This is a genomic window from Streptomyces sp. JLBJ103 (assembly GCF_058215575.1).
The window spans coordinates 7335529-7393199 of record NZ_CM177089.1 but is presented as its reverse complement, the minus strand read 5'-3'; the positions used below and the strand labels follow the sequence as shown (position 1 = coordinate 7393199).

Genomic DNA, 57671 nt, shown 5'->3' with positions numbered 1-57671 from the left:
GGCGGCGGGTCAGCAGCAACCCCGCACCCTCGGCCGTCTCGTGGACCGCGCCGGTGGACCCGAAGGCGGCCTGGGCGTAGTAGCGCCAGATCGCGGCGGTGCGGGTCACTTCGGCGCGTGCTTCGGTGAGCGGCTTACCCACCTCGCGTACGGCGAGGGCGGCCAGTTCGTCCGCGCCGGACTCGATGGCGGCGGCGACGGCGCTCAGCGCGGCCGAGCGGGCGGCGGCGCCGCTCAGGAGCCAGCGGGGCTGGGCGGCACGGGCCCGCTCCACGGCATCGACGGCGGCGAAGGCCCCCGGGGCGCGGGTCCGCACCAGGACATCGGCGGGGTCTGCCGGGTTGTGCGAGACAACCGGGGCGAGGACGGTGGTCACAGGAGGAAACCTCCGGGGAAGGGGTCGTCCGGGTCGAGGAAGTACTGCGCGGTGCCGGTGATCCAGGCACGTCCCGTGATGCGCGGAACGACGGAGGGCACCCCGCCGACCTCGGTCTCCGCCACCAGACGGCCGGTGAACTCGGTGCCGATGAAGGACTCGTTGACGAAGTCCTGGTGCAGCGGCAGCATCCCGCGGGCGTGCAGCTGCGCCATACGCGCGGAGGTGCCGGTGCCGCACGGGGAGCGGTCGAACCAGCCCGGGTGGATGGCCATGGCGTGGCGTGAGCGGTGCGCGTCGGAGCCGGGCGCGGCGAGGTAGACATGCTTGACCCCGGCGATCTCGGGCTGCTGCGGATGGACGGGGCGCTCCGGGGAGGCGTTGATCGCGTCCATGACGGCGAGCCCTGCCGCCAGCAGCTCGTCCTTGCGGGACCGGTCGAACGGCAGCCCCAGAGTGTCCAGTTCGACGAAGGCATAGAAGTTGCCCCCGAAGGCGAGGTCGTATCTCACCGTCCCGTATCCCGGCACGTCCACCTTCTGTTCGAGGCCGACGCAGAAGGCGGGGACGTTGGTGAGCGTGACCGATTTCGCCGCCCCGTCCTCGACGTGCACATCGACGGAGACAAGCCCGGCCGGGGTGTCGAGGCGGATGGGGGTGACCGGTTCGGTGACCGGGACCATACCGGTCTCGACGAGCACGGTGGCCACGCCGATGGTGCCGTGCCCGCACATCGGCAGCAGACCGGACACCTCGATGTACAGCACCCCGACATCGGCGTCGGGACGGGTCGGTGGCTGGAGGATCGCGCCGCTCATGGAAGCGTGGCCACGCGGCTCGTACATCAGGAGCGTGCGCAGGTGGTCCAGGTGCTCGATGAAGTGGAGCCTGCGCTCGGCCATGGTGGCGCCGGGGATCACCCCGACACCTCCGGTGATCACCCGGGTGGGCATGCCCTCGGTGTGTGAGTCGACGGCGTGGAAGACATGACGGGTACGCACGAACGTCCCTTCGTTGAGCCCGCTTGCGGTCAGTGGTGGCCGTCGGCGACGGCCTTCTCGGTCGCCGCGCGCACCATGCTCTCGATCGCGGCGGGCAGCGGCAGCCGCGGCGGGCGGGTGGGACCGCCCCGGCGTCCGACGAGATCCATGGACACCTTGATGGCCTGCACGAACTCGGTCTTGGAGTCCCAGCGCAGCAGCGAGTGCAGCGACCTGTAGAGCGGCAGTGCGGTGCCGAGGTCCCCGGCGACCGCGGCGTGGTACAGCTCGGCGCAGGTGGCGGGGAAGGCGTTCGGGTAGCCGGCGATCCAGCCGACCGCCCCGGCGAGGGCCAGCTCCAGCAGGACGTCGTCCGCGCCGATCAGGAGGTCGAGGTCCGGGGCGAGTTCGGCGATCTCGTAGGCCCTGCGCACATCGCCGCTGAACTCCTTGACGGCGACGATGCTGCCGTCGCCGTGGAGCCTGGCGAGGAGAGCGGGGGTGAGGTCGACCTTGGTGTCGATGGGGTTGTTGTAGCCCACGACGGGCAGCCCCGCCCGCGCGGCCTCCGCGAAGTGGGCGCGCACCGCGCGGTCGTCCGCGCGGTAGGAGTTCGGCGGGAGCAGCAGGACGCTGCCGCAGCCTTCCTCGGCGGCCTGTTCGGCCAGGCGACGGGAGTCCGCGCTGCCATAGGCGGAGACCCCGGGCATCACGCGCGCGCCGTCACCCGCGGCCTCGACCGCGGTGCGCACCACGCGGGCGCGCTCATCGTCGGTGAGCGTCTGGTACTCGCCCAGGGAGCCGTTGGGTACGACCCCGTCGCAGCCGTTGTCGATGAGCCAGTGGACGTGTTCGGCGTAGGCGTCGTAGTCGATGGAAAGGTCCTCGCGCAGAGGAAGCGCGGTGGCGACCATGATGCCGCGCCAGGGGCGGTCGGCGTTCCAGATGGTGGCATTCATGAAGAAGCTCCTTGTGTGGTGTGTGACATTTTATTGAGCCGTGTGCCGAGCCCACAAGAGGAGCAGGCGGCCGGGGCTCGTCAGGAGATCTGCTCATCGGCGGCCTCCGGACCGGCGGCATCGGGCCGCCCGGTCGGATCGGTGGATGCCTGGGGGACGGTGGGCCCGGCACCCGCGTCGTCCGGATCGAGCGCGCCCAGCACCCCCAGCGGCACGGGCACCGCGAGTGGCCGGCGCTCGGCGGACGGCCGCACGGACGAGCCGCCCGGCCCCGCCGCGAGGCAGGCCACGGCCGCCCCGCACACCCGGCCCTGGCACCAGCCCATACCCGCTCGGGTGAGGAGTTTGACGGTGCGCGCGTCATGGGCGCCGTAGTCGGCGACCGCCTCGCGGATGGCACCGGCGGTCACCTCCTCGCAGCGGCACACCTCCGTCGTGTCGTCGGGCCACCGCACCCAGCCCGGCCCCGGGGCGTGCGCCGCGGCCATGACGTCGGCGAAGGCCCGCATCCGGTCACGGCGGCGCTGGAGCTTGCGCACGCGGCCGTCGCGGGTGAGCGCGGGCTGCCCGGACACCCGGGCGGCGACCGCGATACCCGCGATATCACCTTCCGCGCGGGCGAGTTGCGCGCCGCCGACGCCGCCGGTCTCGCCCGCCGCCCAGAGGCCGGGTACCGAAGTTTCCTGCAATCCGTCCAGCACCAGGGCATACGCTCCGTCCGGGGTGCGCCGAGTCGCGCACCCCAGCGCCGTGGCCAGCTCGGTCTGCGGGACAAGACCGTGTCCGACCGCCAGCGCGTCGCAGGCGATCCGGCGGCCCGCCCCCGGTACGGGCCGCCAGTCGCGGTCGACGCGGGAGACGGTGACCGCCTCCACCCGGTCGCTGCCGTGCACCGCGGTCACCGCGCTGCGCGTGCGCAGCCGCACGCCGTGTCGCAGCAGCGCCGCGCCGTGGACCAGGGCCTCGACCAGCTTCTGCGGATTGGCGGCGAGGACGCCCGGACGGCGGGCGTAGCCGAGATAGCCGGACGCCTCCACCACCGCGGGGACCTGCGCTCCGGCGGTGGCGAGCGACGAGGCGACGGCGAGGAGCAGCGGGCCGCTGCCCGCCACGACGACGCGTCTGCCGGGCAGGACCAGGCCGGACTTCATCATCGCCTGCGCTCCCCCGGCGCCCACGACGCCCGGCAGCGTCCAGCCGGGGAAGGGGAGATGGCGTTCGTACGCGCCGGTCGCGAGCAGAACCGCGCGGGCGCGCACGCGGACCGGACGGTCCCCGTCGCCGTCCGCGCCGGTGACCGCGTGCACCGCCCACCCGGTGTCCCCCTCGCTCCCCCGCGTCACCGCCCACACATGGTGCCCGGCGAGATGGACGACGTCGCTGGCCTCCAGGCGTCCGCGCAGGTCGGCGAAGGCGGACCAGTCGTGGTGCAGGGCCTCGGGGCGCTTCGCGCCGAGCGCCGGGGCGGGGCGGCGGTAGAACTGTCCGCCGGTCTGGCCGGCGGTGTCCAACAGGGCGACGGACAGCCCCAGTTCGGACGCGGTGACGGCGCCCGCCAGGCCCGCGCAGCCCGCGCCGATCACCGCGAGGTCGTACGGCGCCTCGTACGCGCCGTCGGTCACCTCGTCAGACGGCGAGTCCGGCATGACCGTCTCCTTCCTGGGTGGTGATGGTGTCGCCGGGGCGGGCGGGCACCAGGCAGGCTCGTCTGTTGGGCTGATCGTTGATCACGACGAGGCAGTCGTAGCACTGGCCGATGCCGCAGAAGGCGCCGCGCGCCCGACCGCCGCGGCGGGTGGTGCGCCAGGCGACGATGCCGGCCGACCAGAGAGCGGCGGCCACGGACTGTCCGGGCAGCGCGGGCAGCGCGCGCCCGTCGAAGGTGATCTCGAACGCGGCCTCGGTCGCCGCGCCCGCGAGTTCGGCGGGGGTGCGGTCACGCGCCATGGCGCGGCTCCTTCCAGAGGGAGAACGTTCGGGGGCCGGTTTCGTCATGCGCCATCGAACCGCTCCGGCCGGAACGGCCCGATGTCCAGCGGGAGTTCTTCCCCGGACAGAATCCGGGCGACGATCAGGCCCGTGGCCGGGGCGAGCCCGATGCCCGCACCCTCGTGACCGCAGGCGTGCAGCAGTCCTGGAACGCGCGGGTCCGGGCCGATCGCGGGCAGATGGTCGGGCAGATACGGGCGGAATCCCGCGTAGGTCCGCATCGCCCGGATCCGCGCGAGCACCGGAAACAGGCGGGTGGCCTGGGCCGCGAGGCGGCGCAGCACCTCCACCGAGAGTGTGCGGTCGAAGCCGACCCGTTCCCGGCTCGCGCCGATCAGGACCGGGCCCGCCGGGGTGCCCTCGACCACGGCGGAGGTCTGCAACGCCGCCGAGCCGCTGGCGACATCGGCGACATAGTCGGCCGCGTACACCTTGCGCCGCACCACCCGCGGCAGTGGTTCGGTGACGAGGACGAAGCCGCGCCGGGGCAGTACCGGCAGGTCCACGCCCGCGAGCCGGGCCACCTCGCCGCCCCAGACCCCGGCCGCGTTCACCACATACGGGGCGTGCAGCTCACCGCCCGCCGTCCGCACACCCCGCACCTCGCGGTTGGCGCCCGCCAGGACTCCGGTGACCGCCTCGCCGAGCCGCAGCCGCACCCGGCCGGGGCCCTGCTCGTCCGCGGCCCGCAGCAGATGCGCCGCCGCGAGGGCGGGCTGCACCTGGGCGTCCTGCGGATAGTGAAAGCCGCCCGCCAGGTCCGGGGCCAGGTGGGGCTCCAGATCGCGGAGTCGGTCGCCCGTGACCTCCTCGGTCGTCACCCCCGCCCGCTCCTGGCGGGTGGCGAAGTCCCGCAGGGCCGCCATGCCCGCCTCGTCGGAGGCGACGACCAGGCCGCCCTTCGTCTCGTACTCGATGTGGGGCGGCAGCGCGCCGGACAACGCTTCCCACAACCGCGTGGACAGCAGGGCGAGCTCGAGCTCGGGTCCCGGCTCCTTGTCGGACACCAGCAGATTGCCTTCACCGGCTCCCGTGGTCCCGCCGGCGACGGGGCCACGGTCGAGCACGGTGACGGAGAGGCCGGACCGGGCCGCGTAGTAGGCGCACGCGGCGCCGACCACACCCGCTCCGACGACGATGAGATCCGGAGAGCTTCTCGTGGGCACGGCAGTAATATTTCACATTGCACTGCCATTTGCCAAGAGGCTCAGCCCTCCATCAGCCCACCCATCCACGACTCGATCGCGTCCGGGGTACGCGGCAGGGCCCCCGACATCAGCCGCGCCCCCTCGGCGGTGATGACGAGGTCGTCCTCGATACGCACGCCGATGCCGCGCAGCTCGGCCGGGAGCGTCTCGTCGTCCGGCTGAAGGTAGAGGCCGGGCTCGACCGTCAGCACCTGACCCTCCTCCAGCACCCCGTCCAGATAGGTCTCCACCCGCGCCTGCGCACAGTCATGGACGTCGAGCCCGAGCATGTGCCCGCTGCTGCACAGGGTGTAGCGGCGGTGGAGATCACCCTCCGGGCTCTTGAGCACACCCCACTCCGTGAGCCCCTCGGCGATCACCTTCATCGCGGCCCGGTGGAAGTCGCGGAAACACACCCCCGGCCTGAGCGCCGCAATCCCCGCCTCCTGGGCGGCGAGCACGAGGTCGTACACCTGCCGCTGCACCGGCGAGAAGCGGCCGGAGAGGGGGAGGGTGCGCGTGATGTCGGCGGTGTAGAGGCTGTCCGTCTCCACACCCGCGTCCAGGAGCAGCAACTGCCGCGCGTCCAGCGGGCCGTCGTTGCGGATCCAGTGCAGGACGCAGGCGTGGGCGCCGGACGCCACGATGGTCTCGTAGCCGGTGCCGTTGCCCTCGGCGCGGGCACGCAGGCCGAACACGCCCTCGATCCAGCGCTCGCCGCGCGGGTGGGCGAGGGCACGCGGCAGAGCGCGTACGACATCTTCGAAACCGGCGGCGGTGTGGTCCACGGCGTGTTGCAGCTGCCCCACCTCCCAGGTGTCCTTGATGAGCCTCAATTCGCTGAGTGCGGAAGTGAGTTCCGCGTCGGCCGTGGCGTCGCGGCCGGGCGGCAGCTCCCCGCAGGTGTCGAGGTGGGCGCAGCGGATGCCGGTCATCCGCTCGGCCTCGGCCAGGTCGGGACGCCGGCCGACCCAGAACTCGCCGTAGCGCCGGTCCCGGTAGAAGCCGCCCTCGGTGCGCGGCGAGCGGGGCCGTACGTACAGCACGGCCTCATGCCGGTGGGGTCCGTCGGGCTCCAGGACCAGGACGTGCCCGGCCTGCTCCTCGCCGGTCAGACCGGTGAGCCAGACATACGCGCTGTGCGGCCGGAAGCGGTGGTCGCAGTCGTTGGAGCGGACCCTCAGCTCGCCCGCGGGGACGATCAGCCGCTCACCGGGGAAGCGGGCGGACAGCCGGGCCCGGCGGGCGGGGGTGACGTCGGCGGCGGACAGCCGGATGTCCGCGGGCAGCGGGGTCGCCGCCCAGTCGCGCGCCATGAACTCCTCGAACTCCGCCGAGACGGGCAGATCATGACTGACCGTGCGGGGTGCGGCGGACACGGATTCCTTCACGCTTTCCTCCTCGATCTCCTGGTGCCCCCGCCCGGCCCATGAATGCCCCTCCCGGACACAGCTGGGTAAAGGAGCGGGCGACACCTTGCGCAGTACAATTTCACATTACTATGTTACGGGTCACATTCCAGCCCTCCCCGCTGTCCGACTGTTCCCGGAGTGACCACGATGAACAAGCACACCTGTACCGCCATCGCCACCGCACTGATGGCGACCCTCGCGCTGAGTACGGCCGGCTGCTCCGGCGGCGGGCGTTCGACGGAGGGCAAGCACGGCAAGAATCCCGCCCTCACCAACCAGGGCGCCGTCGTCGGTGGCACTCCGAAGAAGGGCGGCACCCTGACCGTGCTGTCCAACCAGGACTTCACCCACCTCGACCCCGCCCGCAACTGGGTGATGAACGATATGGAGTTCGGCACCCGGCTGCTCTACCGCACCCTGGTGACCTACAAGGCGGCCCCCGGCACCAAGGGCAGTGATCTGGTTCCCGACCTGGCCACCGACCTCGGCACCTCCTCCAACGGCGCCAAGACCTGGACCTTCCATCTGAAGAAGGGCATCCGATACGAGGACGGCACACCCGTCACCGCTAGGGACGTGAAGTACAACGTGGAGCGGTCCTTCTCACCCGACCTGCCGGGCGGCGCCGACTACGCGGCCCGCTATCTCGCCGGCGCCAAGGGCTACCAGGGACCGGCCCAGGGCAAGCACCTCGACTCCATCAAGACGCCAGACGACCACACGATCGTCTTCGAACTGCGCAAGCCCTTCGCCGAGTTCCCCAACGCGACCGTGATGCCGACCTTCGCGCCCGTACCGAAGGCGCGGGACAAGGGGCCGCGCTACGACAGCCGACCGTTCTCCTCGGGGCCGTACAAGATCGAGTCGTATGGGCGCGGCAAGAAGCTCGTCCTGATCCGCAATCCGCACTGGGACCCGAAGACCGACACGGTCCGCAAGGCGTATCCGGACAAGCTGGTCGTGGTGATGGGCCTGAAGGCCAACCAGGTCGACGACCGGCTCATCGCGAGCCGGGGCCCGGACGCCTCCTCCGTCTCCTGGCAGGCGCTGCGGCCGGAGAGCGCGGCCAAGGTGCTGCCGGACTCCGCAGTCAGAAAGCGCCTTCTCGCGGAGTCCACCAACTGCACCGACATGGTGCAGATGCACACCGGGCGCGCCCCGTTCAACGACGTCAGAATACGCCGGGCGGTGCAGTACGCCCTCGACAAGGACACCGTCCTGACCGCGTCCGGCGGGCCCGCCTTCAACGACCTGTCCACCGCGTACATGCCCGCCACTCTCTTCGACGGCAAGCAGCCCGACACCCTGAAGATCCCCGCCGAGGGCGATGTGGCCAAGGCCAAGAAGCTGCTCAAGGAGGCGGGCAAGCCGAACGGCTTCTCCACCGAGATCACCGTCTCGTCGGGCGACAAGGGGCGCGCCGAGGCGATTCAGCAGTCCCTCGCCAAGGCCGGGATCAAGGTCACCATCGACACCGTCGACCCGTCCGCGTTCTACGCCACCATCGGTGACACCACGCACCGCACCGACATCGTCTACACGGGCTGGTGCCCGGACTACCCCTCCGGTTCGACCTTCCTGCCCTTCGTCTTCGACGGCCGCTCCATCAAGGAGAAGGGCAACTCGGGCAACCACTCCCTCTTCCGCGACAAGGCGACGATGAAGCGGATCGACGAGATCGCGGCGATGACCAATGCCAAGGCGGCGAACAGGGCCTGGCAGGAGCTGGACGGGGAGATCCTCAAGAAGGCGCCGACCGTACCGGTTCTGGTGCGCCGCTGGCCGCTGGTGCTCGGCACCAACATCGCGGGCGCGTACGGACAGACCTCCTTCGGCGGCCAGCTCGACTACGCCTCCGTCGGCCTCAAAGACCCGTCGGCAAACCAGAACTGACGGGACGTCACAGCCATCATGTCCTCCACCGCGTCCACCTCCGCCACCACGGCCACCGCCCCCAGGACACCCACGGGCAGCGGCCCCTGGCAGCTCGCCCGCCGGGAACTGCGCCGCCGGGCATCCGTGAAGGTCTCCCTGGTCATCGTCGCCGCCTTTCTGCTCATGGCGGCGGGCGCACCGCTGCTGAGCACACTCGGCGGCTGGTCACCCGACGAGTTCGACAAGTCCGCCGTCGACCCCTACCTGGGCGGCAAGCCCATCGGACCGCTCGGCGGTATCTCCGCCGACCACTGGCTCGGCGTCGAACCGGTCACCGGGCGGGATCTGTTCGCCCGGGTGGTGCACGGCGCCCAGGTCTCCCTGCTGATCGCCCTGACGGCCACCGCGATCGTCGTGATCGCCGGAACGGCGGCCGGGATCGCGGCCGGCTACTTCGGGGGCCGCACCGACACCGTGCTCTCCCGCCTGATGGACCTCACCATGTCCTTCCCGTCCCTCATCTTCATGATCGCGATGATGTCGGTGGCCAAGGACGTCAACCGGATCGTGCTGATGATCGCGGTCATCGGCCTGTTCGGCTGGCCCGGTGTCGCCCGCGTGGTGCGCGGACAGACCCTCTCGCTCAAACACCGCGAGTATGTCGACGCGGCCCGCGTCGGCGGCGCCGGCTCCTGGCGGATCCTCACCCGCGACATCCTGCCCGGGGTGGCGGGCCCCGTGATCGCGTACACCACCCTGATCATCCCCGGCATGATCTCCACCGAGGCCGCTCTCAGCTATCTGGGCGTCGGCGTCCGTCCGCCCACTCCGTCCTGGGGCCAGATGATCGCCGAGAGCGTCTCCTTCTACGACACGGACCCCATGTATTTCGTCATCCCGAGCGCCTGCCTCTTCCTGACCGTGCTCGCGTTCACACTGCTCGGTGACGCCCTGCGGGACATCCTCGACCCGAGGGGAAGCCGCATATGATCCTCTACACCCTGCGGCGGCTGGCCGGTGTCATCGGTGTGCTGATCGCCGTCGCCGCCGTCACCTTCACCATTTTCTACGTCCTTCCCTCCGACCCCGCCGCCGCGGCCTGCGGCAAGTCGTGCAGCACCGAGCGCCTGGAGGCGATCCGCGCCCATATGGGTCTCGACCGGCCGCTGGCGCGGCAGTTCTGGGACTTCGCGAGCGGCATCTTCACCGGCCGCACCATGGGCACCGGTCAGTACGCGCTGCGCTGCGACTTCCCCTGCCTGGGCTACTCGTACGAGAACAGCGAGGCCGTCTGGGACCTCCTGATGGACCGGCTCCCCGTCTCCGCCTCGCTCGCCCTGGGCGCGGCCGTGCTGTGGCTGGCACTCGGCCTGACCGCGGGCGTGGTCGCGGCCCTGCGCAAGGACACCCTCACCGACCGCGTCCTGATGGTCGGCGCCGTCGGCGCCGCCTCGCTGCCGGTCTACTTCACCTCGATGATGCTGATCTACGGCCTCATCCGGGTGGCGGATCTGCTCCCGTACCCCAGTTACGTCTCCTTCGCCGACGACCCCGGGGGCTGGGCGTCCAACCTGCTGCTGCCCTGGCTGGCCCTCGCCATCCTCTACGCGGCCATGTACGCGCGGCAGAGCCGCAGTTCGATGATCGAGACGATGGCGGAGCCGTACATCCGCACCGCCCGCGCAAAGGGCCTGCCGCGCCGCACCGTTGTGGTCAAGCACGGTCTGCGCTCCGGCATGACGCCAATCCTCACCCTCTTCGGCATGGACCTGGGCGGTCTGCTCGCCGGTGCGGTGATCACCGAGTCCATCTTCGGACTGCCGGGCATCGGGCGGCTCTTCTACGGGGCCCTGTCCTCCGGCGACCAGCCGGTGATCCTCGGTGTGACCCTGCTCGCCGCCGCCTTCATCGTCGTCGCCAACCTGGGTGTCGACCTGCTGTACGCCGTCGTCGATCCGCGAGTGAGGCTGTGATGACCGCCGAAGCCGCACCCCTGCTGTCCGTGAGGGACTTGACGGTCACCTTCGCGACCAAGGACGGCCCGGTACGCGCCGTCGACTCCCTCAGCTTCGCTGTCCACCGCGGACAGACACTCGGTATCGTCGGTGAGTCCGGCTCCGGCAAGTCCGTCACCTCGATGGCGGTGATGGGCCTGCACATCGGCGCCGAGGTCACCGGCTCCATCACCCTGGACGGCCGGGAGCTGGTCGGACTCGCCGAGCGCGAGCTGAACCGGCTGCGCGGCCGGAAGATGGCCATGATCTTCCAGGACCCGCTGTCCAGCCTGCACCCCTACTACACGGTCGGCGAGCAGATAGCGGAGCACCACCGGGTCCACTTCGGCTCCCGCCGCGCCACCGCCCGGCAGCGCGCCGTGGAGATGCTGGCCGAGGTCGGCATTCCGGAACCGAAACGCCGGGCGGGCGAGTACCCGCACCAGTTCTCCGGGGGCATGCGCCAGCGGGTGATGATCGCCATGGCGCTCGCCTGCGAGCCGGAACTGCTGATCGCGGATGAGCCGACCACCGCCCTGGACGTCACCGTCCAGGCCCAGATCCTGGAGCTCATCGCCCGGATCCAGCAGGAGCGCTCCCTCGCCGTCGTCATGATCACCCATGACCTCGGGGTGATCGCCCGCGTGGCACACGAGGTCCTGGTGATGTACGGCGGCCGGGTGGCCGAACAGGCCCCGGTGGAGACCGTGTTCGCCGCCCCGGCCCACCCCTACACACAGGGCCTCCTCGACTCCCTGCCCCGCCTGGACGACGCCGAGGACGCCCCGCTGCGGACGATCCCCGGCAGCCCGCCGTCGCTGCTCGCCCCCGCGCCGGGGTGCGCGTTCGCACCGCGCTGCCCGCGGGCTGCCGCGGCCGACACCGAGGCGAGGGAACGCTGCGAGCGGGTCAGGCCCCGTCCGGTCGCGCCCGACGGGCACGCCGTGGCCTGCCATCTGCCGCTGCGCCCGGCCACCGCCCCCATGGACCACATCCGGAAGGTCACCCCATGACGCCCGCCGACACTCCGCACGCTCCACCCACCGCACCCCTGTCTCCCCCTGCCGGTCCGCTGCTCTCGGTGCGCAACCTGACCAAGACCTTCCCCGGCAGACGAGGCCGTTCGGCCCCGGTACGGGCCGTCGACCGCGTCAGCTTCGATGTGGCGGCGGGCGAGACCCTCGGCCTGGTCGGGGAGTCCGGCTGCGGCAAGTCCACCACCGGCCGGATGATCGTGCGGCTCCTGGAACCGACCGGAGGCTCGGTCACCTATGACGGCCGCGACATCAGCCACCTCGCCCAGCGCGAGCTGAGGCCGCTGCGACGGGAGATCCAGATGGTCTTCCAGGATCCGCACTCCTCCCTCAACCCGCGCCAGACCGTGGCCCGGATCATCTCCGATCCGCTGCTGGTACAGGGAAGTTCGGCCGTTGACGCACGCCGCAGGGCCGCCGAGCTGATGGAACTCGTCGGGCTCATCCCCGAACACATCGACCGCTATCCGCACGAATTCTCCGGCGGGCAGGCCCAGCGCATCGGCATCGCCCGCTCTCTGGCCACGAGCCCCCGCCTGGTCGTCGCCGACGAACCGGTCTCCGCGCTCGACGTCTCCGTACAGGCACAGATCGTCAACCTGATGGAGCGGCTGCAACGCGAACTCGATCTCTCCTACCTCTTCATCGCGCACGACCTCTCGGTGGTCAAGCGGGTCTGCGACCGGGTCGCCGTGATGTATCTGGGCCGCATCGTCGAAATCGGCCCCAGGGAGCGGGTGTACGCGGCCCCCGCCCACCCCTACACCCGGGCCCTGCTGTCCGCCGTACCCCTGCCCGATCCGGTCGCCGAGCGGAGCCGCGAGCGGATCACCCTGCTCGGCGACCCGCCGAGCCCGGCGGCTCCCCCGCCCGGCTGCACCTTCCACCCCCGCTGCGCCAAGGCCCAGGAGATCTGCCGGTCCGAGGCGCCGGCGCTGAGCATCGCGACACCCGGCGAGCCACGTCAGGTGGCGTGCCACTTTCCCGAGGCCGCCTGAGAGGACACGGCTGTGCCCTGGGCCAATGGCACAAGACACAGGACACAGCCGGTCCTCGGCGCCAGGAGGAATGGCCCATGGATCTGGAAATACGGCATTTGCGAGTGGTGTGCGCCGTCGCGGAGGCCGGCAGCCTCACCCGCGCCGCGGCGTCGCTGGGGATGACCCAGCCGGGCCTGAGCGCCCAGGTGCGGCGTATCGAAAGGCACCTCGGAGGCGCGCTGTTCGAGCGTGGCCGCGACGGAGCCGTGCTCACCTCACTCGGCGACCTCGTACTCTCCCGGGCGCACGCCATCCTCCCGGGCATCGACCAGCTCCTCGCGGACACCGACCGCGCCGCCCTCCGCGCAGCCTCCCCGGCCCGCGTCCGCGTCGGCTCGGTCGGCGCCCCGCTCCTGGGCCACCTCCTGCTGGCCGTACGCGACGTCGTGCCGTGGGCCGAGGTGACCGCCCGCTGTCAGTACGCGTCCGCGCCGCTCCTCGACGACCTCGCCGCCGGACGGCTGGAGGCCGCGGTCCTCGGCGACCACCCGGGCCAGGAGCTCGCACCGCGCGACGGCGTGATCCTGCACCCGCTCGTCACGGAACCCGTCTTCGCACTGCTCCCCGCGGACCACCCGCTGGCCGAGCGGGAGGAAGTGAGCCTGACCCGGCTCACCGAGGAGGAGTGGGCCGTACCCCGCCCGGACAGCGACCGCACCCGCGAGTACTGGACCTCCGTCTTCGCCCTCACCGACCGCCGTCCGCACACCCCCTACGAGGCCGAGGGGCGGCAGCTGATCGAGATCATCCGGGCGGGGCTGGCCGTCAGCCTCTGCCAGGCCACGTTCATCGAGATCCCCGGCGTCGCCGTCCGCCCCCTGGCGGGCAATCCGCTCTGGTACCGCCATGTGCTGGCCTGGCGCCGGGACAGCCTCCTCGCCGCACACGGCGAGGCGATCCTGCGCCGGGTCCACGACGGCTATCTGAGCGGCTGCGCGACCGGCACCACGTACACGCGCTGGCGGGAACGGCACCCGCACGCGGTACGCGACGCCCGCGGGTGACACCGCGCCGCGCCGCCATCACGTGCCCGAGAATCTGTCGAAAGATTCCTCTCGGCGAGCGATGAGTTCCGCGGGGCGGCGCGGTCCACCCCTATGCAAGGCAACGGAAGAAGGAGACGGCCCGTGTACCAGCAGATGATCTTCGTCAACCTCGCGACGAACGACCTGGAGACCGCGAAGAAGTTCTTCACCGAGCTCGGCTACTCGATCAATCCGCAGTTCACCACGGATGACTGCGCATGTGTGGTCATCAGCGAGACGATCATCGCCATGCTGCTCACCAAACAGCGCTACCAGGACTTCACCAACAAGAAGATCGCCGACTCCACCACGACCTCCGAGGTGCTTCTCTGCCTGAGCGCCGAGAGCCGCGCCAAGGTCGACGAGCTGGTGGACAAGGCACTGGCCGTGGGCGGCTCGCCCGCGGGAGAAACCCAGGACCACGGTTTTATGTACGGCCGCTCCTTCCAGGACCCCGACGGCCACACCTGGGAAGTGGTGTGGATGGACCCGGCAGCCGTCGAGGGCTGAGCTGCCCCCGGACACGCGGACGAAGACGCTCCGGCCACCCCGACGCGGCGGGGTAGGCCGGAGCGCCTGTCACGGCGTCGTGCGTCCGGTGCCTCCGACGGATCGGGACACCCCGGCGGCGGCATCGGCCAGGGCGCGCAGAAAGGTCGCGCCGACGAGCACCAGCGCGGAGATCGGCAGACTCACCCACCGTGTCAGATCGCGCCGGGGGTCCGGGGCCACCTCGACGGTCACCCGGAAGTATCTGCCGTGCAGGGTGGTGACCTCGGCGGACTGGGGTTCAGCAGAGTCCTGCTCGCGCTGCAACACCGCGCGGTACCTGTCCTTGCGCTGATTCATTCCGCGTCCTGACGCTTGATGAGTTCTTCGGCGAGTTCCATGTACGCCGAGCCCTTGACCTTCACCGGGCTCCCGAACGACTGGGAGTAGAGGTCGAGCCGCGCGATCTGCGTTCCGAGCACTTCGAAGCCTCGCTCGCTGAGCGCCTCCCGAGCGTCGGCGTCGGGACCGGTGCGTGTGGCGTCGGGGCGGTTGGTCCGATTCAGCAGGACCGCGGTACGGGCCGGTGTCGTGCGCAAGGACTGTACGTCGCCCAGCTCGGACCGGATGGGTGCCATCCGGTCCAGCTCGATAGGAGCGGGGGTCACCGGTACGATCCACTCCCCCGCGTACCTCATGATGCTGCGGGCAATGCGTGGATGGTCCTCCAGCTGCGGCGCGTCGAGCACCACGGCCTGCCGATTGCCGAGGAAATCGTTCACACGACGGTGCACATCGCCCACCGGCAGAGCGACGACGGGAAACGGAAAGCCATCGGCCAATTCGCTCCAGCGCAGCGCGGAGCCGGCCGGGTCACCGTCAACGAGCAGCGGTGAGAGACCCGACTCATGGAGCGCATGGGCCAGCCACACGGCACTCGTCGTCTTTCCGACTCCGGGCTTGAGGTTGACAAAAGCAAAGCTCAGCGACACGAGAGTCAACGATAACGAGTGTGATCAAATAATTATGAACGACGCCAGGGCGGAGTCCTGGCGTTCACTCGTACGCAGTCAGCGAGGACCGTGAACGGTCCGCTGGAACAACCGGCGGACCGTTCACGGGAAGAGCGAGGTCAGGCGTTGGGGTCGAACGGGATATCAGAGGGCTTGGCCGCGGCGAGGTTGGAGGTGAACTGACCGTCCTTGATGCCGAATGTGGCATTGCCGAAGTCGGCCTGGCTCAGCTTGTCGCGGATTCCGGCCGGGTAGCCGTCCCAGCCGACCAATGCGGGGAACTGCCACGCCCCCTTGTGGTTCTCCACCTGGTCATCCGCCGCGTTGGCGGGGCGGAAGCAGTGCGTCGAGATGCCGTCCTTGTGGTAGACGACCTTGGGATGCGTACCGTCAAAGTTGATCTGGGAGCGATCGTAGGTATTGAATTTGCCGTGCGCTGACGTCGAAACGTACTGGGCCTGATCGTCCTTCACCCATACCACGACATGCTCCCAGTCATGCCGGTGCCCGGCACTTCCACCGCCGAGCGAAGCCTGGTCCTTCTCGAAGTAGAGGGTGTACATGATCGCGCACCACCCGTTGTTGCATTTCTGGCGCGAGTAGGAGTTGGTGTTGTCGAGATCCGACGCGTCGCGGCAGTTCCCGTTCATGTCCCCGCCGAGCTTCAAGCCCGGGGCCACCGTGCCGTCGGGTCCGATGGCGGGCGTGGGGTAGCAGCCGTCCGTGTCGTAGTCGAAGGCGGGCTGGAATGTCCGCTCCGCGTCGCCCGCATTGCCGGGGAGCGCCGAGGGCGGGTCAGCCAGCGCGGTGGCCGGGAACGCGGCGACCAGCGCGACGGCGCCGAGAAGGCCGTACCCCGCGCGTGATGCCGTGCGGAAGCGCCCATTTCCGCTCGTGGCCGGAGGTGCGCCGGCCTCGGCCGTGCCCTTCGCGGAGTCTCTACGAGATAACACCGTCTTCTTCTCCTCAATGACGGGATCTGTCTGTCCCTGGTGGCATGTCCGGCACGCTGCCGCGCCGTGGCGGACAGAAGTTGACCACCGCCCATCATGAGTACGCGACGACGCAGCCCCAAGTCGGCGTCGCCGCTGCCCCCTTGCCAGGGACGCTCCTCCCGCTCGTTACCTCCGGCGTAATCGACGCTGTGACTCCGCTGGACGAGAGTTGTCACAGCGCAACGGAACCTCATCGACAGGGAAGGACTCGCCCACCATGCCGTACTTCGAAGGATTTGACGGGACACGCCTGTTCTACACCGACTGGGGTCGGGGCAAGCCGGTGGTGTTCGTGTCAGGGGCCTGGCTCAGCAGCAGCTCATGGGAGTTCCAGATGCTCCCGTTGTCCGAAGCGGGACTGCGCTGCGTCGCCTTCGACAGGCGGGGGCACGGCCGCTCGGACTGGGTCGGCCACGGCTTCGACTACAACACCCTCGCCGATGATCTCGCGGCGCTGCTCGATCACCTCGACCTCCGCGAAGTGACCCTGGTGGCACACTCGATGGGCGGCGGCGAGGTGATCCGCTACCTGTCCCGCCATGGCTATGACCGGGTGAGCCGGGTGGCGCTGATCTCGGTCACCGCGCCGTTGATGATCTGGACGCCGGACAACCCGGAGGGGATCGAGCGACGCGTCTTCGACGCCGTGCTGGCGGAGCGGACCAGAGACCGTCCGAGGTGGATGGCCCAGAACGCACAGGCGTTCTTCGCGACGCATCTGGGCAACACGATCTCCACCGAGCTCATCGAGTGGACGGTGCAGCGGTGCCTGGACTGCTCAGCCAAGGCGGCCGTTGAGGTGATCAGGACAGCGTGCTGTACCGATCTGCGCGAGGAGGCCGGTGCGCTCCGGGTGCCGACGCTGATCATCCACGGCGACGCCGATGCCTCCGCTCCCATCGATCTCTGCGGGCGGCGGCTGGCCAAGCTGGTGCCGGACCACATCTACCAGGAGTACGCCGGAGCGGGGCACGGGATCTTCATCACCCACGCCGATGAACTCAACCGAGATCTGCTCGACTTCGTCGGAGACACCTCATCCTGAGGACATGGGCCCATAGGGCCCGTCAGGCATAGAAGCGGGACACGCTTTGCAGTACCGCCGCCGGCTTGGGTTCCCCCTCGATCTCGACCGTCCCGTCGACCGTGATGTGCAGGCCGCCCGGGATCTCCTCGACCTCGGCCAGCCGCCCCGCCAGACGGATGCGCGCACCGACCTTTACGGGAGCGGGGAAGCGGACCTTGTTCAGACCGTAGTTGACCTTGGTCGCGACGCCCTCGACCACGAGCAGTTCGGTGAAGAACGGGATGAACAGCGAGAGCGTCAGATAGCCATGGGCGATCGGGGCGCCGAACGGACCGGCGGCGGCGCGTTCGGGGTCGGTGTGGATCCACTGGTGGTCGCCGGTGGCATCGGCGAACAGGTTGACGCGGTCCTGGGTGATGTCGAACCAGGAGCTGGTGCCGAGGTCGGTGCCCGCGAGGGCTTTGAGCTCGTCGAGGCCGTTGACGGTGAGTGCCATGAGTGCTGGTTCGCCTTTCGGTGGGTCAGTTTCCGTACTGCGCACGGATCTCGTGCTTGGCGAGCTTTCCGGAGGCCGTGCGGGGCAGCCGGTCCACCAGAAGCAGGGTTTTGGGGAGCTTGTACTTGGCGAGCACACCGGCCAGTTGTGCCAGCAGCCGCTGGGGGTCCGGCTCGGTGCCGGGTTCGGGGACGACGAGGGCATGGCCGACCTCGCCCCACTTCTCGTCGGGCACGCCGATGACGGCACACGCGGCGACGCCGGGAAGGGCGAGGAGGGCGTCCTCCACCTCGGCGGGATAGACGTTCTCGCCCCCGGATATGTACATGTCCTTGAGACGGTCGGCGATGGTGACATAGCCGTCGGCGTCGACCCGCGCGGCGTCGCCACTGCGGAGCCAGCCGTCGGTGAAGGTGGCCGCGGTGGCCTCCGGACGTCGCCAGTAGCCGGGGCTGACATGCGGTCCGCGGACCACGATCTCGCCGAGCTCCCCCGGCGCGGCCTCCGACCCGTCCGGGGCCAGCACCCGCGCGTCGCTGAAGAAGTGCGGCACACCGGCCGAGCCCGCCTTGCTGATGGCGTGCTCGGCGTCCAGGAACAGCACACCGGGGCCCGCCTCGGTCATCCCGAACCCCTGGAGCAGGGACAGGCCGCGCCGCTGGTAGACGGCGAGGAGAGAGGTGGGCACCGGGGCGCCGCCGCAGAGGAGTCGGCGCAGACTGGTCAGGTCGGTGGTGGCCCAGCTCGGCTGGCGGGCCATCAGGTCGTACATGGTCGGTACGCCGAACATGCTGGTGATCCGGTGGCGCTCGACCAGCTCCAGGGTTTCGGCCGGATCGAAGGATGCGACGAGGTGGCAGGTGCCGCCCTTGAGCAGGACCGGGAGCGCGAGCATATTGAGCCCGGCTGTGTGGAAGAGCGGCGCGGAGACGAGGGCACGGTCGTCGGCGGTGAGCTCGTGGTCGACAAGTACGTTGACGGCGTTCCAGGTCAGGTTGGCGTGTGTGAGTACGGCGCCCTTGGGGTGGCCGGTGGTGCCCGAGGTGTACATGATGAGGCACATGTCCTCGGGCGCCACCGCCTCGTCGATCGGGGTGGCGTCGGCAGCCGTCAGAAGGGACTCGTAGGAGGGCCCCACCTCGATCGTCCGGAGCCCTCGGGTGTGGGCTCCGGCCTCGGCCTGGTCGGCGTGGCCCGGAGCGTGGATCAGCATCACGGCGCCGCAGTCGTCGAGCTGGTAGGTGATCTCGGGTGTGGCGAGGCGGGTGTTGAGCGGGACGAAGAGGGCCCCCAGCATCCCGGCCGCGAAGAGGGTCTCGAGGAAGGTGGGGTGGTTGGGGCCGAGGTAGGCGACGCGGTCGCCGCGGTGGACACCGGCGGCACGCAGCACATGGGCCAGGCGGGTGGCGCGCTCGTGCAGCTCGGCGTAGCTGATGGTGTGTCCGTCGTGCACAAGTGCGGTGCGGTGGGGGGTGTTACGGGCACGGCGGGCGGGCCAGGAGCCTATTCCCTCGTTGCGCATCGGCGGTTGCCCTCTCAGCCGAGCCCGAGCAGCCGGGCGGCGTTGTCCTTGAGGATCTTGGGTTTGACGGCGTCCTTGATGTTCAGCTTGTCGAAGTCCGCGAGCCAGCGGTCAGGGGTCAGCAGCGGGTAGTCGGAGCCGAAGAGGACCTTGTCCTGGAGCAGCGAGTTGGCGTACTGCACCAGCTGGGGCGGGAAGTACTTGGGTGACCATCCGGAGAGGTCGATATGGACGCCGGGCTTATGGGTGGCGACGGCCAGCGCCTCGTCCTGCCAGGGGAACGACGGATGCGCGAGGATGATCTTCAAGTGCGGGAAGTCGGCGGCCACGTCATCGACGTACATCGGGTTGGAGTACTTCAGCCGGATGCCGCCGCCTCCGGGGGTACCCGCGCCGATACCGGTCTGGCCGGTGTGGAACAGGGCCACCGTGCCGGTCTCCTCGATGACCTCGTAGAGCGGGTAGGCGAATCGGTCGTTGGGGAAGAAGCCCTGGATGCTGGGGTGGAACTTGAAGCCCTTGACCCCGAACTCCTCGACCAGCCGCCGAGCTTGCCGTGCCCCGGCCTTGCCCCGGAACGGGTCGATGGAGGCGAAGGGGATGAGGACGTCCGGGTTGGCGGCGGCCGCCTCGGCGACCTCCTCGTTCGGCACGGGGGGCGTACCGGTGGCGTGCTCGGCGTCGACGGTGAAGACGACGGCGGCCATGCGGCGCTCGCGGTAGTAGGCGGCGATCTCGGGGAGGGTGGGCTTGCGCGCGCCCTCGACCTTGAAGTAGCCGCTGGACGCCTCGTGCAGTTCGTCCGTGAGCGAGGATCCGCCCTCGCTCGACACCTCGGCGTGTGTGTGCACGTCGATGGCGGTCAACCGCTCCACGTTCACGCCGCGCCACCTCCGGGGATGACCGGAGCCGGGATGCCGGTGGTCTGCGGCTCACGGCCGACGGAGGTGGCCCAGCTCGCGGCGATGGCCTCGGGGCTCCAGCCGCCGTCGGCGTAGGCGACCGCGGTCTCTTGCGGATGGGACCACAGGGCCAGCTTGTCGCCGCCGATGCCGATGCACTGGCCGGTGACGGAGCGGGCGGCTTCGGAGGCGAGGAAGGGGACCAGGGCGGCGCAGTCCGCGGCGGTGCCGAAGCCCTCGCCCTTGCGCAGAAAGCCGGGCAGCGGTGCGCCCTGCTTCATGGCCTCGATATACGGGGCGAAGGCGGGGATGGTCTCGGTCATCGCGGTGGCGGCGACCGGAACGATGGCGTTGACGGTGATGCCGGCGCGGGCCAGCTCCATGGACCAGGTGCGGACCATGGCGGCGATACCGGCCTTGGCGGCGGCGTAGTTGGTCTGCCCGAAGTTGCCGCGTTGTCCGGCCGGGGAGCCGACCATGATCAGGCTGCCGCCGTCGCCCTGCTCGCGCATCCGGATCGCCGCGGCGCGGGCACAGGTGAAGGTGCCGCGCAGATGGGTGGTGACCACGGCGTCGAAGTCCTCGTCGGTCATCTTCCACAGCACCTTGTCGCGCAGGATGCCGGCGTTGGTGACCATGACGTCGAGGCGGCCGAACGCGGCGACGGCCCGGTCGACCAGCGCCTGTGCCGCCTAGCTCGTACCGACGGCGACGGCCTCGGCGACGGCGCGGCCCCCGGCCTCGGTGATGCTTGTCGCGGCCTGCTCGGCGGTCCCGGCGTCCAGGTCGTTGACGACCACGGCCGCACCGGCGCGGGCCAGCGCGGTGGCATAGGCGAGCCCGAGCCCACGGCCGCTGCCGGTGACGACGGCGACCTTGCCGGTCAGGTCGATCGGATCCTGCCGTGTCGCCGACCGGTCTTCGGGGTCGGCAGTGGAGTGTTCAGCGTTCATGCAATCGAAGCTAAGAGCAATCATTGTCGCTGTCAATGATTGATGAGATGCTTGGTCATACGGCAGGATGACCCCATGAGTGACGCCCCCTGGATGCGCGGCCTGCACACCGACACCGGCTACCTGCTGTACCGGCTCGGCCTCCGCTCCGGCAGCCTGTTCAACGCCGGACTGGAACAGCACGGGCTGCGGCTTCGGCACTACTCCGTGCTGCGCTACCTCGCCACCGTGGAGGGCGCCCGGCAGCGGGAGCTCGCCGAACGCCTGGGCTACGACCCGAGCGCGATCGTCTCGCTCCTCGACGACCTCGAGCGGCTCCGGCTCGCCGAACGCAAGCCCGACCCGAACGACCGCCGCAACCGCATCGTCGTCCTCACCGAGGCCGGGCGGGCGCTCCTGCGCGACACCGTGCAGGACGCCGCGCGGGTCACCGACCGCCTGCTCGCCCCGCTCTCCGCCGAGGAACGCGGCACTCTGCACGGGCTGCTGCTGCGCATCGCCGAACCCGGCGCCGACGAGGGCTGAGCTGAGCCGCCGGGTCGGTGCCGGCCGCGCCCCGATGACGGTTCGGGTCCGGCTCCTTGGGCAGAATCGGCTACTGTGAAGAGGAACCGTATCGCCCTGCTGACCCTGTCCGCCGCCCTGCTGATCGCCACCACCGTTGCGGCGACTCTCCTGATCACCGGCGCCGGCGAGGAGACCTCCATCGGCAAGGCCGCACCCCGAAACGGAGACGCCGGTCTGCCCACGCTGAAGGACGGCAGAATCCTGGCGGCGAACGAATGGCCGGACGCCTGCACGCTGGTGGACCTGGCGGACGTCAAGGCGATCCTTCCGGACGCCCAGGACATCCAGCAGGAACAACGCCGGGTCTACGCGCCCTCGATCGAGGACTTCGCCGCGGACCCCGCACACAAGGAGAGCGACAGCGCCGATTCCGGCCGGTGCGACTACGACATGCGACTGCCGGGCGAGACGTACCGCGCCACCCACTTCTGGATCCGTATCGACGCGGTGGCCCACCCCAAGCTGATAGCCGGTTACTACAAGGAGGTCGCGCCGGGTGCCAACATCAAGAAGACGAACGGCGCCGACCTCTGTGCCATCAACAGCCTCTCCGAGGGCAGTTGGACATGCCGCAAAGGCTCTTTGATGTTCACAGTTGGCGGGCAGACCACCACAACATTCGATGGTCAGTCGGACGCGGCACCCTTCGTCTGGCGCGACCAGGTGGCCCCGCAGTTCATACGGACCGTCACCGCGAAGGTCACGTAGTACGGGCCCGGCGTGCGGCGCTTCCGACCAGGGTGGGAGGACCGTTTTCGGAACCAGCGCGCCAGCGGCGCTGGGGTACCCGCCGGCGGGGCGGTGCGGGAGTGCTGAGACACTGCCCCGTGACCCTCGCTCCTCGTGTGCCGGAAGCCATCACCCCGGACCCGCCCGGCGACACCGCCCGCCCTCTCCTCACCCAGTCCTGGCTGGATCTCGCGTTCCTCCACTGGGTGGCCGATCCGGACGAAGTGGCGAGGGTCCTGCCTGCCGGGACGGTGCCCGACACGCTGAACGGGGTCACCTATGTCGGGCTCGTCGCTTTCCGTATGCACCGGGTGGGCTGGTTCCGGCTCCCCGGCATCCCCTATCTGGGCAGCTTTCCCGAGACCAACGTCCGTCTGTACTCGGTCGACGAGCACGGCCGCCGTGGTGTGGTCTTCCGCTCGCTCGACGCCTCCCGGCTGATCCCGGTGGCGATGGCCCGCGCGGCCTTCCGGCTGCCCTACCTGTGGTCCCGGATGACCATCGAGCGCGACGGCGACACCCTCACGTACACCAGCGCACGGCGCTGGCCGGGACCCCGCGGGGCGCACAGCCGGATCGCGATACGCGTGGGCGAGCGCGTGGCCGAGCCGAGTGAGCTGGAGCACTTCCTGACGGCGCGCTGGGGCATGCACAACGCCTTCTTCGAGCGTTCGGTGTACTTGCCGAACACCCACCCACGCTGGCCCCTGCACCGAGCCGAACTGCTCCAGTGCGACGAGGACTTGATACGCGCGGCGGGACTGTCGGCCCCCACCGGACCGCCGGTGAGTGTGCTGTACTCCCCCGGAGTGCCCGTGCGCTTCGGCCGCCCGGCACGGCCCGGCGGGATCCCAACTCCCTGACGGTCGGCCTGGTCCGGGCCCGGTCAGGCTTCGTGCCCCGACCGTCCCGGGGTCAGTGCCGAGGAGGGAGTCTCCCCCGAAAGCTACTGGAAGCGGGCCCGACCGACGGCGGCCAGCGCCGTGAGCGGCACCGCCAGCAGCGCGGCGAGCCAGAACAGCGGCCGGTAGGCGTGCGCTCCGGCGGCGTGCGCGGTCAGCCCACCGGCCAGGGCGCTGCCCGTGTACAGGGCCACTCCGAACATCGCGACACCGGTGGCGCGGGCGGAGGGAGCCGCCTCGGTGGCCCACGCCTGGAGGGTGGAATGCAGGAAGGACCAGCCGCCGCCCAGCAGCAGCGCCGTGACGACGAGTGTCGGCACCGACTGGTCCCATCCCGCGAGCAGGTAGCCCAGCGCCATCTGGGTTCCGCCGGCCACGATCAGCCGTACCGGCCTCCAGCGCCCGGCCAGGCGCTTGACCGCCTGCGCCGCCACCATGGACCCGACCCCGTAGAGGGCCGCGACCGCGCCGGCCACGGCGACGGGCACACCGTGTGCTTCGAGCGCGGGTGCCAGATAGGTGAGGAAGCCCAGCAGTACGGCCCCCTCCAGCAGGGCGACCGCCATGACGTACCACTGTCGGCGCGAGCGCAGCACCACCCGGAACGGGGCGAGTGGCGAGCAGGGGCGCTCCCACGGCGGCTCGGGAAGCCGTCGCAGCGCCACGGCCAGACCGCCGGCGAGGAGGCCGGGCAGGGCGAACACCAGCCGCCAGCTGAGGTAGTGGGCCATGGCACCGGCCACGGCGGTGGCCACGGCCGTGCCCAGGGCGAAGGCGGTCATCAGCTCACTGAGCGGGCGCTGCCGCACACCGGCGGGCACGGTGTCACCGATGTACGTCAGCGAGGCGGCGATGGACGCGGCGAAGAAGCCACCGGCGGCGGCCCGTGCGGCGATGAGGAACGGTGCGTCGGGTGCCAGCGCCGAGCACAGCGCGGCCAGTGCCGCTCCGGCGAGGGACAGACGCATCACCCGCACCCGGCCCAGCAGATCACCGGCCAGGCCCCAGACCGGCTGCATCAGACCGTACGTCAGGGAATAGCCGCTGGCCGCGAGGACGACGGCGGGCAGGGACACCCCCAGCCCGGACACGATGACCACCATCATGGGCGCGATGCAGAAGCGGTCGAAGTTGCTGGTGAAACCGGCGGCGCGGAGCAGCCACAGAGTGGACGGGGGCAGCGTGGTCACCGGCGGGCGACCGTTGGCGGACGGCGCGGGCGCGGGTGGAAGGCCGCCAGGTGTGATGGGCGGACGGGTTCTCCTCGGCATGCCATCAGCCCATCACCGGGCGGGCCGGGAGCGGGGCCGCAGACTATTACCATCGCTCACAGTCACGAGTAACGCCACTGAATCCGGGGGGACTCGCGCCATGAGCGCCGCGCGCACGCCCGCGCCGACCACGCCCGCGCCGACCACGGCCCGCCGGGAGCTGGGCGCCTTTCTGCGGTCGCGCCGCGACCGGCTGCGGCCGGACGCGGTGGGGCTGCCGGACGCCCCCGGCCGCCGCACACCCGGGCTGCGCCGGTCCGAGGTGGCGCGGCTGGCAGGCATCAGCACCTCCTGGTACACCTGGCTGGAACAGGGCCGGGTGCGCACATCCGAGCAGGTGCTGCGGTCGGTGGCGCGTGCGCTGCGGCTCGATGCCGTGGAAGCCGCGCACGTACTGTCGTTCGTGGAGGAGAGCGCACCGCCCTCGTGGGCCCCGAGCTGGGCGTCGCCCAACCTGCTGACACTGGTGCGGACGATGGACCCGCATCCGACCGTGGTCCTCGACCCGCACTGGGATCTGATCGCGTGGAACGCCGGGTACGCGGCCCTCCTCACCGATCCGGCACGGCTGCGCCCCAAGGAGCGCAATCTGCTGTGGCTGGTCTTCCGCTGGTCCCCGGCCCGGTCCCTGCTGATGGACTGGGAGCAGGACGCGCGCGCCCTGCTGGGGCAGTTCCGCGCCCGCGCGGCGCGCAGTCCGCAGGACCCGCGGTTCGCCGAGCTGGTCGGTGAGGTGCTGGCCGATCCGCATGCGGCCCGCTGGTACGAACAGCGGGAGACGGCCGGTTACCAGCCCGCGGTGCGCCGCTTCCACCATCCGGTGGCCGGTCCACTGCGGCTGCGGTACGTGAAGCTGGCCGCAGTGGAGGAGCCCGGCCACCACTTTCTGACCTATCTGCCGGACGACCCCGCCACGGAAGAAGCCGTACGGATGCTGACGGCGACGAGCTGAGCCGGCACCCTCGTCACTACTTTTCACCGCTATCCCCGAGGTGGCGGGAACTCATCGCACGTTCTCCCCGACTTCTAGACCGGGTGAGGGAAGTTCGCCCGCGTACCGAGTGGAAGCTGGAGACTTTCGATGCGTTCTCGTGTGTGGGGCGGTACGGCCGCCGTCGTGCTCGGCGGCCTGCTGGCGGCGGGCTGCGGTGGTGGCGGGAAGGACACGTCGGAGCAGGGCGCCGAGGGGGCAGGCTCGGGCGACCTCCCCGGCGTCACCGTCACCGACTGCAAGGGCGCCAAGACCGCCTTCTCCAGCACCTCGAAGAAGATCGTCACCAGCAACGCTTCCAGTCTGGAGCTGCTGCTGCGCCTCGGCGCCGGGGACAAGGTGATCGGCACCGGCTTCCCGCCCGGCAAGGGCACGCTGCCCGGCTCACTGGAGGCGCAGGCGCGGAAGGTGAAGGTGCTCAGCGAGAACGTGATCCCGAAGGAGAAGCTGCTCGGCTCCGGCGCCGACCTGTTCATCGACACCTTCGCATCGATGAACATGGGCGGTGGTATGGGCGACGCGCCCACCGAGGAGGAGTTCAAGGCCGTCGGGATCAAGCACATCTACCTGAAGTCCACCGCCTGCGCAGCCCAGCGCAAGAGCCCCGTGACCGACCTGTCCGCCGTCGAGACCGACATCACCTCCCTCGGCGCGGTCACCGGCACGAGCGCGAAGGCGAAGGAGCTGGTCGACGGGATGAAGGAGAAGGTGGCCGCCGTCCAGAAGGCGGTCGGTGGCACGGCGGAGAGCAAGCGGCCGACGTACTTCTTCTTCGACTACGACGCCGGGGCCAAGCAGCCCACGGTCGTCTGCAACCGGCAGGTCGCCAATGCCGTAATCACGCTGGGCGGGGCGCGCAATGTCTTCGCCGACTGCGACGGCGACTTCAAGCAGGTCGGCTGGGAGGACGTCATCGCGAAGAATCCCGACTGGATCCAGCTCGGGGTGCGCGACCGGGGCAGTGAGGCGGCGAACGACAAGGCCTTCGACGAGGCCGAGAAGTGGCTGAAGTCCAATGCCGCCACCAAGGGTCTGAAGGCAGTGAGGAAGGGGCACTTCCTGCGCATCGGCTCCGAGCAGACCACCATCGCCGGTGTCCGGAACGCCGATACGGTCCAGGCGATCGCCAAGGCGCTGTACCCGGGCAAGGTCGGCCAGTCGTGACCTCCTTGCTGGCGCGCCGCTCCGCCACCGCCCCCGCGGAGCTGCGCGGACCGCGTACCGGCCCGCTGGCCGTCGCCCTCGGTGTGGCGCTGCTCGCTGCGCTGACGGCGGCGGTGGCCTGGGGGTCGACATCCATCCCGCCCGGCGAGGTGTGGGGAGTGGTGTGGCGACGGCTGTCCGGCGAAGCGCCACGGCCGGGGACGAACGACCTGATCGTGTGGCAACTACGGGTGCCACGGGCGCTGTTGGCGGCGCTCGTCGGTGCCGGGCTCGGCCTGGTCGGAACGGCGATGCAGGCCCTGGTGCGTAATCCGCTGGCCGACCCGTACTTCCTGGGCATCTCCAACGGTGCCTCGCTCGGGGCGGTCGCGGCGATCGTGCTCGGCCTCGGGACAGGAGGGGCGCTGGGGCTCGGTCTGTCGGGGGCGGCCTTCGCCGGGGCGCTGGGAACGTTCGCGCTGGTGTGGGCGGTGGCACAGCGCCGGGGCGGGTTCGCGCCGCTGCGGCTGGTGCTGGCCGGGGTGGCGATCGGCCAGTTCCTGTCCGGCTTCACCAGCTATCTTGTGCTCCAGGCCGGGGACGAACAGCAGACGCACAGTGTGCTGTTCTGGCTCATGGGCAGTCTGAGCGGTGCGAGTTGGCCGCTGCTGGCCGCGCCCGCCGTCGCCGTGCCCGCGACCCTGCTGTGGCTCCAGGCACGTGCCCGCGGGCTGAACGCCCTGACCATGGGTGACGAGACCGCGGCCGGACTCGGCGTGGATCCCACCCGGCTGCGCCGGGAACTGTTCACCCTCACCAGCCTGCTGACCGGTGTGCTGGTCGCCGTCTCCGGCGCGATCGCGTTCGTCGCGCTGATGGTGCCGCACGTCTGTCGTCTGGTCATCGGTGGCGACCACCGCCGCCTGCTGCCGCTCTCAGCGCTGTTCGGCGCGCTGCTGCTGGTGGTGGTCGACATCGTCTGCCGTACCGCGATGGACACGCAGGAGCTGCCGGTGGGCGTGGTCACCTCGCTGATCGGGGCGCCCGCGCTGTTGTATCTGCTGGACCGGCGGCTGGGGAGCGGCAGTTGAGGATCGACATCGAGGACCTGCATGTCGCGTACGCCGGTCGTACCGTCGTGGCGGGCGCCCATCTGATGGCGGCGGAAGGCGAGATCACCGGTCTGGTCGGGCCGAATGGCAGTGGCAAGTCCACGCTGCTGCGCACGGTCTACCGCCACCTGAAACCCAGCTCCGGAAGGGTGCTGCTCGCCGGTACCGACATCCGGCGGATGGCCCCCGTCGAGTCGGCGCGGCACATCGCCGCCCTCCCCCAGGAGCGGGGCAGCGACTTCGAGCTGACCGTCCGCGAAGTGGTCGCGATGGGCCGCACCCCGTACAAGCGGGCCTTCGCGGGGGAGGACGCCGAGGACCGGGACACCGTCGCCGGGGCCCTCGCCGACGTGGGCATGGAGGATCACGCCGGGCGCCGCTTCACGGCCCTGTCCGGCGGCGAACGGCAACGCGTCCTGCTGGCCCGCGCGTTCGCGCAGAACCCGGATGTCCTGGTGCTGGACGAACCGACCAACCACCTCGACGTGCGTCACCAGGTGGAGTTGCTGGCCCTGCTGCGCGCGCAGCGCCGTACGACGCTGGTGTCGCTCCATGACCTCAACGCGGCCGCCTCCGTCTGCGACCGGCTGCATGTCCTGCACGCCGGAGCGGTGATCGCCTCCGGACCACCGCGCGAAGTGCTCACTCCGGACTTGATGGCCGAGGCGTTCGGAGTGCGGGCGGCTGTTGTCGACCACCCGCTCACCGGCGATCCCTTGATCGCCTTCGACCACCGGGCACCAGCCGGTGCCGAGCCTAGGACGGAGTGTCACAGGTGAGGCGAGACTGGGGAATTCCGGGCACGGTGCCACCTTCACTGGGCGTCAGGCGGAATCGCGACCGGAAGGGACCGAGGAGACTTGGACACGAAGGACGACGCCACCGCAGCCTGGATTCGCCGGTACCACCCGTCTGCTGACAGCACCGCCCGGTTCATCTGTTCTCCGTGGGCGGTCGCCAAGAGCTGGAACTCACCGCGCTCTCCGGCCGACCTCTGGGATGGGGCTGCCATCCGGCAGCCCCATCGGCGACGGTGAGGAGCGCAAGGATGAAGCAGCGAAGTCCCGGTGCGGAAGGGCCCGGTGACATACCCACCGATCCCGTCGGTTCCGGGGGCGAGGACCGCTGGACGCTGGTGGCCGTGGCGGGCGTGCTGTCGTTCGTGGCGATGCTCGACATGAACATCGTCAATGTGGCCCTGGCGGACATCGCCGACAGCTTGGAGGTGTCCGCCGAGACCGCCCAGTGGGCCGTGCTGGGCTACCAGATCTCCGTGGTGGCCCTGCTGTTGCCGGTCGGCCGGTGGCTGGACCGGGTAGGGCCGCGCTCCGCCCTGCTGGCCGCCACCACCGGCTTCGCCCTGTGCAGTGCGCTGGCCGCCGTCGCGCCCTGGGCCGGGTGGCTGATCGCCGCCCGCCTCGCGCAGGGGGCGTTCGGTGCGGTGTTGTTCGTGCTGATGCCGGTGCTGGCGATCCGGTCGGTACGGCCGGAGCTGCGCGGGCGGGCCATGAGCGTGCCCGCGACCCTCGGCCCGCTGGGCGCGGTGACCGGACCGGCCCTCGGCGGTCTGCTGATCGACCACTTCGGCTGGCGGTCCGTCCTCCTTGTCAAGATCCCCTTCTGTGTACTGGCCCTGGCCTTCGCGTGGAGGGCGATGCCCCGGGACGGTGGACTGCGCCCGCCCGATCGCCGGGCTGTGGCCGACGCACTGCTGGTGGCCACGGGGGTCGCGGCCCTGCTGCTGGCGTTGACGCTGGCACCGGACGGGCCGTGGTGGCTGCTCCTCGCAACGGTCGCGCTGCCCCCGCTGTGGTGGTGGCTGCGCGGGCCGGGCGGTCGCCCGGTCACCGGCGTCCTGCGTACGACCGGGCTGCTCCCGGCCCACGGGGCCGTGCTGACCCTCGCGGCCGGATTCGCGGCCATGCATTACGTCGTCGCCCTGCACCTCCAGCGGGACGACGGCGTCAGCGCCACGACGACCGGGCTGATCGTCCTCGCCTTTCCGCTGGGCATGGGACTGGCCGGGCCGCTCGGTGGACGCCTCGCCGACCGGTGCGGGGCCCGGCCGGTCGCGGTCGCCGGTGCCGTGCTCACCGCCTCCGGACTGCTGCTGCTGGTTCCGTTGGACGGCGACTGGTCCGCAGCGCAGATGGCCTGGCGGCTGGCGCTGGCCGGGATGGGGATGGGGCTGAACGGCGGGCCCGCCCAGGCCCTGGTCATGGGTGCCGTCCCAGCGGATCGGACCGCAACCGTCGGGTCCACCGTGCAGCTCGCCCGCAGCCTCGGCTTCACCCTCGGCCCCGCCCTGGCCACGGCCGCCTGGGGACTGAGCGGCGGGGCAGGAGCGGGTCTTGCCTTGGCCGCCACCGCCGCCTGTCTCGCCGTACCCCTGCTCGTATGGCCGGCCGCCAAGCCCGGACCCGAGCCCGATAAGACCACCGACGCGGCGTCCGCCGCACACCCCTGATCCAGGAGCCAGCTGTATGTGTGGAATCACCGGCTGGGCGTCCTTCCGCCCGCCCCTCCCCGACGACGCCCGCACGCGCGCCCCGGTCATCGAGGCCATGACCGCCGCCCTCACCCCACGCGGCCCCGACGCGGGCGGCGTCTGGCTCGGCCGGCACGCCGCGATCGGTCACCGCCGCCTGGCCGTCATCGACCTGGCCGGCGGCGTACAGCCCATGACCGACCGTCCGGATGAGCCGACCGCCGTGCTCAGCTACAGCGGTGAGGTCTACAACCACCATGAGCTGCGCGCCGAACTGCGGGCCCGGGGGCATGCCTTCCGCACCCGCAGCGACACCGAGGTGGTGCTGCGCGCCTACGCGGAGTGGGGCGAGGACGTCGCCGACCACCTGGACGGCATGTTCGCCTTCGCGGTCTGGGACGAGCGGGCCCAGCGGCTGCTGCTGGTGCGCGACCGGCTGGGCGTCAAACCGCTGTTCTGGGCGGCCGTCGATGGCGGCCTGGCCTTCGCCTCCGAACCCAAGGCGCTGTTCGCCCACCCCGAGATCCGGCCGCGGGTGGATGCCGACGGGCTGCGGGAGGCATACAGCCTGCTGTTCAACACCGGCCCGACCGTGTGGTCCGGTGTCCGGGAGATCGAACCCGGCGGGCTGCTCGTCCTGGACCGCGACGGCATCCGCGAACGCCGCTATTGGCAGCTGGAAGCGCGGGCCCACGGCGACGGGCGGGACGAGACGGTCGAACGGATCCGAGACCTGGTCGGCAGGGCCGCCCGCGGCCAGCTGGAGGCCGACGTACCGCTCTGCTCCCTGCTGTCCGGTGGCATCGACTCCACCGTTCTGACCGCCCTGCTCGCCGATGAACTGCGGCTGCGCGAAGGCCCGGACGCCCGCATCCGCTCCTACGCCGTCGACTACAGCGACCAGGCCGAGCGGTTCACCGGGGACGTACTGCGGACCGGCCACGACACCCCGTACGCCATCGAGGCCGGGACCTTCATCGGCACCGACCACAGCACCGTCGTGCTCGACCCGCGTGCCCTGCTCGACCCCGAGCACCGCACGGCGGTCGTCGTGGCACGCGACTCGCCGATCGGCGTCGGCGACATGGACACCTCGCTCTATCTGCTCTTCGGGGAGATACGCGGGCACTCCACCGTCGCCCTGTCCGGCGAGGCCGCCGACGAGGTCTTCGGCGGCTACCCCTGGTTCCACAACCCGAAGGCGCTGGCGGCGGCCACCTTCCCCTGGCTCCTGGTCACCGGCGACGAGGCCGCCATGCCCCTCAACCCCGACCTCGACCTGCGCATCGGCGAGTTCCGCGAGGACACCTACCGTGGCGCCCTGGCTGCCGTACCGCACCTGGACGACGAGAGTCCGGCCGAGCACCGTCAGCGCGAGATGCAGCACCTCTCCCTCACCCGCTGGCTCCGTCAACTGCTCCACCGCAAGGACCGGTTGAGCATGAGCCAGGGCCTGGAGGTGCGCGTCCCCTACTGCGACCACCGGCTCGTCGAGTACGCCTTCAACACACCCTGGTCGCTGAAGAGTTTCGACGGCCGCGAGAAGAGCCTGCTGCGTGCCGCCGGTGCCGGTCTTGCCCCCGACTCGGTGCTGCACCGGCCCAAGAACCACTACCCGGCCACCCACCACCCCGACTACAACCGCGGCCTTCAGGACCTGGCCCGTGGGGCCCTGGCCACCGAGCAGGTCCGCGCCCTCGCCGACGAGACCCAGATCAAACCCTGCCTGGACACACCGCCCGACCGGCTGGAGTGGGGCCACCGGCTGCGGCTGGAACGTGTTGTCGACCTCGCCCTGTGGCTGGACCACCATCAGCCCGAACTCGCCCTCTGAGGAGCCCCGTTCATGACCCCGCACCACACCGAGACGGCCACCGAGCCCCTCACCGAGCCGGTACCGCTGATGGGCTGCCCCTACAAGGCCGACCCCTATCCCCTCTACGAGCGCATGCGCGACACGGGCCCGGTCCACCGCGTGCTCTTCCCCAGCGGGGTGCGGGCGTGGCTCGTCACCGGCTACGACGCCGCCCACTCCGCGCTCAACGACGACCGCCTGGGCAAGAACCACGACCGGGGCAACGACCGCTGGCGCGCCCGCGCCTCGATCATGCCGGAGCCGCAGCACTCCCAGCTCCAGGTCCACCTCCTCCATCAGGACCCGCCCCGGCACACCCGGATGCGGCGCTTCGTCACCGACGCCTTCACCCCGCGCCGTATCGAGGGTCTACGCCCCCGTTTCCAGCAGCTGGCCGACACCCTGATCGACGCGCTGCCCGAGACGGGCCCCGCCGATCTCGTGACCGGATTCGCCGCCCACTATCCCTTCCAAGTCCTCGCCGAAGTCATCGGCCTTCCCGAGGAGTTGGCGGCCTGCTTCGACCGCGACTGGGGGAAGGTCGTCCAGCCGGTCGGCCCCACCGACCCCGGACGGCCGCTGTACGAGGCGCGACTGCACGGGCTACAGAGCTATATCGCCGAGATCGTCTCCCACAAGCGTGAGCACGGGGACGATGACCTGCTCAGCCGTCTGGTCATGGCCCGCGACCAGGGCGAACTGTCGCAGGAGGAGCTGGACTCCATGATCTTCCAGCTTCTGGTGGCGGGCCAGGAGCCGGTCACCAACCAGATCACCACGGCGCTGATCGCCCTCTTCCGCCACCCGGCCGAGCTGGCCCGGCTGCGTGAGGACCCGGACCTCCTCCCCCGGGCGGTCGAGGAACTCCTCCGCTACGACAGCGCCTTCGAACTGACCACCTGGCGCTTCTTCGACAAGGACAGCGACCTCCACGGGACCGAGGTACCGGCCGGTGACTCCGTGATCGTCTCCCTGTGCGCCGCCAACCGCGACCCGCGCCGCTTCCCCGACCCCGACACCCTCGACCTCGACCGCAGCCCCAACCCGCATCTCGCCTTCGGCCACGGCATCCACTTCTGCCCCGGTGCCGCCCTCGCCCGCACCGAACTCCGGATCGCGCTCGGGACGCTCCTCAGGCGCCTCCCCGGTCTGCGCCTGGCCATCAAGGACGAGGACATCGAGTGGATCCCGGCCGTCCTCGGCCGCGGCACCAACCACCTGCCGGTCGGCTACGACCGACGGCTCTGACACCGACGTACGGCCGACCGGCTCCGACCTAGCAGCCCCCTAGGTCCTGTCCTGTCGATCTTCATGGATCAGCCCGCGGCGTCTGGTGCCGTGGATCGCAAGGCGGAGGGTCGTCCTCGTACTGGGCGTACTCGGATGATCCCGACAACGCGGCGAGGCGCGGTGCCAGGCGTCGCGGGCCCGCGAAGATCGGCAGGACAGGGCCTAGCAGCACCCCCCATTTGCCCGACAGCGCCTGGCCACGTTCCGGCACTGCGCCATGCCGCCATGCCGCCATGCCCGCACGCCCCCCCACACACACCTCTCGGAGGAACGACATGCCGTTGACTCCCGCGCCGGACACCCTCCCCACGAACATCAGCGCCGCGATCCTGAACCTGCTCCTGCCGCACCATCGAACGACCGGACACGCCCGTGCCTCCGCCGAGGCGTTCCCGCACCAACTGCGCCAGATCAGTGACTTCGTACGCGAGGGCGCTCCCATCGTCTTCACCCTGCCCGGTTTCCCCTGCAAGTCCCCCAACCCCGCCAAGGTGCTCGGTCACCTCCCCGACATGGGTGAACGCCTCTCCCTCACCTTCCTCAACGCCCTGTGCGCCGAGATCGAGCGGATCCATCCGCCCGGCGCCCGCATGGTCATCTGCTCCGACGGCCACATCTTCGGCGACCTCATCGGCGTCCCCGACGAGCACATCGACGCCTACGCCGACGAACTACGCGTCCTCATAAGCGGACTCGGCCTGGAGAGACTTTCCGTCTTCGATCTGCGAGATGTCCTGGGCGACCTGCCCCACGACGCGAAACGCAGCCACGTCCATGAGGCTTACGCCCCCGCCCTGGAATCGCTCCGCGCCGAGGTCGCCACGGACGACCACGCCCTCGCCCTCTACCGCGGCATCACCCGCTTTCTCGTCGAGGACACCGCCGACTTCCCCGGCACTCGCTCGGCCCTCCAACGCCGCTGCCGGCAGCGGGCCTACGGAGTCATCCAGCGCAGCCGGGCCTGGGGTGACCTCATCGCCGACCACCATCCGCACTCCGTCCGGCTGTCCATCCATCCGCAGCCCATCGGCGCCCCCAAGTTCGGCATCCGCCTCCTCGACGCGCCGGACGTCTGGACCACACCCTGGCATTCGGCCGCCCTGCACCGCGCCGACGGCAGCTGGACCCTCATGTCCCGCGCCAGGGCCGCGCAGCAAGGGCGCCTGGTCCTGCGCGACGGGCGACCCAGCCACTTCACCCAGGACCGCGCGGTCTGAACCTGTGGTGCACCCCCGTCCGCGTGGGGCCGTGCGGCGGCGTCCATCGATACCCACGGTGACGACGCGCTCCATGACAGTGTCCATGTCGCGGGAAGCCTCTCCAGGACCGCGAGTACCCCACGAGTTCCTTTCGGCCCACAACGGGGCCCATCCGGCCCCTCACTCGAGGGCTTTCCGCCCCAGGACACCGCCTGTCCGCGGTGACACATTGGAAGTGCGGACAGAGAGGCGGGATATCGATGCATGCTCACGTCGGCGACCAACTGATCGTGGAAAGCCCCACCACCGGTGCCGCCAAGCGGGACGGTGAGATCGTCGGACTCCACCACGACGACGGGACACCTCCCTATGACGTGCGGTGGTCGGACTCCGACCAGGTCACCCTGGTGTTCCCCGGTCCGGACGCACACGTTCACCACATCGGGCACGGACCGGAAGGGCAACCGGAGGCGACCGGGCGTCGCGGATCCGCTGCGGCGCACCGGGGCGCCCGTGCACTCTCCGACGCGGTGGTCATGGATCTGGTGCGAGACGCCACGGCCGCCCCCTCGATGCACAACGCCCAGCCCTGGCGGTTCCGGTACTTCCGGCGCAACCGCGTCTTCCAGCTGAGGGCCGACCTCCGGGGCTCTCTGCCGCACACCGACCCCGAACTCCGCGCCCTGCACATCGGCTGTGGTGCCGCGCTGATGAACCTGCGGGTCGCGGTCGCACACGAGGGCCGGCAGGCGGTGACCCGGCTGCTGCCCGACCCCCGCGACCCGATGCTGCTGGCCTCCCTGACACTGGCCGGCCCGCTCGGCGACGAGGACGATCCGGCGGCTTTGTACCCCGCTGTGCACACCCGGCACACCAGCCGGTACCCCTTCGCCGAGAAGGCGATACCCGACTCGGTGCGCACCGCTCTCGTCGAGGCCGCGCAGAGGGAGAGGGTTTCGCTGGCCTTCCCCTCCGGGTGGCATCTGGGGTCGGTTGTGGACTTGATTCAGGAGGCCGAGGCCCGCAACCTCACCGATGCCGACACCGCGGCGGAACTGGCCCGCTTCACCCGCAGGGCGGACGATACGGGTCCGGCCACCGAAGGAGTCCCGGAGTCCGCCTTCGGGCCCCGCCGCCGGACCGGCAAGGCCCCCGTGCGGGACTTCGCGGGCGGCAGAACGGTCCCCGGCCGCCCGACCGCCGACTTCGAGACCACCCCCCACCTGGCGCTGCTGAGCACCGCACACGACCGGCCCGAGGACTGGCTGCGGGCCGGTCTGGCGATGGAACGGGTACTGTTGCGGGCCACCCTCGAGGGGCTGGCCACCTCGTTCGTCACCCAGGCCCTCGAATGGCACGAACTGCGCTGGCCACTGCGCGACCCGACGTCAGGCATGGCATATGTGCAGATGGTGCTGCGACTGGGGTACGGCCGCCCCGGTACGCGGACTCCCCGAAGGCCGGTCCAGGACGTGCTGGACATCGAGCCGTAGGCGCCACCGCACAGCCCCGGAGTAATCCGCTCTCAGCTGGTGCGGGCGGCGTCGTCCGGTCCGACGCCCCGGAAGTGGCATTCGACGTCGACAACGCCCTCCACGGCCCGGGTCAGCCGCGCCGCCACCGGGATCAGCGCAGTGTCCCGCAGCTGTCCGCTCAGGGTGACAACTCCGTCGGCCACCCGGACGCGAACGCTGGTGTTGCCGGGGAACAGGTACGACACCACGGTGCGCCGGACCTCCTCCTCGATGTCCTCTTCCGGACGGAGGAAGACCTTCAGTAGATCCCCCCGGCTGACGATGCCCCGCAACATCCCCTCGGCATCGACCACGGGAAGCCGCTTGACGCCTTTGACGGCCATGATCCGGGCTGCCTCGGGCAGGGTGGCGTCCGTGTGCACGGTCACCGCCGGGGAGGTCATCAGCTCCTCCGCCGTCACCGCTCCGGCCTTCGCCAGCCCGGGGCGGTGCCGCAACCGCTCGACGCGGTCCGGATCGTCCCGGAATTCCTCCTTGGGCAGCAGATCCGCCTCGGAAACGACACCGATGACCCGCCCCTCGCCCTCCAGCACCGGCATGGCACTCACATGCCACTCGCTCAGGGTCCGCACCAGCTCCTTGAACGGCGCGTCACGCCCGACGGCGACCACCGTCCGTGTCATCACATCACCCAAGATGTGCGGAGTCTCGGGCACGGGACCTTCCTCCTCCCTCCACCGCTCCGCACGGCGTTCCGACCGCCCCCACCATCTCCAGTGTCCGGCATCTCCAGTGTCCGGCCGACCGGTGTCCTCCTGCCACCGGAGCGGACGCACACCATGCGGAGGCAGGATGGAAACACGGCAGCACACGGGAAGGGCTGTGGTCATCATGGAGACGCACACCATGGAGCCGCCCGTCGCCCTCGGCCCGGCGACGCCCGATGGACGTGGCCGTACGAGGGCTATGAACCGGCCGGGGAGCGGCTGAGGGAGTCGTTGTGTGCCCTGGGCAACGGCTACATCGCAACCCGGGGGCGCCCTCCCCGAGTGCGACGCGGACACCGTTCACAGCCCCGGCACGTACGCCGCGGGCTGCTACGACCGGCTGGAGTCCGAAGTGGCTGGCCAGCGAGTGGAGAACGAGGACCTGGTCAATCTGCCCAATTGGCTGCCGCTGCGGTTCCGAACCCGCGAGACCGGCACCGTCGAGGACACAGCCACACCGTGGTTCACACCGGACACCCACACCCCGCTCGACCACCGTCTGAGGCTCGATCTGCGCGCGGGGATCCTGGAACGCACCACGCGCTACGCGGACGGTGCCGGACGGCATCTGCTCGTGCGGCAGCTGCGTCTGGTCCACCTGGGCGATCCGCATCTGGCGGCGCTGCGGACCGAGCTCACGGCCGAGGACTGGTCGGGGCAGCTGGAGGTGGAGTCGACGCTGGACGGCACGGTCGCCAATACGGGCGTCGCCAGGTACCGGCAGCCGGCCCCTCAGCACCTCACTCATGTGCACACGGGTACCGCACCCGCCGGTGACACGATCTGGCTGCGCTGTCGCACCCGCACCTCCGACATCCGCGTCGGCATGGCCGCCCGTACCACCACCGACGGCACCGGAGCCACCGCCACCGCCACCGCCCATGAACCCGGGCGTGCCTCCGTTCTGCTGCGGTTGCGGCTGGAACGCCGTCGGACGGTGACCGTCGACAAGTGTGTTGCCCTGCACACCTCCCGCGACCCGGCGATCAGCGATCCCCTGCACGCGGCCATCGACCGCGTGGGCCGTGCGCCGGACTTCGGGACGCTGATGCGTTCACACCGCACGGCATGGGATCAGCTGTGGCGGGCGTGTGATGTGGATGTGCCCGGCGATGCCGGGCGGATCCTGCGGCTGCACCTGTTCCATCTGCTGCAAACGCTCTCCCCGCACAGCGCGGACCTGGATGTCGGGGTGCCCGCGCGCGGGCTGCACGGCGAGGCGTACCGGGGCCATGTGTTCTGGGACGAGCTGTTCGTCCTGCCGTTTCTGAACCTACACTTCACCGAGGTCTCCCGGGCCCTGCTGAACTACCGCCACCGACGCTGGAACAAGCCTGCTTCGCGGCCCGGAACGCCGGACGGGCGGGCGCGATGTACCCGTGGCAGAGCGGGAGCGACGGCCGCGAGGAGACCCAACGGCTGCATCTCAATCCGCGCTCAGGCCCGCGGTCGCTACCGGATCCTCGGCGTGGTCGGCCCCGACGAGTATCACGACGCCTACCCCGGGGCCTCCCGTCCCGGCATCGACGACAACGCGTACACCAACGCCACCGCCGCATGGGGACTCGCCCGCGCCCTCGACCTGCTGCGCTCCCTGCCCCAGCCGCGCCGCCGGGACCTGTTCGAGCGCACCGAGCTGGCCGACGCGGAACTCGATGTCTGGGAGGACGTGTCCCGGAGACTGCTGGTGCCCTGGCACCACGGGCTCATCGGCCAGTTCGAGGGCTGCGGTGAGCTCGCCGAGCTCAATTGGGACCGCTACCGCAGCGCTTACGGCGACATCCGGCGACTGGACCGGATCCTGGAGGCGGAGGGCGATACGGTCAACCGCTACCAGGCGTCCAAACAGGCCGATGTGCTGATGCTCGGCTATCTCTCCTCACCGCGGGAGCTCCACCGGCTCTTCCGGCGACTCGGTTACGAGCTGGACGACACCACCTGGCAGCGCACCGTCGACTACTACCTGCGCCGCACCTGCCACGGCTCTACCCTCAGCAGCCTCGTCCATGCCTGGGTGCTGCCCCGGGTGCGACGGGCGGATGCCTGGCGGTACTGCCGGGAGGCGCTTGCCGGGGACATCGCCGACCTGCAAGGCGGCACCACCGGGGAAGGCATCCACCTCGGTGCGATGGCCGGCGCCCTCGACCTCGTACAGCGGGGCCTGACCGGTCTGGAGCCCCATGGTGGGACGCTGCGACTGGACCCCGTGCCCCTCCCCGAACTCTCGCGCTTCGGGCTGTCGATCCGCTACCGGGGCCACTGGGGAGTGCGCCTTCGACTGACGGCCTATCAGATGCGGATCACCGTCTCTGCCTCCGACCGTGAACCCATCGATGTGGCACTGGGCGACCGCACCATCTCCGTACCCCCGGGCGAGACCTGCCTGCTGCCACTGCCTCTGTAGCTATCGCTCTCGCACGAGTAACCGGCAGGATCCAGGTGGTTCACGCCTCCCGATGAGCCGTGGAAGCTTGACGATTCGAGGTCCGCGAGTCGGCATTCGGTGGCCGCGCCGGTGACGTCCGGCCAAGAAATAGGTTGGCACGCCCCTGACAAGTCAAGATTCCCGTGGCACGCTGCCTCACGCACGTCTATCCGCACCGCTCTTCATTCCCCCACCCTGCCCGGACCCGACCAGTCCTGGCACGGCAGAAGGAGACATGCGTGAGACGCCATCGCACTGCCGCGGGCATTCTGCTGGCCGTTGGAGCCCTGCTCACCGGCGGCCTCCTCGATGCCGGTACGGCCAACGCGGCACCCCCCGAATCGGCCTCCGGACCGTCGGCAGCGGCCCGCACCGCCTCGATCGCCGAACAGCACAGGGCCCGCACCTTCTGGACCGCCGAGCGGATGCGCGCGGCCACCCCGCTCGATCTGGAGCTGACCCCGCAGGACGCCAAGAGGCTGAAGGCCCCCAGGACCAGCGGCCAGTCGACGACCGTCGAACCCACGGCCGCCCCCGCCTCCTTCCCGCAGGCCGGTGGCCCGTGGACCGGTCGCGGGGCCATCGTCAACACCTCGGGCCGGGTGTTCTTCACCTACCAGGGGCGTAACGCTTCCTGCTCCGGCAACGCCGTGACAAGCCAGAACGCCAGCACTGTCATCACCGCCGGACACTGTGTGAAGTACCAGGGCAACTGGCACACCAACTGGGTCTTCGTGCCCGCCTACAACAACGGCGACGCACCGTACGGCAAGTGGGCCGCGGCCAAGACACTCACCACCCCGCAGTGGGAGGCGAGTGAGGACATGAACAACGACATCGGCGCCGCGGTCGTCGCCCCGCTGGACGGCAAGAAGCTCACCTCAGTCGTCGGTGCGCAAGGAATCCAGTTCAACGGCGGCTACAACAAGCCGATGCACTCCTTCGGCTTCCCGGCCGCCGCGCCGTACGACGGCACGAAGCTCATCTATTGCAGCGGCAACAGCTCGAAGGACTTCCTCCTCACACAGGATCACGGCCTCGCCTGCAATATGACGGGCGGCTCCAGCGGCGGCCCCTGGTTCACCGGCTTCAACGAGGCCAACGGCACCGGGCTCCAGGTCTCCGTGAACAGCTTCGGCTACACCTTCTGGCCGAACCAGATGTTCGGCCCGTACTTCGGTGACGTGGCGAAGGGCCTGTACGACAAGGCCCAGAACACCTGACAGCCGGCCACAGCCCACCACACACCAAGCCCGTCAAGAACCCGCCGCCCGGACCGGAGGAGCCGGGCGGTGGGACTGGCGACGGGCGGGGATCAGGTGCGGTAGGCGTAGTACGCGGAGTTCGGGTACGACGCGATGATGCTCGCCACCGACCGCCGGTAGGTGTTGGTGGAGTGATAGGTCAGGTACGGCACACCCTGCGGGCTGCGGTACGTGACGATCATGGTGTGGTCCTTGGACCCGTCCTTGTCGAAGTCCACCTGGAGCACGTCGCCGACATCCATCTGGTAGACGTAGCCGAGGCTGGTGACGCGCTTGGAGTTCAGCGCGAACCAGGACAACTCGTTGACACCGACGAATGAGTCCGACTGTATGTCGGCGTTGCCGAACCACTTGGTGTAGTCATACACATAGCCGGGCACGTGCTTCCAGCCGCCCGCCTTGAGGGACTGGCTGACGAAGTTGGTGCAGTCGCCGCCCGCACCGTGCCCGTTGAAGTCCGGGTAGGCCGGGTTGTAGTTGCTCCAGTACTTCTCCGCGTAGGCGGCCATCGCTTTGTAGTCGTAGCGGCCGCTGGTGAGGTTCTTGGGCTTGGCGGGCGCGGGCCAGGTGGTCGCGGCACGGGGGGCTGACGGCATGTTGTCGTCGGCGGTGGCGGCGGCGGTCCTCGGCTTGACGGGCTGATTGACGGCGAGATAGCCGTCGTCCGTCTCACGGATGTCGGTCAGCCGCCAGTCGCCGCTCTCGTCGGCCCGGAACGTCAGCTTGTGGTGCGCCTGGAACCCGGTCGTCCTCGGCTCGTCGCCGTGGACCTTCTTGTACACCAGCTTCGTGGTCTCCGTAACCGTGACGACGGCCTTGCGGCCGTTGACTCGGGTGCGGTCCAGGGTGACCGAGGTACCGCCCGCGCTGTACTCCTCGCCGTACCTCGCGAGGCGGTCCTTGCGGTCGCCGAGCTCGCCCAGGGCGCTGTCCTCGGTGCGAGCGGACTCGGAGGAGAGCGCGACCTTGCCGGAGAAGCCGTCAGTCAGCGGCCCCTTCTTCTTGCCCGGCTTGTCGACCAGCGCATTGGTGCGGTCGGTGAAGACCGCGTCGGCCAGCCGCTGGAACGTCGCCTTCGTCTTGGCGTCCACCTCGGGTTCGGTCGTGGTGGACGCGCCCGCGCTCCAGTTGGGCAGCAGAGCCGCCCCCGCGACGGCCGAGGCCGCAGCCGCCGTGATGATGGTCGCCCGGCGCCGCGTACGGCTCAATCTTCTTGACTTCACTGAAGTTTCCCCTCTTTTCCCCGGCCCAGATATGCCGAGGTAGGAGAAATCTTGCACGCTGTGTGTGGCTTGTGTGAAGCGGTTGCCCTCCTGGCCGCGCGGGAGTTACCCGACCGTCATCATCGCGGGCGGCCGCTCCACCGCACATGGCGACCATCAGCGGCTCCTGCCGCAGAGTCGGCGCCCGCACCCCGCGCGGCCATCAGCACCAGGCGCTCAGCCGCGCTGCGCCTGCTCGTACACCGTCTTGGCCGTGGCACCCAGCACCGGCCCGTACATCTTCTCGCCGGTATTCAGCCCTTCGCCGTGGCTGTTGACCGAAACCAGAACGCCCTTCCCCGTGGTGGCGTTGAAATCGGCCAGCCACGGGCCGCCGCTCGACCCGCCCGCCATAGCGCAGGGCATGACCTGCTCATCCGCCTGCGGAGCCTGCTTCGCCTTACCCGTGCAGTGGAGAAGCTCTTCCCCGCGCGACGGGCGCGAGGCGGGGTAGCCGAAGCCGTGGATCGCGCCGCCGACCGGGCGGTTGAAGGCGATGGCCTGGCCACCGACGACGTCCGTGAGTTTGCGGCCCGTGGTGTCGGCGTCGACGACGAGCGCGGCCAGGTCGTTGGTGGAGTCCTCGGCCCAGGTGCGCGGGGTGAGGGTGGTGCGGACCGCGAAGGCGCCGTAGGGCTGTTTGCCCTTGTGGTAGCCGGGGACGAAGACCATCTCGATGTGGGTGTAGTCGGGCGAGGATCCCCGGCGGACACAGTGGCCCGCGGCCATGACCACCGAGCGGTTGGCGCTGTTGACGGCGGTGGCGGTGCACCAGGAGTCCTCACCGCCTGCGTTGACGAAGAAGAGCCGCCCGACGGACTTCATCTCGGTGCCCTTCCAGGGCGTGACCTTCGGATCCGTGGGCCCGAGGTCCGTCGACTCCCCAACGGCCTTGATCCGGGCGGGTGTCCAGTAGGCGAGGGCATCACGGCGATCCTTCGCGGTGTACTCCACCTTGGAAACGGCTGGGGCGGCGGCCTTCGCGGCAGGAGCCGCGGCCCCGCCGCCCGGAGCGGCGACGGCGGCCGAGGCGGAAGTGATGACGGCGAGGGCGGCGCCCGCGGCCATGAAGGTGGTGAGGGCGGTGCGGGCGGTGATCCGGCGGCGGAGGGAGTGGTCGGCCATGTGTGGGGGTCTCCTCGGCAAGGTGGTCGGCAGTGCCTGTAGGTGTTGGACCGTCAGTCCGTACGCGAAGAGGGGGAGTCGGCGGTCCGGGTTTCACCACAGAGTGGACTCCTGGGGAATCCCCCATGCGGCCGCCACCGGCCACAGTCCTACCGGCCAGGGGGGGCTGACCACTGCTGCGTTCCGGGGGCTGCCCCCACCAGGAACTGTGGGGAAGGCATGATCGCCGTACCGGTTCCTCGCCGGGATGCTGTGATCCATGAAACGACATCTGCCGATTCTTCTCACGGTGGCTCTGGCCAGTCTGGGGGCGCTCGTCACCGGTGCCCCCGCGGAGGCCGAGCCCCGGCGGGACGAACCCGCCTTACGTGCTCTGGAGCGGGCCGCTCTGCCGCTCCGGTCCACCGCACCGTCCGGGCCGACCAGCGATCTGCGTCCGCTGGGCCGGATGGTGGGCGACGCGAAGATCGTGGGACTGGGGGAAGCCACGCACGGTTCGCACGAGTTCTTCACCATGAAGCACCGTGTCCTCCGCTACCTGGTCCGGGAGAGGGGTTTCCGGACGTTCGCGCTGGAGGCCCCCTGGAGCACCGGGCAGCGGCTCGACGCCTACGTACTGCGGGGCGAGGGCAATCCGCGGCGGATCATGCGAGAGGAGTTCCAGAACTCCTACCGGGAGTGGAACAACCGCGAATACCTCTCCCTGCTCACCTGGATGCGCAGCTACAACAGGGCCCATCCCGGCGACCCCGTTCACTTCATGGGCAACGACTTCGGCTACTCCGGGGCGGGCCTCTACGACACGGTGACCGACTGGGTGCGCGACCACGAGCCCGCTCTCCTGCCCGAGTTTACCGAGTTGTACCGCGGACTGCGTCCCACCGTCGACGTGAACACGTACATGAACAGCTATCTGGCCAAGCCGCTCGCCGAGCGGCGGCAGATGGCCGCCAGGACCGCCAAGGCCCGTCGGCTCCTCCAGCGGCAGCGGCCGGATTCCCGGGCACAGCGGGACCGGTTCGACTGGATCCTCCAGGACGCGACCGCCATCGCCCGGACCGCCCGCGGGTACGCGTTCGACTTCGGCGACCCCGAGCAGGAGCGTGCGGCGATGCGCTTCCGCGACCGCGTCATGGCCGACAACACGGTGTGGTGGCAGCGGAAGACGGGGGACAGGATCCTGCTGTCCGCGCACAACGCCCATGTCGCCTACCAGACCTACGACCCGGAGCACTACCCGCGGATGCAGGGTGCCTTCATCCGCGACCGGGTCGGCCGGGACTACGTGAGCATCGGCTTCACCTTCGACCGCGGAGCGTTCAACGCGCAAGGCGACGACGGGAAGTACCGGCGGTTCACCGTGGGTCCCGCCGCCCCGGGCAGCAACGAACACACCCTGGACCGGGTGCGTCACCGTGACTACCTGCTGGACCAGCGCACCGTCGCTCCCGCGGCCCGGGACTGGCTCGCCACCGCCCGCCCGACCCGGAGCATCGGCACCGCGTACCCGCGGCTGTCGATGTTCGACATCCCGCTGCTGCCCAGCCACGATGTGCTGATCCACCTGCACCGGGTCACGGCCTCGGGGCTGCTCCCGGGCTGAAGGTCGTCGCACCCGCCGCCTGGGCGCGGGGCGCGGGCCCTGGGCCACCGGTCCCGGCGAGCAGGTCCAGGCCGAGCGGGGTGCACGAGTGCCAGACGGCCTTGCCGTCGCGCTCGGTGGTGATCAGCCGGGCCGCGCGCAACGCCTTGGCGTGCTCGGACGCCGAGGACTTGGCGATGGACAGCTCGGCCGCCAGGTCGGTCGTGGTGCGCTGCCGGGTGAGCAGCGCGAGGGCGGCGGCCCGGGTGGACCCCAGCAGGGCGGCGAGCGGTTGGGCGCGCGGCCCCTCGCCGAGCAGCGGCAGCGGGCTGAGCGCCGGATAGACCAGGACGCTGGGCAGGCCGGGCCGCGGGGCCAGCATGGGCCAGCCGCTCCACACGGTGGTCGGCAGCAGCGTCAGGCCCTGGCCGTTGAGTTCGAGCACCGCCTCCTCGGGCCAGTCGAACTCCAGCGTGGTACCGCGCCATCCTGGCCCCGGAGCCAGCCCGGCCAGGGTGGCCCGGATGCCCTCTTCGGCCAGCAGCCGGGTGCGCCAGGCGCGTTCGGCGTCGAAGGCGGACCGGATGGTGCCCCATGACTCCTCGAGCACGCTGTCGTACGCGGTACGCAGCGAGCCGGCCAGCAGCTGCCAGGCGTCGCGGTCCTGACCGGCCAGGGCGCGAAGCCAGGGGGTCACCGGGCGGCGGCCGGCCGAGCAGATCCGGTCCAGTTCCGAGCGCGCGTAGCCGCCCGGCGTGGACAGGACCGTGTCGAGCCCGTCGTCCAGCCCCCGGCTGAGCGGATCCATGAACAGCGGCCCCCGGCCCGAGGGCGGCACCAGCTCCAGCAGCGGCCGCGCGCCCCGCGGCAGGGTCCGCCGCAGCGACTGCTGCCATCTGCCGAAGACGGGCGGCAGCCCGAGGCGCTGCACCGCTGCGAGCGCCAGCCCCAGCTCCATCAGTGGCGCCGGCTCGCGGGCGAACGTCACCCGCAGCAGGTCATCAGCCGTGAACCGCACACGCAGCATCCCGATCCCGCCCTCCCCCAGGGGCTCCTCCCCCCTGGTCAGGCCCGCGCGGTCACGGTTCGGCCAGGACCGAATCCATCGCGGCCCACTGGGGGTCGCCTCGATTGTTGGCGGTGCGACCGGTGAAGCGTAAGGAGCGAACCGGACAAGCCACAGGAAAGGCAACCTCAGTGACACACGCAGCCATCCGCACCCGGATTCGCCGCACCGCCCTGGTGACCGGAGCCCTCATCGCCCTGGCCACCGCGACGGGCACCGCCGCGGCCACCGCCTCCGCCGCCTCGCCCGGGTCGGGCGCCCGCGTCACGGCGGCGCCCTCCGACTGCCCGAAGTACTACTTCTGCGGCTACAAGGACGCCAACTACCACTTCCTGGCCTTCAAGTTCAAGGACTGCTACCTCCAGGAGATCCCGGACGGTCTGAACAGCGGCGGCTCCTGGTACAACAACCAGTCCAACGGCACCAAGGCGAAGATGTACGACAAGAACAAGCACCTCATCTTCACCACTCCGGGCGCCCCCTACGGCGATCCTCACGGAAACTGGGCGCCGGTCTGGTACATCGACGCCTGCTGATGCTCGCCCGGGGCGGCCTTCGGGGGAAGCCGTCCCGGGCGACGCGGCGGTAGCCGACACCGGTGTCGGTGTGGATGGTGTTCGGCTGCCGGGCCGCGGGGTCCTCGTCAGCGCCGGCGGACTCGGGGTGTCCACCGATCAGCGGGACGAGGACCCATAGGCGCGCAGAGCGGGCGGCCAAGGTGCCGCCCGCTCTGCGCGTACCGCCGCGGTACGCGTACTGCCGCATGCGTGAGCATCGCTGTCGGACACCTCTGCGAGCATCAGGTGCGTTGCGTCCGAACCACCAGTTCCAGAGGAGACGAGATGTCGACCGACATGTACGGCGTACGGGTTCTTGCCGTGGATCCCGATGAACTCCGCGTCAGATTTCAGGTGTTCGTCGTCTACTACGACACCGACTCCCGTACGCACACCCCACTGCCGAACGAAGAGCCCAACACCTTTCTGCACTTCCTCTGGGAGGCCGCGGCCGGCTATCTGGACGACGGGGACGAGCGCAAGGGCCCGCTCGGGCACGCCGTGAGCACCGACCAGCTCCTCGACTACGAATGGGCCGACGCCAACGCCCGCCGGTTCATCTCCCGGGTCGGGCGTGTGGAGCTTCGCAACTACCCGCTCACGGACGACCAGTGGGAGGACATGCATGACTTCTACTACGTGCGCGGCGGGTCCTGGCAGGACGAGGACCTGCTGATTCAGGCCGAGTACGAGATCCAGGTCACCGACCGCAGGTGGCTGGAGCCATTGAGCGTGGGCGACGGTTGGGGCTCGGCGGCCTTCCCCCTCAACGGCGACAGCTGGACGGCGGAGGACTCCCCGCACATACCCGACCTGGCCCGACCGGCCGTCACTCTGCGGCCGTTCGAGACCACGACCGGCAGCGTCACGTACGACCACATCAACGGGATGGACTTCTCCGACGACGGCACTTACCTGGCCCTGTGCAGCGATCAGGGGCGGGTGTGGGTCTACGACACCACCGACTGGAGCGAGGTGGTGCACACCCGCGCCGATGGCTGGCTGATGCCGCTGATGATGTGGGTGCCGGGCGGTCACACTCTCGTGGTCAAGGACTACAGCAGTGGCAACGAGCCGGAGGAGGAGAAGCAATGGGCCTACGACGTCGACCGGCGGGCGGAGACCGAGGCGCCCTTCCAGGTCGGGAATCTGCGCTCCCGCGACGGCGTGTACGGCATCAGCCCGAACTGCGCGGGCGAGGGTGGCTTCGATCTGCACGGCGACAAGCGTGAGCCCTCCCGTCGGCTCTCCCACGCGGGCACATGGGACCCGATCCAGTGCACGGCCTTCTCCGGTGACTCCTCGCGGCTCTTCCTCGGAGCGCAACAGAACCTCTACGTCGTCGACCCGGTGACGGGCGAAGTGATCGACAAGGTCGACCATGCCTCGGAACGGCTGTTCACCCTCGCCTCGAACGAGGACGGCAGCTATCTGGCCATCGGCAGCTTCAGCCGCAAGCTGAGCTATCTGGAGTTGGGCCGGGAGCGCCCGCACGAACTGTGCGTCTGGCGGATGGCCGACAAGAAGATCATCCTCGGCCGCCAGCTGCGCAGCTACGTCGATGCCCTCAGCTGGTCCCCGGACAACCGGTGGCTCGCCGCCGCCCTGGAACCCCTCTCCAAGCAGAGCTTCCACCACGGCAAGACCGAGGTGGCCATCTTCCCGATGGGCCCGGTCGACGACTGAGAACGATGCGCCCCCCTTGCCAAGCGGCACCACACGCTGACGTCCACCACGGACCTGGCTGACTCGCTGTCAGTGGCCAATGCCAGTATGTGCAGTTGCTGGAATGACCGCAGGCTGAGGGGGGAACCGATGCCCAGGATTGGCGAATACTTCAAGAAGGATGGCACGAAAGTCTCGGCCCACTGGCGCTCGCCGGTGGGGTCGAAGGCTCAGACGACCATCCTCGGTGTTGTCGCGCTGGTCGTGATCGGAGCGAGTGGCGGCACTGGATCCGATTCCGGTTCCGGTGCCGGATCCGGTTCCGGTACGGAGCGTGGCAAGGCTCCTCACCCGCGGGAGTCGGTGCGCTATCCGATCAAGTTCGAGAGAAGCGGCAAGGAACGGAAGCCGAAACGGAGCCCGGAGCGGAGCCCGGAGCGGAAGCCGGAGCCTCGCTCGACAGTGTCCTATCCGATCAAGTTCCACTCAGGGGGTGAGCGGTGATGAGTCGGCGTTCTCCCGCAAGGCCCCGTCGGCGTCGGCGTTCCAAGAAGGCTCCGACTTCCGACCCGTTAGTGGTGCTGATCGTCGCCGCGGCGGCGATCGGCCTTGTGGTGACGGTTGTGACATGGCTGTTGGAACACTGGTGGATCCTGGCCGCCGCCGGCTTCGCGGCCGCGGTCGCGGGTGGCGGGTGGCTCTATCAGCGAGGGCATCGTGCGCAGTGGGAGGCCGTACGGAGCCGGGGATTGCGGTATGCGCTGGCGCAGCTGGACGCGTTGCACCACCGGCAGTTCGAGCACGCCGTGCGGGACTTGATGAACAGGGACGGCTGCTCCGACGCGGTCCAGGTGGGCGGGGCCGGAGACAACGGGGCGGACGTCAAGGCCACGGATCCTTTCGGGCGCCGCTGGGTGATCCAGTGCAAGCACCGCCGGAACGGCCTGAACGGCTCCCCCGTCGGGACCCCCGATCTGCACGTACTCAACGGAACCGCACGGCAGTTGCACGGTGCGGACGTCGTGGTCCTGGTGACGAACGGCCGCTTCACCTCCAAGTGTCCTCCGTTGGCCACGTCGCAGCGGCTGCATCTGGTGGACCGCCGTCTGCTGGGTGAGTGGGCGGGTGGCTCCCGGCCCCTGTGGGAGTTGCTGAACCGGCTCCCCCCACCGCGCAGACCGTCCTGATCTTCTTCGGGTCGTTGCTGTCCCCGCGTCCGAAGAGGGCGCCGCCCAGCGTCCCCGCCGTGGCCAAGGCCACGGCGAGGACGGCGAGGGTCCGCCGGACAGGGCCTAGTGGTCTACGGCCATTTGCCTTACCTGCGCGATGGAGGTGAGGAACGGCGCCGTGGACCCGACCCGGGAGTATCCCTGGCTGAAGCCTTCGTCGGAGTACAGCTCTGCCCAGCTCTCCGACAGATTGATGCCGTGTTCCTTCCCGATGGCCTTGAGCATGGCCTCGTTCTGCCGCACATCGCGCCCGGCCATCTCGTCGTAGATCGCTCCGGCCTTGTCCGCGGCCGGGGCGGACCTGTTGATGCTCCAGTCCTGGGCGTCCGTGTCGCTGAGGGCAGCCCCCTCGCTCCCGATGATCAGACTTGCGGCCACCGCGGCTCCGAGGGGATGCGCGGCGAAGGGCTTCAAGACGCTGGCGCCCGTCACCACGGTGCCGAAGGCGGTGTTCCCCCACAGGCGCTTGCTGAGCGTGGCGTTGTCGTACTCCTTCTCCTCCCGGACCGCCGGGCCGATGAGGCCCTCCTGCGCACCGGAGGCCAGCGTGCCCGCGGTCTCTCCCGATGTCTTGAGGACCTCGTGCACGATGTCCCGCGGGGGCGCGTTGTACTTCTGGTCCGCGGGGACGTCCCCGCCCAGGTGATGGTCGAGCACTTGGGCGGTGTACAGCTTCTGCCCCGCGGTGATCGCCGCGTTCGCCTCGGGGTCCTGCCCGAGCTGGACCAGGAACTTCGTCACGTCGCGGTGTTCCATCCCGGCCTGTGCCCCGGACATGGGGAACAACTTGTCGTCGTCCCCGCCGTCCTTCATGGCCCGGAAGAAGTCCGGTACATACTCGGCCGCGGCGTTCCCCAGGCCCTGCTGCATGCCCAGGGCCATCGAGATGTCCGCGTTTCCGTCCTTGTCGACGTTCCCCATGCCCTTGACGAGCTTGGACATGAGTTCCGCCTGGTCCTTGGTGTGCTCCGCCGGGATATTCCCCGGCGCGTCCCAGTCGTGACCGGTGGTGGCGGAGCCCAGCGCGTGGCCGAGGGCCACCCGGGGACCGTTGGGCACCTTGTCACCGAGGTCGGCGCCGCCGCTGTCCGGCAGCCATGTGCGCTCACGGAGCAGGTAGTCGAAGTGCTCCTTGTCCTTGAAGAACTGCGTGGACGCGTCGCCGTTGTGGCCCAGCGCCTCGAAGTATCCGGTGAAGGGATCCTCGCCCTTGTCGCTCTTCCCGCCGAAGTTGAGGAAGTCCGGTGGCTCCTGACCGGTTGCGAGCCACTTCCGGTGCGTCTGCTCCTCCTCGCGTCGTCCGCCGGGCGCGTCGAAGGCCTGCTTGTCCACCTCGACGAGCTTGTCGCCGTACGCGTTCAGGAACTGGCCGTCCCACTTCCCGGTGCGCATCAGATTGCTCATCACCTGGAAGCCGTACGGCGGTTCGGCGTAGTAGGTCCGGTGTTCACCGGGCATGCGCTGGTAGCCGAGGTCGATGACGTCCTTCTTCCACTTCGTCATCTCCGGCGAGTCGGAGTGGCTGGCGAGGCCCAGGGTGATGCCCAGGTTGTCCTGGAGCGCCGCGAGCTGCTTCGTCACCCCGTCCGGGCGCTCCTTGGCCTTGCTGAACGGGTTGCCCTCGTAGTCCGGCTTGGCCGCGTTGTACCAGAATTCCATGATCCACTTCGGGCCCTTGCGGGTGGCGAACTGCTCGGCGAAGTCGGCATTCTGGGCGTTCTTGGCGAGGAGGCCGTTGAACTGGGACAGGAGCTTGGGGTCCTTCTTGAAGTCCTCCTTGCCTGCCAGCTTCATCAAGGTGTCGACGTCCTTCTTGGTTTCGGCGTCGACGTCCTTGAGGTGTCCCGCGATGTCGTCGTTGAAGCCCTTGCCCGGCGGGTCGATCTGGAGGGCCGTCTTCAGATCGTGGTCCGCCTCGCTCGCGCTGCTGATGGCCTCACGTATCTTCTTGTTGTAGTAGACGATCGACTCGTGGTACGCCTTCTGGAGGCCCGCGGTGTTCTCCACGTCGTCCGGCGGGTCGAGATAGACGATGCCGTCCTTCTTGTTGACCTTCAGATAGACCTTGCCGTCGCCATCCTTCGGCGGGGTGCTCACCTCGGCCTCGATGTCCGTGAGGGCCTTCTTCGCGGACTCGAACGCCTTCAGGGCCTCCGACATGACGGTGCCGATCTTCCTGGCCTCGCCGGATGCCTCCGACATCTGGTGCCGGACCCCGCGGAACCCCTTGAACGCCGCGTCCGCCGCCTCACCGAACCAGCCGGATCCCTCCAGCGGGGACGAGACGGTGCGGGTGAACGTCGTGGCGACAGTATCGATCTTGCCCGGGAGGGCCCTCCATTTGGCCACCGCTTCCCGGAGCGGTGCGAGGTTGACCTCGCGGACTGCGGTGTAGGTGAGTTCAGGAGTGGTCATCAGCGCGTCGTTCCCCAGGACTTGGGCTCAGTGGCGGAAGGAATCGTCGGCACATAGGGGCCGTACAGGGGCTTGTCGGTCCCCTGCGAGGTGCCGTCCTTGGGCAGGTACGGCTTGTACAAGGGCGGCACGTCCACCTTGTCCATCTCCGCCTTGCGCCGGACGTCCGTCTCCTTGAAGGACGTGGCGGCGGTGCGGAGCGCCTTGGCGACCCCGGAGTAGAGGCCGTCCAGGTACTTCATCTGCGCACGCCAGTTCTTCTGGAAGTCCTTGAACGCCTCGTCGCTGGCGAAGCCCGCCATGGAGCCGGGCACCTGCTCGGTCTCCCGCATCGTCTCGTTGTCCGTTTTCGCGAACTCGTCGCTCACCTTGTCGGCTTGCTCCGCGTAGGAGCGCAGGACGTGCGGTGTCACGTGGAGCCGCTTTCCGTCACCCTGTGCGCCACCGTCGCCACCGCCGGCCCCATTGAGCTGCATGGAAGTGCTCTGCTGGGAGCGCGCGTCGCTGACCAGGCCCGCCCATTCCTGTTCGAAAGACAAAGTTCTTCCCCCGTTTCGCCGGTGAACATTCAACAGGCTGCTGCGAATGTACAAGAGGGGCTGAGGAGGGGTCTCCCCTTCTGCTGTGAAGATCGTGCAGTCGGAGCGAGGACTGCCCGACACCTCCTCATGCTGGTGCAATGTCCGACCGCCAGGGTGAGGTATGTCTCCCCGATGTCGCCGGTGGCCCGGCTGTTGAGCCGCGTCACCCATCCGGGTGAGTGGAGCCAAATGCAGTGGCGCCGGATCAGTGAGTTGGAGAAAGCTGCCTGGAGCGTGGACGTTTGAAGTGCCCGCAACGCGCATAAGCGGGCACGAAGCGGGCAGAAAACGGAAGGCTTTAGCGGCGAAACGGGCGCGGCGCGCTCCACCACGGACTCGTTCTCGGACAGTGGCGTGCGCCACACCCGATACGCCGCCCCCCGCGTCACGCATCCGCGCAGCGCGGCGAAGTGTCAGGTGGCAGGGGTGCGCCGGGGCATCCGCACGAGGGTGTTCACCACCGGGCCAACGGGGCTTATGCGCCAACACAGACGTGTTGCTTTCCTTCCAATAACCGCAACAGAACAGGCTGGTTCGGGCAGCCCGTATCCGGATACTGTCGGTTTTGGCACGGGATCGCGGGTGCCGCTTTCATCCGGCTTTGGGCCATCCACCCGCGCACCCCATCGGGGCTTCCCGGAGCGTCGCTTCCTTGACCCTCTGAGACAGAGCCCCCATGCCCGGCGCCGCTTCAAGGGGAACACCGACCGCACCGCGTAGAGGGGGACTGACGAGTGGACACCGGCACTGTCGCCGTCATAGGCGTCGCGTCCGCGGCATCGGGGCGGACGGAGCACGATCCTGGTGTACTGGCCGAGCTGACCGGTGTGCCGCTGCCCGCGGGCCGGTCGGCCGAACTGGAGTTAGCCTGGACGGCCTGCGAGGACGCGGGCATCGGTGCGGACAACCCAGCAGGCGTCGGTGTCTACCTGGCCACCGACGGCGCCGACGGCGCGGGCGTGGACAACGCGGGCGAACTGGCGCGTGTACTCGGCTTACTCGGCCCGGTCCGCACCGGGCACGACCCCGTCGCCGAGGCCATCGCCGCCCTGCGGTTGGGCGAGTGCGACCTCGCGCTGGTCGGGGCGGGCGGAGCCTTCGCGGTGTTAGCGCGCGGGGACGGCGCGCGGACCGCGACCTTCGGCTACCGGCTCGGCACCGACCACGAGTGGCCCGACGGCGTTCCCGCCCTGGTCGAGGCCGCGTTATGCTCGGGACGGCCCGAGCTCGGCTGCGCCGCGCCGGATGGGCCCGCCGTTCCGATCCCCCTCTCGGCGCACAGCCAGGACGCGTTACGGGCGTGGGCCGCCGACCTGCACGCGCTGCTCGGCGCCGAACCGGCCCTCCCCCTCGTCGACCTCGCGTTATCCCTCGCCACGACCCGGCCCGCGCTCGCCCAGCGCGCCGTGTTGGTCGGCAGGGACCGCATGCGGCTCGCGGACGAATTACTCGCCGTCAGCGAAGGCCGACCGGTACCGGGACTCGCGACCGGTACCGCGCGGGCCGCGGCGGACGGCACCGCCTTCGTGTTCCCCGGGCACGGGCCGCAGTGGCTGGGCATGGCCGATGAACTGCTGGACACCTCACCGGTGTTCGCCGAGCAGTTACACATCTGCGCGGAAGCCCTCACGCCGTTCGTGGACTGGCCCGTGATGGATGTGCTGCGCGGCACGGTGGACACACCGTCGCTGGACCGGCCGGATGTGGCCCAGCCCGCGCTCTGGGCGATGATGGTGTCCCTCTCCGCGCTGTGGCGCTCCTGGGGCGTACTGCCCAGCGCCGTGATCGGCTCCAGCGTCGGCGAGATCTCGGCCGCGACGGTCGCGGGCGCGCTGTCCGTCGAGGACGGTGCGCGGGCCGTGGCCCTGTTCAGCCGGGCACAGGTGCATCTGCTCGACCACGGTGTGATGCTGTCCGTGCTGGCGTCCGCCGACGAGGTACGCGAGCGGCTGACCCGCTACGAGGGGCTCGACCTGGCCGCCGTGCACGCCCCCGGCTCGGTCCTGGTCTCCGGCACCGAGGACGCGGCCACCGAACTGCTGGCGGAGCTCGCCGCCGACGGCGTCAGGGCCATGAGCATCGCGATCCGCCTCGCGGCACACGGCCGCCAAGTCGACTCTGTGCTCGACATGATGCGCGCCGACCTCGGCCCGATCACCCCCCGCCCGACAGAGGTGCCGATCTACACGGCCACCACGGGCACGAAGGTCGACCCACTCACACTCACCGCGGACCACTGGTGCCGCAACCTCCGCGACACCGCGGACTTCGAGAGCGCCACGCGTGCCGTGTTGGCCGCGGGACACCGCCTGCTGCTGGAGCCGAGCCCGCACCCCGTCCTCACCAGGGCCGTGCAGGAGACCGCCGAGGACACCGCGGTGGAGGCCGCCGTCGTCGGCACGTTGCGCAGGGGCAAGGGCGGCCCCGACCAGGTGGTCGGGGCGCTGGCCGAACTGCACGCACACGGTGTACTCCCGGACTGGGAGGCGGTGTTCGCGGGCCGGGACGCACGCCCGGTGCCACTGCCCCGCTACCCGCTCCACGCGGTGCCCGCCGCCGGCCCCGCCCCGTCGCTGGCCGAACGGCTCGTGGACGCCCCCGACCGCCTCGCATTTCTGCTCGATCTGGTCCGCGCGCAGGTCGACGCCGTCGTCGGCGGGGACATCGCGTCGTCCGCCGACGCGGACGCGCCGCTGCTGGAGCTGGGCGTCGACTCGGCGGGCGCGGTGGCGCTGCGCAACCTGCTGAACGCGGCCACCGGCCTGAACCTGCCCGTGTCGGCGGTGTTCGACATCCCGACGTGCCGGGGTCTGGCCGAGCACATCGGCCGGGCTCTGCTCGGCACACCGGCCGAGGACGACGAGCCGCTTGCTCCCGCGGTGGTCGGGGACGACGAGCCGATCGCCGTCGTGGCGATGAGCTGCCGCCTGCCCGGTGGTGTGCACAGCCCCGAGGACCTGTGGGAGCTGCTGTCCGCGGGCAGCGACGGCGTCACCGCGTTCCCCACCGACCGGGGCTGGGACCTGGACGGGCGCTACGACGAGGACGCCGAGCGGGCGGGCGGCTACTACCAGCGCGAGGCCGGTTTCCTGCACGAAGTCCCGCAGTTCGACCCGGAGTTCTTCGGTATCTCGCCGCGCGAGGCGCTGGCGATGGACCCGCAGCAGCGGCTGCTGCTGGAGATCTCCTGGGAGGCGATGGAGCGGGCCGGTATCGACCCGGCGGGGCTGCGGGGCAGCCAGGCGGGCGTGTTCGTGGGCGCCATGACGATGGACTACGGGCCGAGGCTGCACGAGGCGCCCGCGGACCTCGAGGGCTATCTGCTCACCGGCAACACCGCGAGCGTCGCGTCCGGCAGGCTCTCCTACACGTTCGGGCTCGCGGGCCCCGCCGTCACCATTGACACGGCCTGCTCGTCGTCGCTGGTCGCCCTGCACATGGCCGTGCAGTCGCTGCGGCGTGGCGAGTGCCCGCTCGCTCTGGCGGGCGGCGTCACGGTGATGCCGTCGCAGGGCATGTTCGTGGAGTTCAGCAGGCAGCGCGCGCTGGCCCCCGACGGTCGGTGCAAGGCGTTCTCGGCGAGCGCGGACGGGTTCGGCCTCGCCGAGGGTGCCACGATGGTGCTGCTGGAGCGGCTGTCCGACGCACGGCGCAACGGGCACCCCGTGCTCGCGCTGATCAGGGGCACCGCGACCAACCAGGACGGCGCGTCCAACGGACTCACCGCGCCCAGCGGCCCCGCGCAGCGCAGGGTGATCCGGCAGGCGCTCGCCAACGCGGGTGTGTCCGCCGCCGAGGTGGACGCCGTCGAGGCGCACGGCACCGGCACCCGGCTGGGCGACCCGATCGAGGCGGACGCACTGCTCGCCACCTACGGCCGGGAGCATGTGGCCGACCAGCCGCTCTTGCTCGGCTCGGTGAAGTCGAACATCGGCCACACACAGGCGGCGTCCGGTGTCGCGGGCCTGATCAAGATGGTGCTCGCGCTGCGACACGGTGTGCTGCCCAGGAGTCTGCACATCACCGAGCCCAGCCCGCACGTGGACTGGTCGTCGGGCGCGGTGTCACTGGTCACCGAGACCATGCCGTGGCCGGAGGTCGGGCGCCCCCGGCGGGCCGGTGTGTCCTCGTTCGGCATCAGCGGCACCAACGCGCATGTCGTGCTGGAGCAGGCCCCGCCCGGGGCGCCCGAGGAGGCGCCGGTCGACTCGCCGTCGGGGTCCGAGGTGGCTCCGCTGGTGTTCTCCGCGCGCACCGAGGACGCGTTGCGTGCTCATGCCGCTCAACTCGCCGCTGTCGCCGAAGGGTTGGCGCCGGTCGATATGGCGAACGCCTTGTTGTCGCGGTCGGTGTTCGAGCACCGGGCTGTGGTGGTGTCGGGTGGTGCCGAGGCGCTGACGGCGGTGGCCGGTGGGGCTGAGTCCGGCCGTGTGGCGGTCGGTGTCGCGCGCCCTGTGGGCAAGGTGGCGTTCGTCTTTCCCGGTCAGGGTTCGCAGTGGCTGGGTATGGGGGCCGCGCTGGCCGAGTCGTCGCCGGTGTTCCGTGCTTCGCTCGACGCGTGTGCTGATGCGCTCGCTCCGCACGTGGACTGGTCGTTGTGGGACGTCCTGGCCGATGAGGCCGCGTTGGACCGGGTCGATGTCGTGCAGCCCGCGCTCTTCGCCGTGATGGTGTCGTTGGCCGCGCTGTGGCGTTCCTGTGGTGTCGAGCCGGATGCGGTGGTGGGGCACAGCCAGGGTGAGATCGCCGCTGCCCATGTCGCCGGTGCGTTGTCGTTGGCCGACGCTGCCCGGATCGTCGCGTTGCGCAGCAAGGCCATCACGGCGATCGCGGGTCATGGCGGCATGGTGTCGCTGGCGGCATCGGTCGACGATGCGCGGGAGCGGATCGCGCGGTGGGACGGACGGATCTCGGTCGCGGCGGTCAATGGACCGGGTTCGGTGGTGGTGGCGGGTGACGCCGACGCGCTGGACGAGTTGGTCGAGTCCTGTCGGGCTGAGGGTGTGCGGGCGCGGCGGGTTCCGGTGGACTACGCGTCGCATTCACCGCATGTCGAGCGTATTCGCAAGGCGTTGGCGGGCGAGTTGGCCGGGGTGGAGCCCGTGCCCGCGCGTGTGCCGATGTTGTCCACCGTTACCGGGGAGTGGCTGACCGGGACCGAGGTGGGTGCCGAGTACTGGTACCAGAACCTGCGGGAGACGGTGCGGTTCGAGGAGGCCACCCGTGGCCTGCTGGACCGGGGTGTGGGGGTGTTGATCGAGTGCAGCCCGCACCCTGTGCTGGCCATCGGGGTGCGTGAGACGCTGGACGCGGCCGGTGCTGACGCGGTCGTGGTGGGCACGCTGCGTCGCGATGACGGTGGTCTTGACCGGTTCCTGCTGTCCGCCGCCGAGGCGTATGTCGAGGGTCTGTCCTTCGACTGGCGTGCTGTGGTGCCCGCCG

At 70.2% G+C, this 57671-nt stretch carries 47 protein-coding genes and 2 pseudogenes (2 of these 49 only partly in view); 28 read left to right on the top strand and 21 right to left on the bottom strand.

Annotation, left to right across the window (positions count from 1 at the left end):
- The 7 genes from AC4BEG_RS31990 to AC4BEG_RS31960 all read right to left on the bottom strand — a co-directional run.
- Positions 1-376: the beginning of an aldehyde dehydrogenase family protein gene (locus tag AC4BEG_RS31990; protein ID WP_490703146.1), read on the bottom strand. It extends 1028 nt beyond the left edge of the window; only the first 376 of its 1404 coding nucleotides appear in the window; it begins with the start codon at positions 374-376; its stop codon lies off the left edge, out of view.
- Positions 373-1377 carry a proline racemase family protein gene (locus AC4BEG_RS31985; protein WP_490703145.1) on the bottom strand — a complete coding sequence of 335 codons (1005 nt, stop codon included), beginning with the start codon at positions 1375-1377 and terminating at the stop codon, positions 373-375. Before AC4BEG_RS31985 ends, AC4BEG_RS31990 begins: the two co-directional genes overlap by 4 nt.
- Before the next feature lie 29 nt (positions 1378-1406).
- The gene (locus AC4BEG_RS31980; RefSeq protein ID WP_490703144.1) at positions 1407-2315 is read right to left on the bottom strand and encodes a dihydrodipicolinate synthase family protein; all 909 of its coding nucleotides are present in this window, start codon (positions 2313-2315) and stop codon (positions 1407-1409) included.
- 80 nt (positions 2316-2395) lie between these two features.
- The gene (locus AC4BEG_RS31975; protein WP_490703143.1) at positions 2396-3961 is read right to left on the bottom strand and encodes an FAD/NAD(P)-dependent oxidoreductase; all 1566 of its coding nucleotides are present in this window, start codon (positions 3959-3961) and stop codon (positions 2396-2398) included.
- A complete protein-coding gene (locus AC4BEG_RS31970; RefSeq protein WP_490703142.1) occupies positions 3942-4262 on the bottom strand; it encodes a (2Fe-2S)-binding protein in 321 nt (106 codons plus the stop codon). The genes AC4BEG_RS31975 and AC4BEG_RS31970 overlap by 20 nt, the downstream gene beginning before the upstream one ends.
- Positions 4263-4306: 44 nt before the next feature.
- Positions 4307-5470, bottom strand: a complete 1164-nt coding sequence (locus tag AC4BEG_RS31965; protein ID WP_490703141.1) for an NAD(P)/FAD-dependent oxidoreductase — start codon at positions 5468-5470, stop codon at positions 4307-4309.
- A 41-nt stretch (positions 5471-5511) separates the two neighbouring features.
- Positions 5512-6882 carry an aminopeptidase P family protein gene (locus tag AC4BEG_RS31960; protein ID WP_490703140.1) on the bottom strand — a complete coding sequence of 457 codons (1371 nt, stop codon included), beginning with the start codon at positions 6880-6882 and terminating at the stop codon, positions 5512-5514.
- A 168-nt stretch (positions 6883-7050) separates the two neighbouring features.
- On the opposite strand from AC4BEG_RS31960, the gene AC4BEG_RS31955 reads away from it, so the two are divergent.
- The 7 genes from AC4BEG_RS31955 to AC4BEG_RS31925 all read left to right on the top strand — a co-directional run bounded on the left by AC4BEG_RS31955 (position 7051) and on the right by AC4BEG_RS31925 (position 14381).
- Positions 7051-8796 carry an ABC transporter substrate-binding protein gene (locus AC4BEG_RS31955; protein ID WP_490707273.1) on the top strand — a complete coding sequence of 582 codons (1746 nt, stop codon included), beginning with the start codon at positions 7051-7053 and terminating at the stop codon, positions 8794-8796.
- An 18-nt stretch (positions 8797-8814) separates the two neighbouring features.
- Positions 8815-9768 carry an ABC transporter permease gene (locus tag AC4BEG_RS31950; RefSeq protein ID WP_490703139.1) on the top strand — a complete coding sequence of 318 codons (954 nt, stop codon included), beginning with the start codon at positions 8815-8817 and terminating at the stop codon, positions 9766-9768.
- Complete coding sequence (locus tag AC4BEG_RS31945; RefSeq protein ID WP_490703138.1) at positions 9765-10751, top strand: ABC transporter permease; 987 nt, start codon at positions 9765-9767, stop codon at positions 10749-10751. Before AC4BEG_RS31950 ends, AC4BEG_RS31945 begins: the two co-directional genes overlap by 4 nt.
- The gene (locus tag AC4BEG_RS31940; protein ID WP_490703137.1) at positions 10751-11785 is read left to right on the top strand and encodes an ABC transporter ATP-binding protein; all 1035 of its coding nucleotides are present in this window, start codon (positions 10751-10753) and stop codon (positions 11783-11785) included. Before AC4BEG_RS31945 ends, AC4BEG_RS31940 begins: the two co-directional genes overlap by 1 nt.
- Positions 11782-12804 (top strand): ABC transporter ATP-binding protein, encoded by a 1023-nt coding sequence (locus AC4BEG_RS31935; protein ID WP_490703136.1) that lies wholly within the window; start codon positions 11782-11784, stop codon positions 12802-12804. Before AC4BEG_RS31940 ends, AC4BEG_RS31935 begins: the two co-directional genes overlap by 4 nt.
- Positions 12805-12881: 77 nt before the next feature.
- On the top strand, positions 12882-13850 hold the full coding sequence (locus AC4BEG_RS31930; protein ID WP_490703135.1) for a LysR family transcriptional regulator: 969 nt from the start codon (positions 12882-12884) through the stop codon (positions 13848-13850).
- 123 nt (positions 13851-13973) lie between these two features.
- Positions 13974-14381 (top strand): VOC family protein, encoded by a 408-nt coding sequence (locus AC4BEG_RS31925; protein WP_490703134.1) that lies wholly within the window; start codon positions 13974-13976, stop codon positions 14379-14381.
- A 69-nt stretch (positions 14382-14450) separates the two neighbouring features.
- Here AC4BEG_RS31925 and AC4BEG_RS31920 read toward each other — a convergent pair whose 3' ends face one another.
- From AC4BEG_RS31920 to AC4BEG_RS31910, 3 genes are all read right to left on the bottom strand, one after another.
- Positions 14451-14720 (bottom strand): hypothetical protein, encoded by a 270-nt coding sequence (locus AC4BEG_RS31920; protein ID WP_490703133.1) that lies wholly within the window; start codon positions 14718-14720, stop codon positions 14451-14453.
- Positions 14717-15352 (bottom strand): nucleotide-binding protein, encoded by a 636-nt coding sequence (locus AC4BEG_RS31915; RefSeq protein ID WP_490703132.1) that lies wholly within the window; start codon positions 15350-15352, stop codon positions 14717-14719. Before AC4BEG_RS31915 ends, AC4BEG_RS31920 begins: the two co-directional genes overlap by 4 nt.
- Positions 15353-15492: 140 nt before the next feature.
- On the bottom strand, positions 15493-16203 hold the full coding sequence (locus AC4BEG_RS31910) for an NPP1 family protein (protein ID WP_490707272.1): 711 nt from the start codon (positions 16201-16203) through the stop codon (positions 15493-15495).
- A gap of 382 nt (positions 16204-16585) precedes the next feature.
- Between AC4BEG_RS31910 and AC4BEG_RS31905 the strand changes: the two genes are divergently transcribed.
- Positions 16586-17413, top strand: coding sequence for an alpha/beta fold hydrolase (locus AC4BEG_RS31905; protein WP_490703131.1), 828 nt, complete (start codon positions 16586-16588; stop codon positions 17411-17413).
- A 22-nt stretch (positions 17414-17435) separates the two neighbouring features.
- On the opposite strand, the gene AC4BEG_RS31900 is transcribed toward AC4BEG_RS31905, so the two are convergent.
- From AC4BEG_RS31900 to AC4BEG_RS31885, 4 genes and pseudogenes are all read right to left on the bottom strand, one after another.
- Positions 17436-17891: a MaoC family dehydratase gene (locus tag AC4BEG_RS31900; protein ID WP_490703130.1), complete on the bottom strand. Its 456-nt coding sequence runs from the start codon at positions 17889-17891 to the stop codon at positions 17436-17438.
- Positions 17892-17916: 25 nt separating this feature from the next.
- Complete coding sequence (locus tag AC4BEG_RS31895) at positions 17917-19413, bottom strand: acyl-CoA synthetase (RefSeq protein WP_490703129.1); 1497 nt, start codon at positions 19411-19413, stop codon at positions 17917-17919.
- 14 nt (positions 19414-19427) lie between these two features.
- Entirely contained in the window at positions 19428-20294 is an 867-nt protein-coding gene (locus AC4BEG_RS31890; protein WP_490703128.1) for an amidohydrolase family protein, read from the bottom strand.
- Positions 20291-21268: pseudogene (locus tag AC4BEG_RS31885) on the bottom strand (SDR family NAD(P)-dependent oxidoreductase). The gene AC4BEG_RS31890 and the pseudogene AC4BEG_RS31885 overlap by 4 nt, the downstream one beginning before the upstream one ends.
- A 75-nt stretch (positions 21269-21343) precedes the next feature.
- Here AC4BEG_RS31885 and AC4BEG_RS31880 point away from each other — a divergent pair.
- From AC4BEG_RS31880 to AC4BEG_RS31870, 3 genes are all read left to right on the top strand, one after another.
- Positions 21344-21793: a MarR family winged helix-turn-helix transcriptional regulator gene (locus AC4BEG_RS31880; protein WP_490703127.1), complete on the top strand. Its 450-nt coding sequence runs from the start codon at positions 21344-21346 to the stop codon at positions 21791-21793.
- A gap of 75 nt (positions 21794-21868) precedes the next feature.
- Positions 21869-22543, top strand: coding sequence for a hypothetical protein (locus AC4BEG_RS31875; protein ID WP_490703126.1), 675 nt, complete (start codon positions 21869-21871; stop codon positions 22541-22543).
- A gap of 137 nt (positions 22544-22680) precedes the next feature.
- Positions 22681-23427 (top strand): YqjF family protein, encoded by a 747-nt coding sequence (locus tag AC4BEG_RS31870; protein ID WP_490703125.1) that lies wholly within the window; start codon positions 22681-22683, stop codon positions 23425-23427.
- Between the two features lie 83 nt (positions 23428-23510).
- Here AC4BEG_RS31870 and AC4BEG_RS31865 read toward each other — a convergent pair whose 3' ends face one another.
- Complete coding sequence (locus AC4BEG_RS31865; RefSeq protein WP_490703124.1) at positions 23511-24656, bottom strand: MFS transporter; 1146 nt, start codon at positions 24654-24656, stop codon at positions 23511-23513.
- Between the two features lie 181 nt (positions 24657-24837).
- On the opposite strand from AC4BEG_RS31865, the gene AC4BEG_RS31860 reads away from it, so the two are divergent.
- The 9 genes from AC4BEG_RS31860 to AC4BEG_RS31820 all read left to right on the top strand — a co-directional run bounded on the left by AC4BEG_RS31860 (position 24838) and on the right by AC4BEG_RS31820 (position 36308).
- Positions 24838-25689, top strand: a complete 852-nt coding sequence (locus AC4BEG_RS31860) for a helix-turn-helix domain-containing protein (protein WP_490703123.1) — start codon at positions 24838-24840, stop codon at positions 25687-25689.
- Between the two features lie 129 nt (positions 25690-25818).
- Positions 25819-26892, top strand: a complete 1074-nt coding sequence (locus AC4BEG_RS31855; RefSeq protein WP_490703122.1) for an ABC transporter substrate-binding protein — start codon at positions 25819-25821, stop codon at positions 26890-26892.
- An 8-nt stretch (positions 26893-26900) separates the two neighbouring features.
- Complete coding sequence (locus AC4BEG_RS31850) at positions 26901-27962, top strand: FecCD family ABC transporter permease (protein ID WP_490707271.1); 1062 nt, start codon at positions 26901-26903, stop codon at positions 27960-27962.
- Entirely contained in the window at positions 27959-28762 is an 804-nt protein-coding gene (locus AC4BEG_RS31845) for an ABC transporter ATP-binding protein (protein WP_490703121.1), read from the top strand. The genes AC4BEG_RS31850 and AC4BEG_RS31845 overlap by 4 nt, the downstream gene beginning before the upstream one ends.
- Positions 28763-29031: 269 nt before the next feature.
- Positions 29032-30450: an MFS transporter gene (locus AC4BEG_RS31840; RefSeq protein WP_490703120.1), complete on the top strand. Its 1419-nt coding sequence runs from the start codon at positions 29032-29034 to the stop codon at positions 30448-30450.
- Between the two features lie 16 nt (positions 30451-30466).
- On the top strand, positions 30467-32305 hold the full coding sequence (asnB, locus tag AC4BEG_RS31835; protein ID WP_490703119.1) for an asparagine synthase (glutamine-hydrolyzing): 1839 nt from the start codon (positions 30467-30469) through the stop codon (positions 32303-32305).
- A gap of 12 nt (positions 32306-32317) precedes the next feature.
- Entirely contained in the window at positions 32318-33574 is a 1257-nt protein-coding gene (locus AC4BEG_RS31830; RefSeq protein ID WP_490703118.1) for a cytochrome P450 family protein, read from the top strand.
- Positions 33575-33891: 317 nt separating this feature from the next.
- Complete coding sequence (locus AC4BEG_RS31825) at positions 33892-34833, top strand: L-tyrosine/L-tryptophan isonitrile synthase family protein (RefSeq protein WP_490703117.1); 942 nt, start codon at positions 33892-33894, stop codon at positions 34831-34833.
- 242 nt (positions 34834-35075) lie between these two features.
- Positions 35076-36308, top strand: coding sequence for an Acg family FMN-binding oxidoreductase (locus AC4BEG_RS31820; RefSeq protein WP_490703116.1), 1233 nt, complete (start codon positions 35076-35078; stop codon positions 36306-36308).
- Positions 36309-36340: 32 nt separating this feature from the next.
- Here AC4BEG_RS31820 and AC4BEG_RS31815 read toward each other — a convergent pair whose 3' ends face one another.
- Complete coding sequence (locus tag AC4BEG_RS31815) at positions 36341-37006, bottom strand: CBS domain-containing protein (protein WP_490703115.1); 666 nt, start codon at positions 37004-37006, stop codon at positions 36341-36343.
- Between AC4BEG_RS31815 and AC4BEG_RS31810 the strand changes: the two are divergent.
- The 3 genes and pseudogenes from AC4BEG_RS31810 to AC4BEG_RS31800 form a co-directional block, all read left to right on the top strand.
- Positions 36899-38443, top strand: a pseudogene (locus AC4BEG_RS31810) (glycoside hydrolase family 65 protein); the annotation flags it as partial. The gene AC4BEG_RS31815 and the pseudogene AC4BEG_RS31810 overlap by 108 nt on opposite strands.
- 82 nt (positions 38444-38525) lie before the next feature.
- Positions 38526-39461 (top strand): glycosyl hydrolase family 65 domain-containing protein, encoded by a 936-nt coding sequence (locus AC4BEG_RS31805; protein WP_490703114.1) that lies wholly within the window; start codon positions 38526-38528, stop codon positions 39459-39461.
- A gap of 260 nt (positions 39462-39721) precedes the next feature.
- Positions 39722-40705 carry a trypsin-like serine peptidase gene (locus tag AC4BEG_RS31800; protein WP_490703113.1) on the top strand — a complete coding sequence of 328 codons (984 nt, stop codon included), beginning with the start codon at positions 39722-39724 and terminating at the stop codon, positions 40703-40705.
- Positions 40706-40797: 92 nt separating this feature from the next.
- Here the strand turns inward: AC4BEG_RS31800 and AC4BEG_RS31795 are convergent, their stop codons facing one another.
- The gene (locus tag AC4BEG_RS31795; RefSeq protein ID WP_490703112.1) at positions 40798-41970 is read right to left on the bottom strand and encodes an amidase domain-containing protein; all 1173 of its coding nucleotides are present in this window, start codon (positions 41968-41970) and stop codon (positions 40798-40800) included.
- Positions 41971-42186: 216 nt separating this feature from the next.
- Positions 42187-43134 carry a trypsin-like serine peptidase gene (locus AC4BEG_RS31790; protein ID WP_490703111.1) on the bottom strand — a complete coding sequence of 316 codons (948 nt, stop codon included), beginning with the start codon at positions 43132-43134 and terminating at the stop codon, positions 42187-42189.
- 259 nt (positions 43135-43393) lie between these two features.
- On the opposite strand from AC4BEG_RS31790, the gene AC4BEG_RS31785 reads away from it, so the two are divergent.
- Entirely contained in the window at positions 43394-44737 is a 1344-nt protein-coding gene (locus tag AC4BEG_RS31785; RefSeq protein ID WP_490703110.1) for an erythromycin esterase family protein, read from the top strand.
- On the opposite strand, the gene AC4BEG_RS31780 is transcribed toward AC4BEG_RS31785, so the two are convergent.
- On the bottom strand, positions 44709-45743 hold the full coding sequence (locus tag AC4BEG_RS31780; protein ID WP_490703109.1) for an ArsR/SmtB family transcription factor: 1035 nt from the start codon (positions 45741-45743) through the stop codon (positions 44709-44711). The two genes, AC4BEG_RS31785 and AC4BEG_RS31780, sit on opposite strands and share 29 nt — an antisense overlap.
- A gap of 170 nt (positions 45744-45913) precedes the next feature.
- Here AC4BEG_RS31780 and AC4BEG_RS31775 point away from each other — a divergent pair, with 170 nt between their 5' ends.
- The 3 genes from AC4BEG_RS31775 to AC4BEG_RS31765 all read left to right on the top strand — a co-directional run bounded on the left by AC4BEG_RS31775 (position 45914) and on the right by AC4BEG_RS31765 (position 49191).
- Positions 45914-46318, top strand: coding sequence for a hypothetical protein (locus tag AC4BEG_RS31775; RefSeq protein ID WP_490703108.1), 405 nt, complete (start codon positions 45914-45916; stop codon positions 46316-46318).
- 306 nt (positions 46319-46624) lie between these two features.
- Positions 46625-48025, top strand: a complete 1401-nt coding sequence (locus AC4BEG_RS31770) for a WD40 repeat domain-containing protein (protein WP_490703107.1) — start codon at positions 46625-46627, stop codon at positions 48023-48025.
- Between the two features lie 482 nt (positions 48026-48507).
- Positions 48508-49191, top strand: a complete 684-nt coding sequence (locus AC4BEG_RS31765; RefSeq protein ID WP_490703106.1) for a restriction endonuclease — start codon at positions 48508-48510, stop codon at positions 49189-49191.
- Between the two features lie 105 nt (positions 49192-49296).
- On the opposite strand, the gene AC4BEG_RS31760 is transcribed toward AC4BEG_RS31765, so the two are convergent.
- Together AC4BEG_RS31760 and AC4BEG_RS31755 are read right to left on the bottom strand one after the other, a co-directional pair.
- Positions 49297-51648 (bottom strand): PPE domain-containing protein, encoded by a 2352-nt coding sequence (locus AC4BEG_RS31760; protein ID WP_490703105.1) that lies wholly within the window; start codon positions 51646-51648, stop codon positions 49297-49299.
- Positions 51648-52187: a type VII secretion target gene (locus AC4BEG_RS31755; RefSeq protein ID WP_490703104.1), complete on the bottom strand. Its 540-nt coding sequence runs from the start codon at positions 52185-52187 to the stop codon at positions 51648-51650. Before AC4BEG_RS31755 ends, AC4BEG_RS31760 begins: the two co-directional genes overlap by 1 nt.
- 776 nt (positions 52188-52963) lie before the next feature.
- On the opposite strand from AC4BEG_RS31755, the gene AC4BEG_RS31750 reads away from it, so the two are divergent.
- On the top strand, positions 52964-57671 hold the 5' portion of the coding sequence (locus tag AC4BEG_RS31750) for a type I polyketide synthase (RefSeq protein WP_490703103.1). Its footprint extends 8045 nt past the window's final position; 4708 of the gene's 12753 nt are visible here — the first part of the coding sequence; its start codon is at positions 52964-52966; its stop codon lies off the right edge, out of view.

Bases quoted from the DNA above. Each gene is read 5' to 3' on its own strand.
- AC4BEG_RS31900 (WP_490703130.1), bottom strand. From the start codon at position 17,891: ATGGCACTCACCGTCAACGGCCTCGACGAGCTCAAAGCCCTCGCGGGC.
- AC4BEG_RS31980 (WP_490703144.1), bottom strand. From the start codon at position 2,315: ATGAATGCCACCATCTGGAACGCCGACCGCCCCTGGCGCGGCATCATG.
- AC4BEG_RS31940 (WP_490703137.1), top strand. From the start codon at position 10,751: ATGACCGCCGAAGCCGCACCCCTGCTGTCCGTGAGGGACTTGACGGTC.
- AC4BEG_RS31780 (WP_490703109.1), bottom strand. From the start codon at position 45,743: ATGCTGCGTGTGCGGTTCACGGCTGATGACCTGCTGCGGGTGACGTTC.
- AC4BEG_RS31830 (WP_490703118.1), top strand. From the start codon at position 32,318: ATGACCCCGCACCACACCGAGACGGCCACCGAGCCCCTCACCGAGCCG.
- AC4BEG_RS31930 (WP_490703135.1), top strand. From the start codon at position 12,882: ATGGATCTGGAAATACGGCATTTGCGAGTGGTGTGCGCCGTCGCGGAG.
- AC4BEG_RS31935 (WP_490703136.1), top strand. From the start codon at position 11,782: ATGACGCCCGCCGACACTCCGCACGCTCCACCCACCGCACCCCTGTCT.
- AC4BEG_RS31880 (WP_490703127.1), top strand. From the start codon at position 21,344: ATGAGTGACGCCCCCTGGATGCGCGGCCTGCACACCGACACCGGCTAC.
- AC4BEG_RS31790 (WP_490703111.1), bottom strand. From the start codon at position 43,134: ATGGCCGACCACTCCCTCCGCCGCCGGATCACCGCCCGCACCGCCCTC.
- AC4BEG_RS31825 (WP_490703117.1), top strand. From the start codon at position 33,892: ATGCCGTTGACTCCCGCGCCGGACACCCTCCCCACGAACATCAGCGCC.
- AC4BEG_RS31975 (WP_490703143.1), bottom strand. From the start codon at position 3,961: ATGCCGGACTCGCCGTCTGACGAGGTGACCGACGGCGCGTACGAGGCG.
- AC4BEG_RS31840 (WP_490703120.1), top strand. From the start codon at position 29,032: ATGAAGCAGCGAAGTCCCGGTGCGGAAGGGCCCGGTGACATACCCACC.
- AC4BEG_RS31970 (WP_490703142.1), bottom strand. From the start codon at position 4,262: ATGGCGCGTGACCGCACCCCCGCCGAACTCGCGGGCGCGGCGACCGAG.
- AC4BEG_RS31770 (WP_490703107.1), top strand. From the start codon at position 46,625: ATGTCGACCGACATGTACGGCGTACGGGTTCTTGCCGTGGATCCCGAT.
- AC4BEG_RS31820 (WP_490703116.1), top strand. From the start codon at position 35,076: ATGCATGCTCACGTCGGCGACCAACTGATCGTGGAAAGCCCCACCACC.
- AC4BEG_RS31950 (WP_490703139.1), top strand. From the start codon at position 8,815: ATGTCCTCCACCGCGTCCACCTCCGCCACCACGGCCACCGCCCCCAGG.
- AC4BEG_RS31895 (WP_490703129.1), bottom strand. From the start codon at position 19,413: ATGCGCAACGAGGGAATAGGCTCCTGGCCCGCCCGCCGTGCCCGTAAC.
- AC4BEG_RS31765 (WP_490703106.1), top strand. From the start codon at position 48,508: ATGAGTCGGCGTTCTCCCGCAAGGCCCCGTCGGCGTCGGCGTTCCAAG.
- AC4BEG_RS31920 (WP_490703133.1), bottom strand. From the start codon at position 14,720: ATGAATCAGCGCAAGGACAGGTACCGCGCGGTGTTGCAGCGCGAGCAG.
- AC4BEG_RS31855 (WP_490703122.1), top strand. From the start codon at position 25,819: ATGCGTTCTCGTGTGTGGGGCGGTACGGCCGCCGTCGTGCTCGGCGGC.
- asnB (WP_490703119.1), top strand. From the start codon at position 30,467: ATGTGTGGAATCACCGGCTGGGCGTCCTTCCGCCCGCCCCTCCCCGAC.
- AC4BEG_RS31760 (WP_490703105.1), bottom strand. From the start codon at position 51,648: ATGACCACTCCTGAACTCACCTACACCGCAGTCCGCGAGGTCAACCTC.
- AC4BEG_RS31955 (WP_490707273.1), top strand. From the start codon at position 7,051: ATGAACAAGCACACCTGTACCGCCATCGCCACCGCACTGATGGCGACC.
- AC4BEG_RS31785 (WP_490703110.1), top strand. From the start codon at position 43,394: ATGAAACGACATCTGCCGATTCTTCTCACGGTGGCTCTGGCCAGTCTG.
- AC4BEG_RS31860 (WP_490703123.1), top strand. From the start codon at position 24,838: ATGAGCGCCGCGCGCACGCCCGCGCCGACCACGCCCGCGCCGACCACG.
- AC4BEG_RS31905 (WP_490703131.1), top strand. From the start codon at position 16,586: ATGCCGTACTTCGAAGGATTTGACGGGACACGCCTGTTCTACACCGAC.
- AC4BEG_RS31945 (WP_490703138.1), top strand. From the start codon at position 9,765: ATGATCCTCTACACCCTGCGGCGGCTGGCCGGTGTCATCGGTGTGCTG.